Genomic DNA, 56,595 nt, shown 5'->3' on the forward strand with positions numbered 1-56,595 from the left:
GTTCGCGTTCCTCGGCGTCAACATGTTCCTGTCCGGGCTGCACAGCTACGGGCAACTCTGAGGCATGCGCGGCGTTGCCTACCGTGTTCTACCCATGCACTTCGGCGAGCATTACCCCTACCCGCCGCGGGCGTGCCGGACCAGAATGTCCGAACGAGCATCGCCGCATTCCGGATGCGACGCAGGAGGAGCTGCCATGAGACGCGTCTATTTTCTGTTGCCGACGGCGCAATGCGCGCGGTCGATCGTCGGCGAGCTGCTGTCGCTGCGAATCGAGTGGCGACATATCCATTGCCTCGCGAATCACGATGTCTGGCGCGACGACTTGCCGGAAGCCACGCTGGTGCAACGCAGCGACCTGCTGCCGTCGCTCGCGCGCGGCACCGCGGTCGGCTTCGCGACCGGCATGCTGATGGGGCTGATCCTGCTGGTGGTCCAGCCCGCGGGGTTGCCGATCGGCGGCGGGATCGTCGTGGCGATCACGCTGTTCGGCGCGGCCTTCGGCGCATGGGTGGCGACGATGATCGGCATCGACATGCCGAGCACGCGCCTGAAGCGTTTCGAGGAGGGTATCGAGCATGGCGAGCTGCTGATGATGATCGACGTGCCGACCGACCGCGTTCACGAGATCGAAGACGCGATCAGGCTTCACCATACGGATGCGCATCTGCAGGGAGAGGATCCGACCATCCCGGCATTTCCATGAGCGGCGGGGCCGGCCGAACGCCGGCCGCGACAGCGCTACACGTTGCCGGACGCCATCGCTTCATGGCGCCGGGCAACGCGCCGTGCGCGCGATGCCGGCAGCGTTGCCGCGCGCAGGCTGCCGCGGGTCGCGCGTGTTGCGCGTTTTTCAGCGTTTTTCAATTCGCGGCGAGCAGCCGCTTGTAGCGCGCGAGCACGCGCGGCACGTACTCGCGCGTCTGCGGCATCGCCGGGATACGATACCCGGCCCGAATCACGGCATTCTCTCCGGCGTTGTACGCAGCGAGCGTGAGTTCGACGTTTTCCTTGAACAGGTTGAGCAGGAAGCGCAGATACCGTGCGCCGGTCAGCACGTTGTTGCGCGGATCGAACATGTCGCCGCCCGAGAAGCGCCGGGCCGTTTCCGGCATCAGTTGCATGAGCCCGAGCGCGCCTTTGTCCGATACCGCCTTCGGGTTGTATCCCGATTCGACGTCGATCACGGCGCGAAGGAGTTCGGGCGGAACATTGAACGACCGGCTCGCTTCGGCGATCACGTCCTCGAACGACGACGCGACGACGTGTTTCGGCGCGACACGCTTCGTCGTGAATGCGGCCGGCCGGGCGGCCGGCCTCGCGGCCGCGACGATCACTTTCAGATTGACCGTGCTGGGCACGTTGGTCAGGACGATGACGCCATTCTTCGCCACCATGCCGAATATCTGCGCGTGAGCGGCGCACGACCATGCCGAGCCGATTCCCGCGCATGCGGCGACGATGATGGTCTTTCGTAATCCGGACGAAGGGTGGCAGCGCATCTTTCTGGCCTCCTGCATCTGCATTTTCGTGGCCGGGTGTTCGCATCGACAATGGGGCATCCTCCTACAATTCGAGGCCGGAAGAGACGCCGCCGCGGTGGCGCTGCAAAACTGTTACACAAGTAATCACCGGTAGGATTCGGTAATCCGATGAAGTTGACGATCCTTACGCGGGACAGTTGTTTTCTGCTCGATGCAACCGTGGTTGCAGAAGAAATCATTTCCCGCGCGGCGAAAGCGATCGGATAGTCCCGCCATCCGTAGTCTTACGGATGCGACGCACAACACCGAAACGATTCACGCCTGAAACATTCCCGTCATTGCGCGACGCTTCCGCAGCTGCATGCCTGGCGCGGGCGCTCGCGCGCGGCGCGGTGGCGCGATCCTTGCTCGAACGAGGAGCGTGGCCAATCGCTCGCGAGGCGGCCACCAGACCGGACCGAGAAAATCATCAGAAAGGGCGTCCGGCACCGTGCAACCGAGGCATCGATGTCCAACGGGGGTGCAAGCGCGGGAACACTTGGGGGAAGTCGTGAATACTAAATATCGATTGATAATTGCAGAAGATCACGATCTGCTGAGAAACGGGCTCCGGTCGATGCTTTGCGCACAAGGCGATTACGAAGTCGTCGGCGAAGCGCGGGACGGCAAGGAGGCATGCCACCAGGCAATGACGCTCGCGCCGGATCTGATTCTGATGGATCTATCGATGCGCGGGATGAACGGCATCGATGCGAGCGCGACGATCAAGCGTCGAACGCCGGCCGTCCGGATCGTCGCGCTCACGGTGCACCAGAGCGAAGAATACGTGCGCGAGGCGCTGCGCGCGGGTGTCGACGGCTACGTGCTCAAGGACGTTTCGTTTGACGAATTGCTGCTCGCGATGCGCATGGTCATGCAGGGGAAGAAGCACCTGAGTGCCGACGTGTACGGCTACATGGTCGACTCGTTCGTCAGCGGTCGCGAAATGCCTGCGCCGAAAAAGGCCTGGGACATCCTGACCGCACGCGAACGCAGCGTGCTGAAACTGATCGCGGAAGGACGCACCAACCGGCAGGTCGGTCAGTACCTGAACCTGAGCCCGAAGACGATCGAGAAGTATCGGGCGAGCATGATGCACAAGCTCCATCTCGCGAATCTGACGGAGCTGGTGCTCGTCGCGATGAACATGGGTCTGTTGACGACACTCGCGGCGAAATGCGCGGAGCCGAACGTGGACGAGGTGTCGACGCACGCAGTCGCCGACGGCGTGCAGGCGGCAGGCGCTGTCGCGCGGCTGGACGACTATCCGGCGGGCGGCGCGAAGCACTGAGCGCGGCTGCGCATCAGAGCGGCCAGGTTGCCGAGACGCGCGTACCCGTCGTGGCGGACGACTGGATCGCAAACGTGCCGCCGTGCGCCTCGATGCGGTGCTGCATGCCGATCAGGCCGAGTCCCGCCGCGCGCGCGTCGTCCGTCGAAAGCGGGCGACGCTCGTAGCCGACGCCGTTGTCGTCGATCGTCAGCAGCAGGCCGCCCGCATCGCGTTGCAGGCTGAGCACGATCTCGGTGGCCTGTGCATGCTTGACGATGTTGTGGAGTGCTTCCTGCGCGACTCTGAACATGTCGGCCTTCAGATGATCCGGTATGTCGTCGTCGTCGACGTCGCAATTGAACTCCACTGCCAGCGGGTCCGCGTCGCGCTCGATGCGCCGGCACAGCGAAACGAGCGCGGCCGGCAGTCCGAGCTTGTCGAGTATCGGCGGCCTCAGTTCGCCGCAGATCTGGCGGACTTCGCCGATCGTCTCGCGGATGCGCAACACGGCGTCGTCGAGCAGCGTCGTCGCGTCGGCGATCTCGCCGCGGCGAATGCGCATGAGCGCGTCCTCGTTCATCAGCTTGATGAGCGTCAGCGCCTGGCCGAGCCCGTCGTGCAATTCCGCGGCAAGCCGATGCCGTTCCTTCTGCTGGCCCATCAGGAGATAGGTGTTGCAGGCATGCACGCCCGCATCGTTCGCCGCGGCGCCACGCCGTTCGGGCTCGGGCGTCGACGGTTCCTCGAACAGCGTCAGCGACAGGTGTGTGTCGGGAAGTGCCTGCTGATGTACGACGAATCGCGCGGGATGGCCGCTTCGCCCGCTGAGCATCGCAGTGAACGCATGATGCTGAAGGGCGGCGCTCGTGGACAGCTCGCTCGCCAGCTCGGCGTGGGCGTCGTCGGGCGCCAGGTCGGACAGATGCCGGCTGACGAGTTCGGCGGCCGTATAGCCGAACAGCGCCGCGGCACTGCGATTGACCGATACGAAGGTGCCGTCGTCGGCGAGAATGGCGAGCGCCGCTCCACGCGCATCGGTGACGACAGCGCTGCGGCGATCATCGGTACGCAGCGCACTGCGCAGCTTGCGCATCGCATCGATCAGATCGAGCAGCCTGATCCGTGGCCCTTCGGGCTGGCGTTCAGTCATGGTAGCTCCCGAAGCGCAGTTTTCAGGAAACCGTAAGGTTTCGATCATTCTAGGACGTGACCGACTCGGCCCGCAACATGGGGATTTCGCGCGTACGTCATAGGGAAATACCTTCCGTATGCAACGGGAAATCCCGCCAAGCGGGCATGTCCTACCGGCCTTTGGGGGGCGTCATCCCATGACGCTCGCGACCAGATTCATGACACTTCAGTGGCGGGGCACGGAATTGTCCGCTGCCTGGGCGCGTCTCAGGGAGGCTGGTATGAACAGGATCGGAAGATCGACGATGGGCGCACTCGTGGTCGCGGGCGTTGCGCTTGCCGCGACGCCCGCGTGGTGTGCGCCCGATGGCAGCGCGATCGAGAACGCCGGCGGCGCGGCCGCGGAAAACGCCGCCGCGAACACGAGCGTCACGCAGAATGCCGCGCCGGATGCCGTCGAGAGTATGACGGGAATGACCATGCAGAACGGTGGCGAAGATTCCGTCGGAAACGCCGCCGACAGCGCGGCGACGCACGCCGCGGAGCACGCGATGGAACCCGCCACCGAGCCCGCGATGCAGCCCGCCGCGGAGCAGGCGATGGAGCCCGCTACCGAACCCGCGATGCAGCCCGCCGCGGAGCAGGCGATGGAGCCGGCCACCGAGCCCGCGATGCAGCCTGCCGCGGAGCAGGCGACGGAGCCCGCTACCGAGCCCATGACGCAGCCCGCCGCGGAGCCCGCCAACGGTAGCCCCGCCGCGCCCGCGCCGGCCGCACCCGCCGCAAAACCGGCGGACAAGGCCGCCTCGAAGATGACCGACGGCGCGACCGAAGCCGCCGGCATGCACATGCATCATCACGCCGTGATGCCGGGCACCGTGCACACGATGGTCCAGTATGCCGAGCCGTCGGTCCAGCTCGTGCGCGACGACGGCCGGACCGTCTCGCTGGTCAAGGAACTGGACGACGGCCGGCCGGTGATCCTGACATTCATCTACACCAGTTGCACGACCATCTGCCCGATGATCAGCCAGACGCTCGAGCAGCTGCAGGGCGAACTTGGCGCCGACCGCGACAAGGTGCACATCATGTCGATCTCGATCGATCCGGAGGCGGACACGCCCGAGCGGCTCAGGACCTACGCGGCACGCTTCGAAGCCGGCCCTGAATGGCAGCACTACACCGGTACCGTCGATGCGAGCGTCGCCGCGCAACGCGCGTTCAACGTGTATCGCGGCGACAAGATGAACCACACGCCGGTGACGTTCGTGCGGGCCGCGCCGGGCCAGCCGTGGCTGCGTATCGACGGCTTCGCGACGCCGACCGAGCTGCTCGCGGCCTATCGCGACGTCGTCGCGTCCAACTAGGCGTCTCTGAGAGGAGCGTCGAAATTGGACAACAAGCACCGTGTGCTGATCGTCGAGGATCAGCATCTGTTGCGAGTCGGCCTGAGTCACCTGGTTTCCGAGCTGGCCGACTACTGCATCGTCGGCGCGGCGAGCGACGGGGTCGAGGCCTGCCGTCTCGCCGAGAAGACGCGGCCCGACCTGATCCTGATGGATCTGTCCATGCCGGGCGGCAGCGGATTCGAAGCGATCGCGACGATCAAGCGCGACGTGCCGCATGCGCGGATCATCGTCCTCACGGTCCATCGCAGCGAAGACAACGTCAGGGAAGCGTTTGCCGCCGGCGCGGACGGCTACGTGGTCAAGGATTCGCCGTTCGCCGACCTGGTGCGCGAGATGCGCTTCGTGATGCAGGGCAAGTGCGTGGTCAGCCTCGACGCCTATCGCGCCCGCGCCGGCCTGCACGGGCTGCACGACGCGAACGCGCACAGGGCGCGCTTGTGGAATGCGCTGACGAATCGCGAGCGCACGGTGTTGCGCCTCGTCGTCGAGGGGCACACGAGCCGGCAGGTCGGCGAGTGCCTGAAGGTCAGTCCGAAAACGGTGGACAAGCACCGCGCCAATCTCATGCGCAAGCTCGGCGTCGTGAACCTGACCGGCCTCGTTCACTTCGCGATCGACGTCGGTGTGCTCGCGCTGAACGACGACGACCGTGTGTAAACCCCCTCCATTGGGGCAGGGCCCAACAGGGGGGGATTTACCCATGGGGATGGACGGCACTCCCTACTTCTGACCCGTACCGGCGTGAACAAGAATGCAATCAACGGCATCGGCGGCGCCGGTGCCGCGGGTCGATACAGGGAGGCAGCCGTGAGCCACGAATCGTTCTCGATCCCGGCCGGCGCGCCGGGCCGGCGGCAGCGTGACGAACGACGCGTGTGCCGCGCGTGTGCGAGTCGCGGCTTCACGCTGCTCGAGCTGCTGGTCGTGATGGTCATCATCGGGTTGCTGGCAGGGCTCGTGGCGCCACGGTATTTCGAACAGGTCGGCAAGTCCAACGTCAAGATCGCGCGTGCGCAGATCGTGTCGCTCGGCCAGGCGCTGGACCAATACCGGCTCGACGTCGGTACCTATCCGACGACCGAGGAAGGGCTGGATGCGCTCGTGAACAAGCCGCAAAGCGCGTCGCGGTGGAGCGGTCCCTATCTGCAGAAGGCCGTCCCGGCGGATCCGTGGGACCGGCCCTATCAGTATCGCTCACCGGGCGAGCACGGCGACTACGACCTGTTCTCGCTCGGCAAGGACGGACACGGCGGCGGTACCGGCGAGAACGTGACGATCTCGTCGTGGTAGGGGCGCGTGGCTACGGCCGCGGCGCGCGTCGTGGGCAGTTCGCAAGGAGATTCGACGTGAAATTCGTGCTGCATGTATTCGATACGAGCGGCTCGGTGCAGACGCTTCGCATCGACAGCGATTCGCCGGCGGGCGCGGCCTCGCTCGCGCGTGCGCGGGGCCTTCGCGTCGTATCGGTCAGCACGGACGCCGGGCGGCAGCGGCGCGGCGCGAACCGGCTCGGCATGCCGCGTGCGCGGTTCGACGTCGACATGTTCGCTCGCGAGCTGGCGGCGCTGCTCGATGCGGGTGTCGGCCTCGTCGACGCGCTGCGCACGCTCGGCGGCAACGCGCGGCGCGAGGCGTCCGCACAGGTGTGCCGCGATCTGCTGCGGCAGCTCGAGGAAGGGCAGTCGCTGTCGGCGGCGCTCGAGCACGCGAGCCCGATCTTTCCGCCGGTGCTGGTGGCGTGCGTGAAGGCGAGCGAGCAGACCGGCGGCCTGGCCGACAGCCTGACGCGCTATTCGCTCAACAGCGCGACGCTGCGCGAGTTGCGCGCGCGGGTCGTGTCGGCGGCGATCTACCCGACGGTGCTGCTGTTCGTCGGTGCGGCCGTCGTGCTGTTCCTGCTCGGCTTCGTGGTGCCGCGCTTCGCGACGCTGCTCGAACACAGCGGGCGCGAGCTGCCGCTGATGTCGCGGCTGCTGATGGCGTGGGGCGGCATGGTGCACGCGCACGGCACCGAGCTGGCCGGCGGCCTCACGGTGCTGGCGGTGGCCGCCAGTGTCGCGCTGCGGCGGCCGGCACTGCGCATCTGGCTCGCGGATCGGCTGCTGGCGCTGCCCGGCATCGGGCAACACTTCCGCGTGTTTCGCCAGTCGCAGTTCTATCGCACGACGGCGATGCTGGTCGACGGCGGCATTCCCGCCATTCGCGCGTTCGATCTCGCCCGCGGCCTGGTCGGCCGCGCGGACCAGGCTGCGCTTGCGCGCGCGCTGCAGCAGGTCCGCAACGGCGCGAAGATGTCCGAGGCGTTCCAGCAGGCCGGTCTCGCCAATGCGATCGGCTACCGCCTGCTGACGGTGGCCGAGAAGACCGGCGGGCTCGGGCCCGTCCTCGACCGGATCGCCGCGTTTCAGGAAGCGCAGGTGTCGCGCACGATCGACCTGATTTCACGCCTGATCGAACCCGCGATGATGATCGTGATCGGCGTGGTGATCGGCGGCATCGTCGTGTTGATGTACATGCCGATCTTCGAGATCGCGTCGAGCATTCAGTAGGCAGTCCTGGAGACGCGCGTGGACACCCTCACATCCTCCCCCGACAACCCGCCCGACGCGGACGCCGATCTGCGCGACCTGCTGCGCACGCTCGGCGAACGGCACGGTTCGGGCCTGCGCGCGCTCGAGGCATTGACGGCGCAGACGGCGCTGGGCGCGGACGCGATGCGCGAGCGGCTCGCGTCGCAATTCCGGATGAAGCCGATCGGCATGCGCGAACTGAACCGCCTGACGCCGGATTTCGAGCTGGTGCCGTTCGTCGAGGCAACGGCGCGCCTTTGCGTGTGCCTGCGCGATCCCGATTGCGGCGCGCTGCTGTTCGCGATCGCCGATCCGCTCGATGCCCGCACGCGCGGCTGGATCGAGCACCGGATGCGTGCGCACCCGGCGCTGGCATACGGATGGGCGCTCGCGAGCGCGGGCGACCTGGGCGCCTATCTCGCCGTGCGCGAGAAGGACATCCGCGCGATGGATTCGCTCGCGTTCGACGATCCGATCCAGAGTGCGCCCGATCCGGCGTCGCTCGCCTTGACGCTGCAGGGCATCAGCAGCGACGACAGCCCGGTGGTGCGTCTGCTCAATTCGACGATCTACGACGCGCTCAAGATGCTGGCGAGCGACATCCACCTCGAATGCCGGGCGAACGGCTTGATGATCAAGTGCCGGGTCGATGGCGTGCTGACGGTGGTGGGGCGCGTCGAGGGCCGCGACGTCGCGGACCAGGTGCTGTCGCGCGTGAAGGTGATCTCCGAGCTCGATATCGCGGAGCGCCGCATTCCGCAGGACGGGCGCTTCAAGGCGATGTACGCCGGACGCGAGATCGATTTTCGCGTATCGATCATGCCGAACCAGTTCGGCGAGGACGCGGTGTTGCGGATTCTCGACCGCTACCAGCTGTCCCAGGCGTCGGGCGGCCTGACGCTCGAGGCGCTGGGGTTCCAGCCCGCCGACACGCGCTTCATGCGGTCGGTCGCGTCGATGCCGTACGGCATGCTGCTCGTCACGGGCCCCACCGGCAGCGGCAAGACCACGACGCTTTACGCAATCCTCACCGAAATCAACAACGGGCTCGAGAAGATCGTGACGATCGAGGATCCGGTCGAATACCAGCTGGGCGAGATCCTGCAGATTCCGGTCAACGAGGCGAAGGGCCTGACGTTCGCGCGCGGCTTGCGGTCGATCCTGCGGCACGATCCGGACAAGATCATGGTCGGCGAAATCCGCGATCCCGAAACCGCGCAGATCGCCGTGCAGGCCGCGCTGACCGGCCACCAGGTGTTCACCACCGTGCATGCGAACAACGTGTTCGACGTGATCGGCCGGTTCACGAACATGGAGGTCGATCCGTACAGCTTCGTATCGGCGCTGAACGGCGTGATCGCGCAGCGGCTGCTGCGCCAGTGCTGTCCGGACTGCCTGGACGAGGACACGGTCGACGCGGATGCGCTCGCCCGCTCGGGCATCGACCCGGACACGGCCGGCAGCTACCTGTTTCGCCGCGGTACCGGGTGCGCGATGTGCCGCGGCAGCGGCTATCGCGGCCGGCGCGCGATCGCGGAGGCGCTGCGCATGAACGACGAACTGCGGCAACTGCTGTCGGAGCGCGCGCCGCTCGGGCACATCAAGGCGGCGGCGCTGCGCTACGGCATGACGACGTTGCGCGCATCGGCCATCGACCTGGTGAGGCGCGGCGAAACGACGCTCGAGGAGATCAATCGTGTCACCATGGTCGAATGATCGGCTTGCGGTCGGCGTCGGCACGCGCGAGATCGTCGTCGGCATCCGCCCGCGCGCACTGTGGCGGCCGGGCCGGCGCGGGTTCGCCGCCGATCCGCTCAGCGTCGTCATCCCCGACGAACAGTTCGGAAGCGAGACGGGGGTGCTCGACGCGCTGGGTGCCGCGCTGGCCGCGACGGCCGGCAGCGACGGCAACGCGAAGCGGCCGCCCGCGCGCGGCGCGCACATCGTGCTCGACGATTTCTGGTGTTGCCATGCGATCCTGCGCGGCGACTTCCGCGCGCTGCACGCGCGCGCGCTCGAGGACATCGCGCTCGCGCATTTCTCCGACACCTACGGGGTCGCCGCCGAGTCGCTGGTCACGCGCTTCGACGTGCGGCGTGGCGGCCGTGTGCTCTTTGCCAGCGCGCTGCCGCGCACGCTGTACGACGGCATTCTCGGGACGGGCGCAGCCGGCGACGTCCGCATTCGCTGCCTTCGCGCGGGGCTTCCGGAGACGCTCGATCGGGTCGCGGTGAAGCCGGACGGCGACGCGATGCTGCTCGTCGTCGGCGAGGCGTTGCTGCAGGCGGTCATGATCGAGCGCGGCGAGTGGACCGCGTACGACGCGCAGCGCCTCTTTCCGGGCGAGTCCGGCGATGCGTCGAGGCTTGCCGAACTCGCCGAGCAGCTGTTCGAGCGCTCGGCGACGCGCACGGGCCTGACGCGCGACGACTGCAAGGTCTATCTGTCCGGCGTCGACACGGATGCCGCGCCGTTCGAGGCGCGTTTTGCCGCGGCCGTGCTGCCGAGCCGCGCGGCGCTCGACGGTTCGCCTGCGCGCCGGTTGCTGGAGTACGCATCATGAGCCGCACGCTCGACATCGATTTTTGCCGGCGCCGCGCCCGCATCGGCGTGAGTGGCGCGATCCTGCTCGGCGTCGCCGCGCTGCTGTGGGGCGCGTGCGCCGTCCGGCTCTGGCACGCGTATGCGGAGAACGATCGCATCCGGGACGCGCTGGCGCTCGTCCAGCATCGCACGTTCGCGCAGCAACACGTCGTGAAGCCGCCGCCGACCGCGGCCGCGCGGCTCGCGGAAAAGCAGAGCCAGGCCGTGCTGCGCGAACTGACCGTGCCATGGCAGACGCTCTTCTCGATCGTCGAAGACTATCCGGGCCATGACGTCGCACTGATCGGCATCGACCAGAACCCGGCACAGGGCCAGATTCGCATCACGGCCGAAGCGAAGGACCCGGACGCGATGATCGCGTACCTGAAGTACTTGCAGACGAGCGACGTGCTGCGCGAGGCGACGCTCAACGGCCACCTCGTCGAGGAGAACGTGGCGGGAAAGCCGGTGCGTTTCCAGATCACGGCCGTCTGGAGGAAATCATGAAAGCCGATCGTTTCGCGGACCGCCTGCTCACGCTTCGGTTCGCGTGGCGGCGTGCATTCGGTCTGCCGGGGCTCGCCGGGATCCTGATGCTCGGTGCCGCGGGCATCACGTATGCGGCGATCGCCGGCGTGGAGGCCGACACGCGCGCGATGCAGGCGCCGGCCGGCGTGGTGCGCGCCGCACGCGGCCAGCGTCCGGCCGACGTGCGCGGCACGGCGGCGGACGCGACGACGCTCGACACGTTGCCGGCGCTCTTTCCGCGCTTTTCGCAAAGCGCGGACGACATCGCGTCGATCTTCGAGCAGGCGCGCGACAGCCATCTGGCGCTCGGGTCCGCCGAGTACCAGATGACGACCGAGTCGGGGGCGCGCTTCACGCGCTACCAGGTGCTGCTGCCCGTGAAGGATCAGTACGGCGCGATCCGGCATTTTCTCGCATCGGTGCTGAACCACGTGCCGAACGCGGCGCTGCAGGAAATCCACGTCGAGCGTCCGGCGGTGGGCAGCAGCATTCTCGACGCGCGGGTTCGTTTCGAACTCGTCTATCGGAGCGCCCAGCCATGATCTCCGCCGTCATGAAACCCGCTTCGCGCAATCGACTCGTGCTCGTGCTGGGCTGCCTCGTCGTCGCCGGTACCGGATATCGCGTGCTGGTGGCGGCGATGCAGCAGCCGGCACCGGCTGCTGCAAGCGGCATCGTCCATCGCGACGGTGCGCGCGCGGCGCCCGCGCCGGCACGCGCACGCGCAGGCCTTGCGGCGGCCTCGCATGCCGCGGCGCCTGCGCCCGCGTCGTTGCCCGCGTCGCATGACGTACCCGCGCCGCATGACGCGGCGGCGACCGCGCGGGAACAGCTCGCCGCATTGCGTGCGCCCGTGTCCGTCGAAGCTGCACACGATCCCTTCACGGCGTCGTCATGGCTGCCGCCGCCGCCCGTCGAGCCGCCGCCGCCCGAAGCGCGTCCGGCGCCGCCGACCGCGCCGCCGGTGCCGTTCGTTTATCTCGGCCAGCAGGATGCCAAGTCGGCGAAGCCGCAAGTGTTTCTCGGCAACGGAGACCAGTTGCTGATCGTTTCGCCGGGCGATGTGATCGACAGCCAGTATCGCGTCGAGTCGGTGTCCGAGGCGAACGTGGTGCTCACCTATCTGCCGCTGAACCAGATCCAGATGGTGCCCATTTCAGTGGAAGGAAAGTAAATGGAAACCGTACTGACACGGGATGCGCGCCGCAACGGGGACGGCGGCCCGTCGACACGCCTTTGCTCCGTCACCCCGGCCGATGCGCGACCCGCACCGGCGGCCCGCTGCGCGACGAAACGCGCGCTGGCGATCGCCGTGGCGCTGCTCGCGTGCGGCGGCTGCGCGCATGTGCCGAACCTTCAGGACGATCCGACCAACGCGCAGGTGAAGATCGACGCCGTGCACGAGCGCAACGACGCGGTCGACCAGCTGCTCGACAACGCGGACACGTTTCGCCAGCAGAACGAATTCGACGACGCGGCGCGCTCCGTCAACATGGCGAAGCAGCTCGATCCGACCAGCGAGCGCGCGCGCCGGATCGGCACGATGATCGACCAGGACCGCAAGCATCTCGCGATCCTGCAGGAAGCGGACCGCATGATGAAGCGCGGTTCGTACGCGCAGGCCGCCGAACGCGTGCATCGCGTGCTGGTCGAGGATCCGGCCAATGCGATGGCGATGCGGATGCAGGCGGAACTCGATGAAAAGCGCCGCCAGCAACACGCGGAGCGCGACGACAAGCTCGCGGCGTCGTCGATCATGCGCACGCCGGTGTCGCTGCAGTTCCGCGACGCGAACGTGCGGATGGTGTTCGAGGCCTTGTCGAGGACGTCCGGGCTGAACGTCATTTTCGATCGCGACGTGCGCGCCGACCTGAAGACGACGATCTTCGTGCAGAACGCGTCGCTGCAGGACACGGTCGACATGATCCTGTTGCAGAACCAGCTCGACAAGAAGCAGATGAATGCGAACACGCTGTTCATCTACCCGGCGACGCCGGCCAAGGAGCTCGAATACCAGGAGCTCAAGGTGCGCACGTTCCAGCTGTCGAACGTCGATGCGAAGCAGATCCAGTCGCTGCTGAAGAGCCTGCTGAAGGTGAAGGAGGCCGTGATCGACGAGCGCGCGAACACGGTGACGATCCGCGGCACGCCAGACACGATCAAGGTCGCCGAGGAAATGATCACCGCCCAGGACTTGCCGGAGCCGGAGGTGATGCTCGAGGTCGAGGTGCTGGAGGTATCGCACGACCGGATGTCGCAACTGGGCATCAACTGGCCCAACTCGTTTACGGTGTCGACGCCGAGCTCGGCCAATACCTGGGGGGTGCTGCACCATCTGCCGGCCAATGCGCTGACCGTCAGCGGCCTGTCGGCCACCGCGGACTTCAAGCTGACCGATACCGACGCGAACCTGCTCGCGAGCCCGCGCATCCGCGCGCGCAACAAGGAGAAGGCGCGCATCATGATCGGCGACAAGGTGCCGGTGATTTCGAGCTCGAGCACGCCGAGCACCAGCGGCCCGTCATTTACGCAGATGATCCAGTACCTCGACGTGGGCATCAAGCTCGAGGTCGAGCCGCAGGTTTATCGCGACGGCGACGTCGGCATCAAGCTGAATCTCGAAGTCAGCAACATCACCAACACGATCTCGAGCGGCAACTCGCAGGGGCTGAGTTCGCTCGCGTATCAGATCGGCACGCGCAGTGCGTCGACCAGCCTGCGGCTTCGGGACGGCGAAACGCAGATCATGGGCGGCCTGATTTCGGACGAGGACCGCCGCAACGCGAACAAGGTGCCGGGTCTTGGCCAGTTGCCGGTGCTCGGCCGCCTGTTCTCGGATCACGGCGGCGATCACAAGAAGACCGAGATCGTGCTGCAGATCACGCCGCATATCGTCCGGCCGCAGGTTGCGGCGGATGCGGACACGCAGGAAGTGTGGTCGGGCACCGACGTCAACGTGCACGCCGACCAGCTGCGACTCGACCCGGTGGCGCTGAACGCGGAGGCGCCCGCGGCGCCGGAAGCGAAGGCACTCGCGGCGCCGGAGGCGAAGGCCCCCGCGGCGCCGGAGGCGAAGGTCGTTCCGGGCAGCGTGGGCGGCGGGACGTCGGGCGGCGCGGCGCCGTCACCGCTGGAGGCCGCGGCGAACCGTGAGCAGCCGTCGCCGGCGAGCGGCGCGTTCGGACGGATGCCGGCCGCACCGCGCACGACGCCGCCGCCCGACCCGTACGGCGGGCGGTTCTCGAGGTCCCAGCCGGGATTGCCCGCGCCGGCCCCCGGGGCCGCCGCGGCGGAGCAGCCGGCTGGCGGCGCGGCGCAGGCGGCCGCGCCGGCGGGCAATGAAGTGGCGCCCGCGCCGGGCACCACCGTGACGCCGGTTGCGTCGCCGGCACCGGCCGAGCAGGCGGCCGCGGCGGCCAATGCGCCGGCCGCCGCGCCGGCGGCGCCCGCTCCGACGCTGCAGATGCCGGCGGGCGATATCCCGAACGAAAACCCGCTTCGCCCGATCGGGAAGTGAGCCGTGACCGCCCGCCACGCAGCGCCTCGCATTGGCCGAGTCGGCCGCGTCGGTCGCATCGGCCGGCGCGGCTTCACGTTGATCGAGATGGTCATCACGCTCGCGCTCGTGTCGATCCTCGCGCTCGCGATCATGCCGTTCTCCGAACTGATCGTGCAGCGTCAGAAGGAGCAGGAGCTGAGTGCCGCGTTGCGCGAGATTCGCACGGCGCTCGATGCGTTCAAGGATGCGAGCGATGCGGGGCAGATCGAAAAGGAGGCGGAAGCGTCCGGCTATCCGCCGTCGCTGGCCGTGCTCGTGACGGGCGTGAAGAACGTCCGCGACCCGAAGGGCGGCATGATGATGTTCCTGCGCCGGGTGCCGCGCGATCCGTTCTTCGCCGGCGATCCCGATACGCCGGCCGAGGACACCTGGGATGTGCGCGCGTACGGCACGCCGCCGGACCCGGCGGCCGACGCGGCCCCTGCCGGCATGGAGCCCGGCAAGGACGTGTTCGACGTGACCTCGAAATCCGCTCGTGTCGGCATCAACGGCATTCCGTACAAACAATGGTGACGGTTCATCATGAAACCCGCTCGCATGCGCAGGATCCGCGGCTTTACGCTGATCGAAATCGTGGTCGTGATGGCCATCATCGGGCTGCTTCTGACCTTGGCCGTGCCGCGCTACATGCACAGCATCGAGCGCGGGAAGGAACAGGTGCGGCGGCAGAACCTCGCGGTGATGCGCAATGCGATCGACCAGTATTACGGTGACAACGGGCAATACCCCGACACGCTCGACGAACTGGTCGCGAAGCACTATTTGCGTGCGGTTCCGGTCGATCCGGTGAATGGCGACGACAAATGGGCGACGATCGCATCGCCGGACGAGACCAGGCCGGGCGTCTACGATGTGGGGCCCGCGAGCAGTGTGCAAGGCGTGCCGCCGGGCGTGGCGGGAACGGTGGGAGCGGCGGGAACGGCGGGAACGGCGGGAACGGCGGGAACGGCGGGAACGGCGGGAACGGCGGGCGTGGCCGGAGCGGTGAAATGAGCCGGTCCGGGCGGGCCGCGCGCGCGCGTGCGATGCATGCCCGCCTGCGCGGCGGGCGGCAGCGCGGGCTCGTGCTGCTCGCGCTGCTGATCGCGCTGATGCTGATGTCGATCGCGCTGGCCGGCGCGCTGGATGTCTGGTCGCTGCAGCGGCGCCGCGAACAGGAGCGGCAACTGCTGTTCGTCGGCGATCAGTACCGCAGGGCCATCGTCGCGTACTACCGTGTCGGGCGCGTATATCCGCAAACGGTCGACGACCTGCTGGACGATACGCGCTTTGCCACGCCCATGCATCATCTGCGCCGCGCGTATCCGGATCCGGTCAGCGGCAAGAACGACTGGTCGTTCCTGTGGCGGGCCGACCGATTCTACGGCGTATCCAGCAGCTCGGATGGCGCGCCGATCAAGCGCGCGGGATTTCCGGATCGATACAGGGAGTTCGAGGGCGTCGAAACCTATCGGCAATGGAAGTTTCTTTACCTCGCACCGGGTATGGCCGCATCGGCTGACGAAGCGTCGCCGGCGGCGCCGGCGCGGCCGGCCAGTGTGCCGAGCCTGTCCGGTTTTCCGGGCGGCTCGCTGCCCGGAAAGATGCCGGCCGGCCTGCGTTGACGCGGGTTCGGCGCCACGCGATACAGGCCGCACGCAAAAAAGCGCGATGCCCGCAACGGGCATCGCGCGTAAAACGGCGTGGAGCGCCGACGAATGAAACGTGATGAAGAAAGGGACGCCCGGCCAGGGACGCCCGGTTAGGGGCGCCCGGTTAGGGGCGCCCGGCCAAGGACGCCCGGCCGGAGGCTCAGGCCTTCGCGAGCTTGATGCTGGTCGGCTCGGCCGTCAGGTAGCCGACGCTCGCGCCGAAGCGGTCCTTGTAGTTCGCGCGCACCAGCGGGTCGAGCGTCGCCTTGACCTTGTCGTGCAGCGGCGTCTCCCAGTCGCCCACGTGCTGGAAGTTGCTCATCACGTAGGTCCAGCCGTTGATCTCGTCGACCGCGTGCAGGCCGGTCGATTCGGCGCCGGCCGGGCACGACAGCACGCGCGCGAGCGATTTCGTGTCGACGTTGTACGCCCACAGGAAGTTGTTCACGTGCATGCCCGAGTCTTCGCCGATGAAGAGCGTGCGCAGCTTCTCGGAGAACTTCAGGTTGTCGGGGTTCGCGATCTTGTCCGGGTTCGCGAGGTTGCCGAGCGCATCGGCCGCGGCGAGGTCCTCGCCGACGAGCGCGGCCGGCGCGCCCATGTCGACCGGCACCCACTCGCTGTCGATCGCGCTGCCCGACTTGTCGCGCTGGCCGGCCTTCAGGTTCAGCGCGTAGACGGCGCCCGCGGAGATCTTCTTGTCCACCGCGACGTCGCGCGACACCGCATTGCCGTTGACCATCGACGTCTCGATCCGCGACATCGCCGTGTAGACGATCTTGTCCTTCGCGTTGACCGTCGTGCCTTCGAGCTTCGTGAACGCCATGCTGCCGCCGATCAGCGCCGCGTAGCGGTGCGTCTCGAGGAACGCGGCCGCTTTTTCCATCCCGGGTTTCACGCGCATCCAGTTGAACTTGCCGCCGAAGTGGATCTTCGTGTAGCTCGCGTCGTTCGGGTCGGTCGTCGTCAGGTCCATGATGTCCGACGCCTTCAGCGTGTTCGCGAGCGTCTCGATCTCGCTGCTCGTCGCGTGGCCGATCCTGATCCACGTGAGCGTCGCGCTGCCCGCGCCGGCGGACGACGTCTGCGTCCACTTCGCGACGTACAGCGTGCCGGCCGACAGGTCGGCCGCCTTGTCGGCGACGAACATGAACAGGCCGCCGTTGGTGGCGTCGTCACCCATCATCACGGTGCGCTGGTCCGGCATCACCTGGATCAGCTCGTGCGAGATGCGGCCGAGGCAGTAGTGCTTCTTCACCGTGCCGGTGCCGTCCGGGTTCACCGTGATCTCGGGCAGGTGGCCGTAGTGGTAGGGGTTCGCCTTCGTTTCGTCGCCGAACGTGTTCCGGCTGAATGCCTTGAACTGCGCGTCGGTCGCGGCCTTCGTCGCGTCCGGCTCGTATTCCTCGCTCGACAGGTGCGTGCCCCACGGCGACAGGCTCGCGCCGCACGTGATCCACAGGCCGTGCGCCTTCGACGTGTCGACGTTGTGATACTTGACGACCTTCAGCGCGCCGTTGGACGGATCCTGGTCGAGCGTGATCACCGCGATCGGCGACGGCAGCTGGCCGTACTGCGACGCGCTTGCCTGGTCGCGCGTCGTGTATTCGAACTGCACGACCGCGAAGACCGTGTTGCCCTTCACGCCGGCGACGCTGGCGTTCTTCAGCGTCAGCAGCGAGCTGCCGTCCGGGCAGTCCGAGTAGAACTGGCGCTCCTTGCCCGCCACCGAGCGGTCGATGATCGGCTGGTTGTTGATGTCGTAATAGCCGCCCGCGAGCGTCGTGCCACCCTTGCCGTCCGGCACCATGTCGCCCGTCACGAAGAACGGCCGGTACGCGAGCTTGAAGTTGCGCGACGAGCCGTCCGAGAACGACACCGACAGCGTCGAGCCGACCGTCGTCGTGGCCATCGCGGCCGCGTTGTCGAGCGTGGGCGCGGCCATCGCCGAGAATGCCGCCGACGTGTACGCGGCGGCCGGCGTCGCCGCCACCGGATTGTCGTCGCCGCCGCAGCCGGTCAGCAGGGCCGGCAGCGCGAGGCCGGAGAGGGGCAGCATGGGCGCGCCGGCGAGGATCTTCAGGGCCTGACGACGGGAAGCATTGGGCAACGCGGGCATGTGGAGTCCAGTTTCAGATATTGGAAGAATGGCCTTCGCGCAGCAGGCGATCAGCAAGCAAGGCGAAGGCAAGTTGAAAACTGGACCGAAGTGTAGGGACGCTAGATGAAAGTTTTTTGAATCGAAAACGTAATGATGTGTCGGGCGTCCGTCAGGCGGGCTGCCGGACGCCGGTCGCAAGCGTTTGCGCTCAGTCGCGCTCGGGCGTCGCCGAGATGCGGTGGATCGACAGGTCGGCACCGTCGAATTCGGCTTCGCGATCGAGGCGCAGCCCGACGGTCGCCTTCAGCGCGCCGTACACGAGCGTGCCGCCCGCGGTGGCGATCGCGATGCCGCCGAGCGTGCCGATCAGCTGCGACACGAACGACACGCCGCCGAGGCCGCCGAACGCGGGTTGCCCGAACACGCCGGCCGCGAGGCCGCCGAGCGCGCCGCACATCCCGTGCAGCGGCCACACGCCGAGCACGTCGTCGATGCGCCACTTGTTCTGCACGCAGGTGAACATCGCGACGAACAGTGCGCCGGCCGCGGCACCCGTGACGAGCGCGCCGATCGGGTGCATCACGTCGGAGCCCGCGCAGACGGCGACGAGGCCCGCGAGCGGGCCGTTGTACGTGAAGCCCGGATCGTTGCGGCCGGCCATCCACGCGGCGAGCGTGCCGCCGACCATCGCCATCAGCGAGTTCACGGCGACGAGGCCGCTGATCTTGTCGAGCGTCTGCGCGCTCATCACGTTGAAGCCGAACCAGCCGACCGCGAGCACCCACGCGCCGAGCGCGAGGAACGGGATGTTCGACGGCGGATGCGCGGCGATCCGGCCGTCCTTCGCATAGCGGCCGTGGCGGGCGCCGAGCAGCAGCACGGCCGGCAGCGCGACCCAGCCGCCGAATGCGTGCACGACGACCGAGCCCGCGAAATCGTGGAACGGCGCGCCGAATGCATGCGTGAGCCAGGCTTGCACGCCGAAGCGCTCGTTCCATGCGATCCCTTCGAAGAACGGATAGATGAAGCCGACGATGATCAGCGTCGCGACGAGCTGCGGATTGAATTTCGCGCGCTCCGCGATGCCGCCGGACACGATCGCGGGGATGGCCGCCGCGAACGTCAGCAGGAAGAAGAAGCGCACGAGCGCGTAGCCGTTGTGCTGCGACAGCGTGCCGATGTCGTCGAAGAACTCGACGCCATACGCGATCGTATAGCCGATGAGGAAGTACGCGAGCGTCGACACCGAGAAGTCGACCAGGATCTTCACGAGCGCGTTGACCTGGTTCTTCTTGCGGACCGTGCCGAGCTCGAGAAATGCGAAGCCCGCGTGCATCGCGAGCACCATGACGGCGCCGATCAACAGGAACAGTGTATCGACGCCGGATTTCAGACCATCCATGCCGTGGCTTCCTTGCGCAAAAAACGGGCGAGGAACGCAAGTATCGAGCCAACTTGGTGAACGGCTGCGTGCAATTGGTGCGAAGCGCCGTTTGGTGCGGCATTCCGGTGATGCCTGCACGATGACGGGGCAGGCCGCGTGTGGCGCGGATGTCATGACGGATGCACGCACGTGGTGCGATGCGTGCGCAACTGGTGCGTGCGATGCGCGCCGCGGTGCGGCGTGGTGCGCCGCGATGCACCGGTCTGGCGCGTCAGCGGCGCGCGAACAGCGCGCGCGGGCGCCGCAGCCGCCACGCGCTGGCGGACCAGTAGGCGGCGACGGTCGAGAGCCCGAGCGCCGCGAACGACAGCGCGGCGAGGCCCGCGCGCGACGGGTCGTCGCCGTCGGGGCCGAGGATGCCTTGCTGGACGATCAGCGCGGCCGTCCAGAAGCCGATCACCGCCTGCGCGAGCAGCCGGGCGCACGCGACGCGGCGCGGGCGCCCGGCGTCACGCAGGCGTGTCGCGGAGGGGGCGCGAAGACACAGGAACAGGGTGGCGGCAAGCACGGCAGCCAGCGTGATGAACCAGTCGATGAGGAAAGCCATGAAGGAAGCGGAACGCGGGTGGAGCGGATTGGAGTCTGCCCAATTTAGTGTCGGCGCGCGTGCGATTGAATCAGACAAGTCCGAAATTGAAAGGCATTTTTAATCGGGAGTCGGCATTGGCCCTGTTGCGGAGGCGGTATCATCGACACCGGTCCAACCATGCAGGCCGTGCGGCGCACGGCCGGAGATTGCTGATGAAGATGAAGACTTCGCGGGCGCGTCGCATGCCCGGGTCCATGCTGGCGGCCGCGGCCGTCGGCGCGGCGTTGTTGCTCGCAGGCTGCGAGAAGTCCGGCACGCCGGCCACGCACCCCGATACGGCCGCGAGCGCGGCCGCCGATGCCGCGAACAACGCGGCCAAGGCGCTCGACCAGGTGGCGAGCACCGTCAACCAGCAGATCAATGCCGCGAAGGCCGGCATCGCGAGCGCGGCATCGGCCGTGCCGCCGCTGTCCGCGAGCGGCCTCGCGTCCGCCGCGCAGGCGCAGATCGATGCGGCCGCTTCCGCGGTCGTCGCGCACGCGGCATCGGAAGCCGGCGCGAAGATCGCGGAGGCCGGCAAGAAGCTCCAGCAGTGGAGTCAGCAGAACGCGTCGGGTGCGAAGCCGGCCAGCGGCGAGTAGCGGGCCTTGCGCAATCCGTGAAATGTAATTATAGTGGTTACACATTGTCGCCGGCTGCCGTTCGGGCCGGCGTCGCCGAGTGAGTGAGGAATGAATACCAGCAGCCGGTTCGCGTTTGCCGTTCACGTGCTCGCCTTGCTGTCGATGCAGGAAGGCGCGCCGCTGTCGTCCGACATCATCGCGGGCAGCGTGAACACGAATCCGGCGCTGATTCGGCGTCTGTTGTCGATGCTGGCGGCCGCGGGGCTGACCACGTCGCAGCTCGGCGCGGGCGGCGGGGCGCTGCTGGCGCGCGAGCCGGGCGAGATCACGCTGCTCGACGTGTATCGCGCGGTCGACGATGCGCAGCTGTTCGCGCTGCACCGCGAGGCGCCGAATCCTGCGTGTCTCGTCGGGCGGCACATCCAGGGCGTGCTGATCGACTATATCGGCGACGCGCAGCGCGCGATGGAAGCATCGCTTGCCACGCGCACGCTCGCGGACGTCACGGCCGACGTGCTCGAATCGGAGCAGCGCGGCCGGCCGGCGGGGAGCGCGAGCGGCTGAGCGCAGGCAACGGATGAGGCAGGGCAGGAGGCCGGGTGGCGCATATGCGCGGCGCCCGGCGCGACGGAGTGCGGCTCCGTTTTTTTTCGGTCTTATATGTAATTGCTGTAGTTACTTATTTATTTCTGGAGAATCGACATGACGCAACGTTCCTTGAACATCGCACTGTTTGGCGCCACCGGGATGATCGGCTCGCGCATTGCCGCGGAAGCCGCGCGCCGCGGCCATCGCGTGACCGCGCTGTCGCGCCATGCGGGGGCGGCCGGCGACGGCATCACCGCGAAGGCGGTCGACCTGTTCGATGCGGCCAGCATCGCGGCCGCGCTGCCGGGCCACGACGTCGTCGCCAGCGCGTACAGCCCGAAACAGGACGATCCCGCCAAGGTCGTCGCCGCAGCGAAGGCGCTGGTGGAAAGCACGCGCCAGGCGGGCCTGAAGCGGCTCGTGGTGGTGGGTGGCGCCGGGTCGCTCGAGGTCGCGCCGGGCAAGCAACTGGTCGACACCGAAGGTTTCCCGGACGCGTACAAGGCGGTCGCGCTCGCGCACCGCGATGCGCTCGACTATCTGAAGACGGTCGGCGATCTCGACTGGACGTTCTTCGCGCCGGCCGCCCTGATCGCGCCGGGCGAGCGCACGGGCACGTTCCGCACGGGCGTCGGCAAGCTGATCGTGGACGCACAGGGCAATAGCAAGATCTCGGCGGAAGACTACGCGGTCGCGTTCGTCGATGCGCTCGAGCAAGACAGCTTCGTGCGCGAGATCGCGACCGTCGCGTATTGAGCGGCATCGTGGCGAGGCGGCGCGTAAGTGCCGCATTCGCCGTGAGCGGCGCGCGGCACGCAGCGCAGCCGCAGTGACTACGGGCGATTCCATCCCGACGGGTGGAATCGCCCGTTTCGTCCGGGTGCCGATGATTCATGGACCGATGCGTACGCGATCGTGCGCGACGCGGATCCTTCCCTGCCTGATTGGTATTTATCCCGGTCGACGCCGCGCAGCGGTTTCCATATTGTTCCCCGTCATGCAGGATGCATAGAAAAAATTTCTATCTACGAGGGACTGGGTAAATGGATGCCATCGATCGCAAGCTGCTGGAGCTGTTGCAGGCAGATGCCACATTGCCGATCGCGGAACTCGCACAGCGCGTGAACCTGTCGCAGACGCCCTGCTGGAAGCGCGTGCAGCGGCTCAAGGAAACCGGCGCGATCCGCGCGCAGGTCGCGCTGTGCGATCCGCGCAAGCTCGGGGTCGGCACGACCGTGTTTGTCGCGATCCGCACGAATCAGCACACCGAGGAGTGGGCGCAGCGTTTCACGCAGGCCGTGCGCGACATGCCGGAAGTTGTCGAGGTCTACCGGATGAGCGGCGAGACCGACTATCTGCTGCGGGTCGTGGTGGCCGGCATCGACGATTACGATCGCGTGTACAAGCAACTGATCCGCGCGGTGCCGCTGTTCGACGTGAGTTCGTCGTTCGCGATGGAGCAGATCAAGTATTCGACCGCGCTGCCGGTGCGCGATCTGGCCGAGCCGGCGTAGCGCGCGGGACGGCGTCGAGTCGCGTCGCGTCTCGTCTCGTCTCGTCGGTGCGTGTGGGTGGGTGGGTTGCGTGCCCCCGCCGCCGAGGCCCGCCGTCGTCGTGATGGCCCGCTCAGCGGCCGCGCGCCATCGCGCGTGCGCGTTCGTCCGCCAGCGCGTCGCGGCGCACGAACTCCGCGACGAACGGGCTGGCCGGCTGGTGATGGAGGGCGTAGGGCGTGTCCCATTGCGCGAGCCGGCCGTCCTTCATCACGCCGATCCGGTCGGCGATCGCGAACGCTTCAGCCTGGTTGTGCGTGACGAGGATCGCGGTGTGACCCGTGCGCTTGAGGATGTCGCGCAGCTCGAACGCGAGCCGCTCGCGCGTATCGACGTCGAGATTCGAGAACGGCTCGTCGAGCAGCAGCAGCTCCGGCGACGGCGCGAGCGCGCGGGCGAGGGCGACGCGCTGCTGCTGGCCGCCCGACAGTTCGTGCGGATACGCGCTGCCTGACGCGGCGAGGCCGACGAGTTCGAGCATGTCCGCGACGCGGGCGCGCCGCTCGGCCTTCGGCATGCGCCGCAGGCCGAACGCGACGTTGTCGGCCGCGCTCAGGTGCGGGAACAGCGCATAGTCCTGGAACATCATGCCGATGCGCCGCCGCTCGGGCGGCACGTCGAGCGATGGTGCCGAGACGGGCGTGCCGTCCAGCACGATGCGCCCCATGCGCACGGGCTCGAAGCCCGCGATCGCGCGCAGCACGGTGGTCTTGCCGCAGCCCGATGCGCCGAGCAGGCAGCCGATGTCGCCGCGCGGCAGCGCGAGGCTCAGCCCTTCGACCACCGTGCGGCGGCCGTGCGGCGTATCGTAGGCGACGCAGAGGTCGTCGAGTTCGAGCAGGTTCACGGTGTCAGGCTCCGAGCTTGTGACGGGTGCGTGCGAGCAGGATCACGGGCACGAGCCCGGCCAGCACGATCGCGAGCGCGGCGACCGCGCCTTCCTCGTAGGTGCCGCGCGCGGCTTCCGCATACAGCCAGGTCGCGAGCGTGTCGAAATTCAGCGGACGCAGCAGCAGCGTCGCCGGCAGCTCCTTCATCGCATCGACGAAGACGAGCAGCGCGCTCGTCGTGAGCGCGGGCCGCAGCAGCGGCAGGTGCACGCGGCGCAGCGTGCCGCCGGCCGTCTCGCCGAGCGAGCGCGCGGCCTGTTCGAGCGACGGCGGAATGCGCGCGAGGCCGGCTTCGATGCTGCCGGCCGAGATCGCGAGAAAGCGCACGGTGTACGCGATCACGAGCGCGGCCGCCGACCCCATCAGCAGCAGCCCGTCGCGGCCGAGCGCGGCACCCAGCAGCCGGTCGGCTGCCGCGAACGGGATCAGCAGGCCGATCGCGAGCACGGTGCCCGGCACCGCGTAGCCGAGGCTCGCGATTCGCGCACACACGCGGGCCGGGCCCGCACGCGCGCTGTCGCGCTGCGCGCGCGCCGCCCATGCGACGACCAGCCCGCACGCGAGCGTCGCGACCGTTGCGGCGGCGGCGATCGTCAGCGTATTCGCAAGCCCGGTCAGCAACTGCGCGGATACGCCGCCGACGAGATGCAGCCGCTTGCCGGTCTCGACCGCGAGGTACGCGGCCGGCGCGCCGAAGCCGAGCAGCACCGGCAGCCAGCCGAGCGCGGCGGCGCTCCATGCGGCCGTGCCCGTCAGCTTGCGCGGTGCGAGCGGACGCATGCGCCGGCCGTGCGCGTAGCGCTGGCGGCGGCGCCCGTGGCGTTCGAGCACGATCATGCCGACCACGATCGCGAGCATCGCGAGCGCGATCTGCGCGGCGCCCGCGAGATCGGAGCGCGTGATCCACGTGGTGTAGACCGATACGGTCAGCGTCTGCACGCCGAGGAATTCCGACGCGCCGATGTCGTTCAGCGTTTCGAGCAGCGCGAGGCTCACGCCGACCGCGATCGCGGGCCGCGCGAGCGGGACGACGACGCGCCAGAACGTCGCGATGCGTCCGGCGCCGAGCGTGCGCGCGGCTTCGAGCAGGCTCGCGGACTGCGTGACGAACATCGCGCGCGTGCTCAGGTACACATACGGATACAGCACGAAGCCGAGCACGAAGATCGCGCCGGGCAGCGAGCGCAGGTCGGGCAGGCGGAACTGGCGCGGGTTGTCGAAGCCGAGCAGCCAGCGGATCGCGCCCTGCACGGGGCCGATCGGGTGGAGCAGGTCGAGATACGCGAACGCGACGATGTAGGTGGGCACCGCGAGCGGCAGCAGCAGCGCCCAGGTCAGCATCCGGCGGCCCGGAAAATCGTATGCGGTGACGAGCCATGCGCAGCCGGTACCGACTACCGTGACGATCGCGCCAACGCCCGCGAGCAGCAGCAGCGTATTGGCGAGCGCCTGCGGCAGCACGAATTCGGCGAGGTGCTTCCAGTGCGCGAGATCGGCGCCGAGCGCGGCGGCGACCAGCACCGCGAGCGGCGCGGCGACCGCCGCGGCGATCGCGACGGCCGCGCCCAGCCAGAGGCTGCCCGCGCGCGACCGCAGCGGCCGGCGGCGCGCGCGGACGAACGCTGCATCAGTTGTCAAAGCCGACCTTGTCGACGAGCTGGCTGGCCGCCTTGCGGTGCTTCGCGATGTCGGCCAGCGGCAGCGGGTCGACCTTCAGCGTGCCGAAGCTCGCGATCACCGGATCGAGCTTCACGTTCGCGCGCACCGGGTATTCGTAGTTCGCCTGCGCATACAGCGCCTGCGCTTCCGGCGATACGAGGTACTCGAGCAGCTTCACCGCGTTGGCCTTGTGCGGCGCGTGCTTCGCGACCGTCGCGCCGCTGATGTTGACGTGCGTGCCGCCGCTCTTCGCGTTCGCGAACGTCGGCCGCACGACCTTGATCGCGTCGCCCCACTTGCGCGCGTCGCTGCCGGCTTCCGCGTTCTTCATGTGACCGACGTAGTACGCGTTCGCGAGGCCGACGTCGCAGATGCCGCCGAGAATGTCGCGCGCGACGTCGCGGTCGCCGCCCGTCGCCTTGCGCGCGAGGTTCGCCTTCACGCCGCGCAGCCACTTTTCGGTCGCGGCTTCGCCGTCGTGCGCGATCATCGCCGCGACGAGTGCCGTGTTGTACGGATGCTGCCCCGAGCGGATGCAGACCTTGCCCTTCCATTTCGGATCGGCGAGATCCTCGTAGCGGAACGCGTCGACCTTCAGGTCCTTCTCCACGTACAGCACGCGATCGCGCAGCGACAGCGCGTACCAGTCGCCCTGCGCGCCGCGCAGGTTCGCGGGGATCGCGTCGTCGAGCACCTTCGAGCGCACCGGTTGCGCGAGCCCGCCGTCGACGAGATCGAGCAGATTGCCGATGTCGACCGTCATCAGCACGTCCGCCGGCGACTGCGCGCCTTCCGCCTTCACGCGCTCGAGCAGGCCGTCCTTCACGAACACCGTGTTGACCTTGACGCCGCTCTGTTTCGTGAACGCGTCGATCAGCGGCTGGATCAGCTTCGGTTCGCGGGTGGTGTACAGGCTCACTTCCTCGGCCGCGTGGGCTAGCGGCGCGAACGCGGCGGCAAGGGCGAGGGCGCCGGCGAGCGGCAGCAGGCGGGTGCGCGGATTCGACATGGAGACTCCGATGAGGCAGGCGGACGAGGAAGCGTTCCGGGGCGTGCCTGCCGCCCGAGCGACCCGAAACATTACAAAGCGAAAGATTTTGGATTCTAGATCGGAATGGGAATGGTTATCAAATGAAAGGTGGTGGAAAGTGATGCGGAAGGAACGGGGAGGGGCACGGCGACGGGGCGTCGCAGCGGGTGCGCAAGCGCGTAGAATGCCGGCTTCAACGAATTCGACGGAGCCGCACCGACCATGAACGATCAGCGCAAGAAGAACCCTGTCCGCAACGTGAGCATCCTGATCGTCGTGGCCGTGCTGTTCGTCATCGGGACGATCGCGTACAACGCGATCTCGCAGAAGCACGCGTACGACGAGGCCCATCCGGCCGAGGCCGCGAGCGCTGCGTCGCATTGACGCTGACGCTGACGCTGACGCGGATGCGGATGCGCATGATCGCTGCGTGGCCCGGTCGGGCAGCCGGCGATGCGCGGAAACGGCGGGAAGGGTAGAAGCAGCGGCGGGCGATGCGCGAGGCGTCGCGCCGTGCCGGGAGAGACGCGGGCGCCGAAGCCGGCGCGCCGCATGCAAGGATCAGGCGTGCGTCATCGTGACGCAGGCGCAAACTTCGGGCGGATCCGGGCGTAGAACACGGCCGCGAGCAGCGCGAGCCACGCCGCGCCGACGTAGAGCGCGACACGCGTATCTTCGAACCAGCCGAGCATCACGATCACGAAGCCCATGAACGCGATCGTCAGCGCGGGCGCGACGGGCCACAGCGGCACCTTGAACTTCAGCGCCGCGACTTCCGCGCTCGACAGGCGACGGCGCATCGCGACCTGCGACAGCAGGATCATCAGCCACACCCACACGGTCGCGAACGTCGCGATCGCCGCGACCACCAGGAACACGTCCTTCGGCATCAGGTAGTTGAGCAGCACGCCGATGAGCAGCGCGCCGGCCATCACGAGCACCGTGACCCACGGCACGCCGTGCCGCGACGTCGTCATCAGCACGCGCGGCGCCTGGCCCTGCCGCGCCATCCCGAACATCATCCGGCCCGCGCCGAAGATGTCGCTGTTGATCGCCGAGATCGCCGCGCTGATCACCACGAGGTTGAGGATCGTCGCGGCCGACTTCACGCCGAGCGCCGAGAAGATCTGCACGAACGGGCTGCCGTCGCCGCCGACGCCGGTCCACGGGCTGATCGACATCAGCACGACCATCGTCAGCACGTAGAACAGCAGGATGCGCGCGGGCACCGCGTTGATCGCGCGCGGAATCACGCGCTCCGGGTCCTTCGCCTCGCCGGCGCTCATCCCGATCACCTCGATGCCGCCGTACGCGAAGATCACGACCGACAGCGACGCGATCAACCCGCCGATCCCGTTCGGGAAGAAGCCGCCATGGTTCCACAGGTTCGCGAAGGTCGGCACGTCGGCCGAATGGCCGAAATGCATGCCGGTCAGCAGGATCGCGACGCCGCCGCCGATCATCGCGACGATCGCGCCGACCTTGATGATCGACAGCCAGAATTCGAGCTCGCCGAACACCTTCACGTGGCACAGGTTCAGCCCGCAGATGATCGCGACGACGCCGAGCACCCAGATCCATTGCGGGACATCCGGAAACCAGAAGCCCATGTAGATGCCGAACGCGGTGATGTCGGCGATCGCGACGATCACCATTTCGAGTGTGTAGGTCCAGCCGGTGACGAAGCCCGCGAACGGGCCGAGGTTTTCGGTCGCGTAGTGGCCGAACGAGCCGGCGACGGGCTCGCGCACGGCCATCTCGCCGAGCGCGCGCATCACCATGTAGACGGCCGCGCCGCCCAGGATATAGGCCAGGATCACCGCCGGGCCCGCGAGCTGGATCGCGGACGCCGAGCCGTAGAACAGGCCGGTGCCGATCGCCGAGCCCAGCGCGAGAAAGCGGATGTGCCGCGCGCTCAGATGGCGCTGCAAGTTTTTCATCGAGTCTCCGATATCGTTTTATGCGACGGACCGGGCGAGCGGGGCCGGTCGCGATGGCTCAAGTTGTCTATACAACTTAAATGTGAACGAATGATAACAAGCCGGGCCGTGTGACCGGAATCGGGTATTCCCTGACTGGCGCAACCGGCGGAATCGGGCATGGGGCCATCGCGCGGCGGGCGCGCGGGCTGTATGGGGCGGGCGGGGCATGCGTCGGAAGGGTATTGCGGGAGCGGGGCGCGCCGCCTGCCGGCCCGCTTGCATGCGCGGGCGGCCGGCGGCGGGACAACTTCATGCCGTCATGCCGTCATGCGGGCAGGCGAATGACGCTTGCGTCCTTGCGGATCAGCAGCGACGACGCGAGCATCTGCTTGCACTGGTGCGCGAGCACCTTCAGGTCGTGCGTGAGCTCGGCGCCCACCGCGTCGGATTTTTCCGCGGACACGACCATCGCGTCGAGGTCGCGCGTGATCTGCTTCGTCGCGTCGAGCTGGTCGGCCGGCGGCGGCTCGCCGGCTTCCGCCTTCTCGAGATTCTCGAGCACGGCGGACAGGCCGCGGCGCAGCGCATCGTCGTGGACGAGGTGCGCGTCGGCCGCGCATGCGCTGCGGATCAGCGGTGCGGCGGCGGTGATCTGCGCGCCGAGCACGTGCGTCTGCACGAGCAGGTCGTTCAGTTCGGGCACGAAGCGCTGGTGCGCCTTCGGCTCGATCATCATCCGCTGGAACGCCTGGCCGAGGTTCGCGAACGCGATGTGCACGTCCTTGCGCGCGAGGCGGTAGCGGTAGTCGTCGTCGAGGGTGGCGGCCGGTGTCTCGATCGCCGCGGCGACGACCGGCACGACCGCCGCGCCGTCGGCGGCCGGCACCGGCGGCGGCGATGCGCTGCGCCCGGCGCGCCAGACGGCCTCGAAATACTTGCGGGTCGACGTCAGCATGTCGGTGACGAGCTTGCCCATCAGCCGGTATTCCCAGTACGGGAACAGGCGGCTCGCGGCGATCGCGATCATGCAGCCGACCACCGTGTCGATCGCGCGCTCGCCGATGATCCGCATGCTGCCCGGCGCGAGCAGATGGAACATCAGCAGTACATAAGACGACGTGAATACGACGCTCGCCGCGTAGTTGAACAGCAGCAGGCTGTAGCTCATCACCATCGACCCGAACATGATCGCGATCAGCAGGTGCGGCTCCTTGACCGTGTAGATCAGCGCGATGCTCGCCGCGCAGCCGATCAGCGTGCCGACGATACGCTGCGCGTTGCGCTGCTTGGTGAGCGAGTAGCCGGGCTTCAGGATGATGATGGTCGTCATCACGATCCAGTATGCGTTCGTGAGCGGCAGCAGCCGGCCGAGCCAGAAGCCGACCGCGACCGCGATCGTCACGCGCAGCGCGTGGCGGAAGCTTGGCGAGCGCATGTTCAGGTTCGAGAAGATCAGGAGCGGCGACATCCGGCGCCGCTGCAGGAAGCGCGTGAGCGCCTTGTCGATCTTCAGTTCGGTCTGCTGCGGGTCGGCATGGCCCGACAGGTTGCGGCGCATCCGGTCGATCAGGCGCGTCGCGCTCCAGATGCGCCGGAACGTCGCGAGCACGGCCGCGTAGGCTTCCGCGTTGGTGGCCGGGAAGCTCTTCTTGCGCATCAGCTCGATCTCGTACTCGATCGCGCGCAGTTCGGCCTTCACGCTGATGCGCGAATGCGGTGCGCGGTTCTCGAGCACCGCGAGGCCGATCTCCTCGAGATCGGCGGCCGCCTTGCAGATCAGGTCGCGATAGAAAATGATCAGGTCGGAGCCGCCGAACGTGTTGCGTATGAGCGGGTAGTCGGTATGTGCGCCAACGAACAGTTCGTGCAGGTCGACACTGTTGATGAACAGGTTGTACATCGTCGCGCGGCCGGGATCGAGCTTGCCGCGGCGCAGCTTCGGCAGGTTGCGCAACACGATGTCGCGCGCGGTTTCCTGCGTTTCGACCGCGGTGATCTGCTTCGCGACGAGATTGCGGTAGCACTCGTCGAGATCGGCGTCGAGATCGTAGAACCGCGCGCGCGCGAGCAGGTAGTCGGCGCACGCGAACAGGCTTTCGGCGAGCGCCTGCTGCTCGATCCGGCGCGCCTGCCATTGCGACACGAGCGTCGCCCAGTACGTGTACCAGAGGCCGCCCGCGAGAATCCAGCCGGCATTGACGAACGCCTGCAGCGGCGTGAACTTCTCCTCGAGCGTCATCACCATCATGAACAGCGTCGCGAAGCTGATCTGCGGCCAGCGGTTGCCGTAGACGACGATCAGCGACAGCACGAACGTGAGCGGCACGATCGTCAGCCACAGCGCGAAGATGTTCGGCGTGGCGAGGCCGGTCGCGAGCGCGGCCAGGAAGCCGATCACGCTGCACGCGAGCATTTCGTTGTGCTTGTACTTCAGCGGGCCCGGCATGTCGACGACGCACGCGCCGAGCGCGCCGGTCGAGATCGTGAAGCCGAGCTCCCGGTTGTGAAACACGATCAGGCACAGCACGGCCGGCAGCGATACGCCGACCGCGATCCGCAAGCCGCCGAAAAAGTACTGGCTGTAGAAAAATTTTCTGATTTCGACCGAATAGCGCATCGATGGGCTGAATGACAGACGAAGACGCCCGGGGCGGCGTATTGACTGGCGACGAGTCTATCGTATTTCGCGGTCCGCAAAACCTGGCCGTTCGGACGAGGTTCATCGCGACGGCCCTTTTGCTATCCTTGGTGCTCCCGTTCGCCCGGCCCGTCCGGCGCGAGGCTCCGACACCCGCTTCATGCTCCATCTCTTCTATTCGAACCGTCACGAAACGCTGGCCGACGCGCTGCTCGACGACCTGGCCGCATTCCCGGCCCGCAACGGCCCGTGGGCGCCGCAACAGGTCATCGTGCCGAGCGCGGCGCTGCGCCGCCGTCTGGAACTCGACATCGCCGCGCGCCACGGCGTGTGCGCGAACGTCGAGTTCACGTATCTCGCGCAATGGCTGTGGGCGCAGATCGGCCGCGTGCTGACGGTGCCGGCACGCTCGCCGTTCGCACCCGATCGCCTCGTGTGGCGCTGTTACCGGCTGTTCGCGCAGGGCGCGGGCGGCGCGCCGTGGCTCGCGTCGCCGCGGCTGGCCGCGTATCTGTCCGCGTCCGACGATGCAATGCGCTACGAGCTCGCGCAGCGCGTCGCGGCCGTGCTCGATCATTACCTGACTTACCGACCGGAATGGCTGGCCGCGTGGCAGGCCGGCGAATCGGTGCTCGCGGGCGACGCCGCGCCGCGCGGGATCAGCGACGCCGCACGCGACGACGAGCGCTGGCAGGCCGCATTGTGGCGCGCGCTGCTCGCGGAGCTGAGCGACAGCGGCACGCCGCCCGCGCATCGCTTCCTCGTGGAGGCGCGCAACCTCGATCCCGAAACCGTCCCGCGTGCCGACTGGCCTGAATCGGTCAGCGTGTTCGCGCTGCCGACGATGCCGCCGCTGCACGTCGCGCTGCTGCGCGAGCTGTCGCGCTGGATCGACGTGCGCGTCTATGCGCTCAATCCGTGCCGCGAATTCTGGTTCGACATCGTCACCGCCGCGCATGCCGAGGCGCTCGACGCGGCCGGCCGGCTCGACTACCAGGAAGTCGGCCATCCGCTGCTCGCCGAGTGGGGCCGGCAGACACAGGCGCAGCTGCACATGTTGCACGAACTGACTGAAAGCGCCGCGTCAGGCGATGCGTCGCGTTTCGTCGGGAATCCCGCGCCGACCTGGCTTGCGCGCGTGCAGAACGCGATCCTCGACCTGCAGCCGGAGGCCGCGCTCGGCGAAGCGCCGGTCGAGCGCGGGATCGAGGTGCACGTGTGCCACAGCCTCGCGCGCCAGCTCGAGGTGCTGCATGACCGCCTGCTCGCGTGGTTCGATGCGGACGCGACGCTGCAGCCGTCCGATGTGCTGGTGGCGGTCGCCGATCTCGCGGCGGCCGGGCCGCTGATCGATGCCGTGTTCGGCACGGCGGGCGCTGGCGGCGCGCGCGTGCCTTACCGGATCACCGGCCTGCCGCCGTCGCAGGCGAACCCGGTCGCGCGCGTGCTGCTCGAATGGCTCGCGTTGCCGGAACGGCAGGTCGGCGCGCCGGAGCTGGTCGAATGGCTGCGCGTCGACGCGGTGGCGGCCCGTTACGGCATCGACGCGGCCGCGCTCGAGACGGTGCAGACCTGGCTCGCGGCCGCCGGCGCGCGGCGCGGGCTGTCGCCGACGGCGAGCGACGATGCGGCGGTGCCTGCGCCGCGCCATACGTTTTCCGATGCGCTCGCGCGGCTGTTCCTCGGCTATGCGATGCCCGAAGGCGCGGCACCGGTCGGCGCGTGGCTGCCGATCGAGGCGGCCACCGGCAGCGAGGCCGAACTGCTCGGCCGGCTCGCGCGCTTCACGGACGATCTCGACGGCTTCTCGCGACGGCTCGCCGACGCACACCCGCCGCGCGCATGGAGCGAACTGTTCGCCGACACGCTCGCACGGTTCTTCGACTCCGGCGCCGCGTATGCCGATGCGCTCTCGGGCGTGCGCGACGCGCTCGACGCGATGCTCGCCGCGATGACGGAAGGCGCGCCCGACGAGGCCTTGCCCGCGGCCGTCGTGCGCGCGGGGCTGGCCGCCGCGCTCGACGATCCGGCGCGCGGCGGGGTGCCGTGGGGCGGCGTCACGTTCTCGTCGCTGACGAGCTTGCGCGGGCTGCCGTACCGCGTCGTGTGCCTGCTCGGGATGGACGACGGCGTGCTGCCGAGCCTCGCCCGCGCGGACGAGTTCGACCTGATGGCCGTGTTGCCGAAGCTCGGCGACCGGCAGCGCCGCGACGACGAGCGCAACCTGTTGCTCGACCTGCTGCTCGCCGCGCGCGACCGGCTGCTGATTGCCTATACGGGGCGCAGCATTCGCGACAACGCGCCGTTGCCGCCCGCGGCGCTCGTCGACGAACTGCTCGACCATCTCGCGCTCGTCACGGCCGGCGCGGACGCCGCGCCGGACGCGGTCGATGCCGCGCGGCGCGCGTTCATCGTCGAACATCCGCTGCAACCGTTCGCGGCCGAGTATTTCCGGCCCGGCAGCGAACTGGCTTCGTACGACGCCGAGCGCGCGACACTCGCGTCGCTGCTGGCAGCCGAAGCCGCGCGCGACGCGACGCGCGAGCCGCCGTTCTTCGCGCAGCCGCTGCCGGCCGAGCCGGTCGAGCCTGTCGCGTTCAGCGAATTCGAACGCTTCTGGCGGCATCCGGCCCGCGCGCTGCTGCGCGCGCGGCTCGGCATCGTGCTGTCCGACGCGCAGGCCGAACTGCTCGACACGGAGCCGTTCGCACTCGACTTCGCGGGCAGCGACGCGCTCGCCGAGCGCGTGCTGCCGCTCCTGATCGAATCGGACGAAGGGGGCGTGCACGATCATGCGCTGCGCATCGCGGACGCCAGCCCGGAATTGCCGGGCGGCGCGACGGGCGCCGTCTGGCGCGACCAGGCGCTCGGCTCGATGACGCAGCTTGCGTCGAACGTGCGGCGTGCGCTGGCCGACGGCATGGAACGGCGGCCGTTCACGCTCGCGATCGCGCCCGCATGGCCCGACACCGACCAGGCGCTGTTCGGCGCCGATGACGCGATGCTGTCAGTCGATGCGGTGAGTGCGCCACTCGAGCTGCACGGTACGCTGAACCGGCTGACGCCGGCCGGCCAGATCATCTATCGCTACGCACGGCCGAGCGCGCGTGACTACCTGTCCGCGTGGCTCGCGCACCTCGTCTACTGCGCGGTGGAGCCCGACGGTCCGCGCCGCACGCTGTGGTTCGGCAGCGGCGGTGCCTTCGAGCTCACGCCGGTCGCGGCGCCGCTCGAGCGCCTCGCGCCGCTCGTCGCGCTGTTTCGCGCGGGGCGGCGCATGCCGCTGCGGTTCTTCCCGCGCAGCGCATGGGCGTGCGTGTCCGACGGCGAGGCGAAGGCCGCGAGCGTGTGGATCAACGAGCGCGTGGTGAGCGAAGCCGACGATCCGGCCATCGCGATCGCATGGCGCGGCGCGCATCCGTCGCTCGACGAGCCGTTCGGCACGCTCGCGCGGCTCGTGTTCGAGCCGATGCTGGAACACCTGAAGGAGGTCGCATGAGCGCCGCATCCCAGCCGCAGGCGGCGCTCGAACTCGACGTGTTCGCGTGCCCGCTCGACGGCGTCAACCAGATCGAGGCGTCGGCCGGCACCGGCAAGACCTGGAACATTTGCGCGCTTTACGTGCGCCTGTTGCTGGAGAAAGACCTCGGCGCGGACGAAATCCTCGTCGTGACCTTCACGAAGGCGGCGACGGCCGAATTGCACGAGCGGATCCGCGGGCGGCTGGCGCAGCTTGCGCACGCGCTCGATACCGGTGACGATGGCGGCGATCCGTTCGTCGCGCGCCTGCTCGAGACGACGCTCGGCGAAGCCGGCGCGCTCGACCCCGAGACTGCCGCCAAGCGGATCCGGCGTGCGTTGCGCGCATTCGACCAGGCGGCGATCCACACGATCCACGCGTTCTGCCAGCGTGCGCTGCAGGAAGCGCCGTTCGCGGCCGCGATGCCGTTCGCGTTCGACATGCAGGCCGACGATGCGGCGCTGCGCTTCGAGCTTGCGGCGGACTTCTGGCGCACGCGCGTCGAACCGATGGCCGCGCGCTGGCCCGGCTTCGCGACGTGGCTCGTCGATTCGGGCGCGGGCCCGGCCGCGCTCGACGCGCAGCTCGCGCGGCGGCTGAAGAAGCCGCTCGCCGCGCTGCGCTGGGACGGCGTCGTCGAACCGGACGAATCGGCGGAGGCCGCTGCCGCCGAATGCTTTGCGGAAGCCGCGCGGATGTGGGCCGGCGAGCGCGATTCGATCGACGCGTTGCTGCGCACCGCCCAGCCCGCGCTGAACCAGCGTTCGCACAAGCCCGACGCGCTCGCCGATGCGCTCGCAGCGTGGTCTGCGCATTTCGCGCAGGGCAATGCTGCGGCCGCTCTGCCGAAGGCGGCGCTCAAGCTCACGCGCACCGCGCTCGCAAAGGCGACGAAAAAGGGCGGCGCGACCCCCGAGCACCCGTTCTTCGACGTGGCCGACGCGCTCGAAGCGGCCGTGGCTGCGGCCGAGGCCGCGCAGCGCGCACGCTGGCTCGCGCTGATCGCCGACTGGCTCGACACCGCGCCGGGCGCGCTGGCCGAACGCAAGCGCACTCGCCGCGTCGTGTCGTTCGACGACCTGCTCGCGCACCTGTATCACGCGCTGCATGCGCATCCGTGGCTCGCCGAGACGCTGCGCGCGCGCTATCCGGCCGCGCTGATCGACGAATTCCAGGATACCGACCCGCTGCAGTTCGCGATCTTCGACCGGATCTTCGCGCCGGGCGGCCCGCTCTTTCTCGTCGGCGATCCGAAGCAGGCCATCTACAGCTTCCGTGCGGCGGATCTGCATACGTATCTCGCCGCGCGAGCAAGCGCGAGCGCGTGCTACACGCTCGCGGTCAACCAGCGCTCGACGCCGGCGATCGTCGCTGCGTGCAACCGCTTCTTCATGTCGAACCCGCGCGCGTTCGTGCTCGACGGGCTCGACTATTACGCGGTGCGGGCCGGCACGCGCGTGCGTGCACCGTTCGTCGACGGCACCGATCCGGGCCCGGCCGGCGATTTCCGGATCTGGGCGCTGCCGGGCGGCGACGGGACGCTGCTCAAGCGCGACGCACAGGCACAGGCCGCCCAGGCGTGCGCGGCCGAGATTGCCCGGCTGATGCGCGGCGCGCGCGAAGGGCACGTGCGGCTCGGGCGTACGCCGCTGTCGCCGGGCGACATCGCGGTGCTGGTGCAGACGCACCGGCAGGGCAGCCTCGTGAAGCGCGTGCTCGCCACGTGGGGCATCGGCAGCGTCGAGCTTGCGCAGGCGTCGGTGTTTTCGACCGGCGACGCGGAGCAGCTCGAGCGCGTGCTGGCGGCGATCGATGCGCCGGGCGACCTGCGGCGCCTGCGCGCGGCGCTGGCGGCCGACTGGTTCGGCCTCGATGCGGGTGCGCTGTGGCGAATGGAGCAGGGCGACGGCGACGCGTCGCGCGAAGCTGACGACAGTGCGGACGCGATGAGCTGGGTCGAGCGCTTCTCGCGCTATCGGCTGCTGTGGCGCGAACGCGGCTTCGCGGTGATGTGGCGCACGTTCACGCGCGAACTGCGGATCGCCGAGCGGCTGATGGCCGGCGCGGACGGCGAACGCCGCGTGACCGACATCAACCATCTGGCCGAGCTGACGCAGGCGCGCGCGTCCGCGCAGCCGGGCATCGCGCCGACGCTGCGCTGGCTCGCCGCGCAACGGCTCGACGGCGGCGGCGAGGAGGCCCAGTTGCGTCTCGAATCCGATCGCAACCTCGTGCAGATCGTGACCGTGCACAAGTCGAAGGGCCTCGAATACGCGGTCGTGTTCTGTCCGTTCCTGAACGACGGCGGGCTGCGCGAGCCGCCCGCGTCGGCGCTGCCCGACGCCCGCGAGTATCACGACGACGCGGGCGACGCCGTGCTGCATTACGGGTGCGACGACGAAGCCGCCGAGCATGCCGCGCGCCAGGCGCTGCGCGAACAGGCGGCAGAACGCGCGCGGCTCGTCTACGTGGCGCTCACGCGCGCGGTCTACCGGTGCTATCTCGTCGCCGGGCCTTATCTGTCGTCGCGCTCGACCCGCGAGGCGCGGCGCAGCGTGCTGAACTGGCTCGTGGCCGGCGCCGGCCAGTCGTTCGACGCGTGGCTCGACGAGCCGCCCGACGAAGCGGCGCTCGACGCGGCGTGGCACGCACTCGCGAGCGGGCCCGTGAGCGTTGCACCGTTGCCGGTGCCGGCGCGCCGTGAGCGGCTCGCGGCCGGGCACGATGCATCGCAGACGCTCGCGGCACGTCATGCGACGCGCGTATTGCGCGACGCGTGGCGGATGGCGAGCTTCAGTTCGCTGACCGCGTCGATGGCACGCGAGGAAGCAGGCGTCGCGGTCGTGCCGGACGAGGAGCTGCGGCCCGATCACGATGCGCTTGCCGCCGTGGCGCCGGACGGCGCGTTCGCCGTGGCCGACACGGCTGCGCTCGAGCCGCCGGACGACGACATCCTCGTGTTTCCGCGCGGTGCGGCAGCCGGAGAATGCCTGCACCGCCTGTTCGAACTCAGCCGGTTCACCGAGCCCGATTCGTGGCACCGGGCGGCGCTCGGCGCGCTGCATGACCGGCCGGTCGAGGCCGAGCCCGAACTCGCGACGCGCCTGCCGGCGATGATGGCGCGGCTCGTCGGCGATGTCGTGCGCACGGAGCTCGTGCCGGGCATGCGGCTTGCGGATCTCGATCCCGCCAGGCGGCTCGACGAAATGGGTTTCCTGTTCCCGGCGCCGTCGCTCGAGCTGGGCGCGCTGCGCAGGTTGCTGGTCGCGCACGGCTATCCGGACGTTGCGCTGGACGCGGGCATGCTCGCCGGTTTCATCAAGGGTTTCATCGACATGATCGTCGAACACGACGGCCGCTTCTGGATCGTCGACTGGAAGTCGAACCACCTCGGCAATACGCCGGATGCCTATGGCCCGCGCGCGCTCGACGTCGCGATGGCCGATCACGCGTATCACCTGCAGGCACTGCTCTATACGGTCGCGCTGCATCGCTATCTGCGCGGGCGGCTGCCCGACTACGACTACGACACGCACATGGCGGGCTACCTGTACCTGTTCGTGCGCGGCGTGCGGCCCGGCTGGCGCAGCGGCGGCGAACCGGCCGGCGTGCATGCGCGGCGGCCCGCGCGCGAACTCGTCGACGCGCTCGACCGGATGATGGAAGGGGGCCGCGCATGAACGTCACCGACGATACGCTCGAATTCACCGGTGGCCTCGTCGCGCGCCTGCCCGAGCCCGCGGATTTCGGCATCGCGCTCGCGGAAGGGTTCGCGCGGCGCATCGGCGACCTGTCGCGCCGCGCGGATGCGCCGGCCGCGGCCGCGCGCTGGGCGGCGCGCGCCGCGTTCGCGACGAGCCGGGCGACCGCGGGCGGTCACGTGTGCGTGTCGCTCGGCGCGCTCGCGCAGCGCTACGAGGAACCGGTCGACGACGTGCGCGCGGCGCTTGCCGCGAGCGGCGTGGTGGCGTTCGGCACGCTCGCGCGCGGCGACGAGCGGCCGCTGATCGTCGACCGGCACGACCATCTGTATCTGGCGCGCTATTTCGACTACGAACGTCGGCTCGCCGATGCGCTCGTCGCGCAGGCCGGCGTCGCCGCGCCGGGCGACGCGCTGTCGCCGGACCGGTTGCGCGACAGTCTCGCGCGTTACTTCGGGCCCGCGACGGGCGAGGTGGACTGGCAGCGCGTCGCGGCGATCGTTGCGCTGACGGGACGCGTGACGATCGTCAGCGGCGGCCCCGGCACCGGCAAGACGACGACCGTCGTCGGCGTGCTGGCTTGTCTGCTCGACGCGCATCCGGGGTTGCGCATCGCGCTGGCGGCACCGACCGGCAAGGCTGCGCAGCGGATGCAGGAAGCGCTGCACGCGCGGGCGGGCGACCTGCCGCCGGAACTTGCCGCGCGCCTGCCGGACACGTCGTACACGTTGCACCGCCTGCTGGGCGGCGGCGGAGCGGCGGGCTTCCGCCATCATCGCGACAATCCGTTGCCGTACGACCTGATCGTGGTCGACGAGGCGTCGATGATCGACGTCGCGCTCGCCGCGCATCTGCTCGATGCGCTCGCGCCCGGCGCACGACTCGTGTTGCTCGGCGACAAGGATCAGCTTGCCGCGGTCGAAGCCGGCGCCGTGTTCGCCGAACTCAGCGCACGGCCGACGTTTACCGCCACGGCGCGCACGCGCATCGCGGACGCGCTCGGGATCGACGAAGCGGCGTTCGTCGCGGCGTTGCCGGTGCCGGACGGCGAGGCGGCGGGGGCGGTTGCCGCGCCAATTCCAGCGCCGGCATCCGTTCCGTCATCGGCTGCTGCTGCGCGCAAGGCGTCGGCGCGGCGGAACGTGGATACGCGCCAGGCGTCGCTGTTCGACGACGAGCCGCAGGCTGAAGCGGTTTCGCCGGCTGATGCCGCGCCACCCGCGGCTTCGTTGCCGCCTGCGGCGCTTGCATCGACCGACACCGATCGCACCTCGGCGGCCACCGATCCTGCATGGATCGAGGCCGACGAACTCGCGTGGCTCGACGCGGTCGAGCTCACGCCGTTCGATCCGGCCGCTGCGGGCGATCCGGCATGGGCGTCGACCGTTGCAACGCGCGCCGACGACGGCGTTGCCGCCGCTTCCCCCGCACCCGCACCGCTCGCAGACTGCGTCGTGTGGCTCGAACGCAATTACCGCTTCGGTCTCGATTCGGCGATCGGCCGCCTGTCGCTCGCGATCCGCCGCGGCGACGTGCAGGGCACGCTCGACGCGTTGCCGACGGACGATGCCGCGGCCGCGTCGTTTCATGACGACGCGGGCGACACGCTTGCGGCGTCGACGGTCGAGCGGCTCGCGCGCCGGTTTGGCGCCTACCTCGATGCGTTGCGCGCCGCGTTGTCCGAGCCGGTGCCCGACCCGTTGCCGTTGTTCGATGCGCTCAACCGCTTCCGGATCCTGTGCGCGACGCGCACGGGCTCGCGCGGCGCCGAGCACGTCAATGCGCTGGTGGCCACGCATGTGCGACATGCCGCGCGCGTGCCGCTCGCGGTCGGCGCACACTGGTTCACCGGGCGGCCGATCATGGTGACGCGCAACGACTATGCGCTCGGGCTGTTCAACGGTGACATCGGCATCGCGCTGCCGGACGCGCACGGCGTGCTGCGCGTGTGGTTCCGCCGCGCGGACGGCACCGCGCGCGCCGTGTCGCCAGCAGCGCTGCCGCCGCACGAAACGGCGTTCGCGCTGACCGTCCACAAATCGCAAGGCTCCGAATTCGACGAGGCCGCGCTCGTGCTGCCGGCGTCGTTCAGCCGCGTGCTCACGCGCGAACTCGTCTATACGGCCGTCACGCGCGCGCGTACGCGCGTGCAGGTGATCGGCCCGCGGCGTGTGCTGGCGCAGGCGGTCGCGACGCGCACGCAACGCGATTCGGGCCTGGCGACCCGCGTCGACGAGGCGCTCGCGCGGCGCCGCAAGGAGACGTCGCAATGATGATCCGCTACACGCTCGATCCGGCCGAAGTCGAATGGACCGCCGTGCGCGCGCAGGGCGCGGGCGGCCAGAACGTCAACAAAGTATCGAGCGCGATTCACCTGCGCTTCGACATCCGCGCGTCGTCGCTGCCGCCCGTCATCAAGGAGCGGCTGCTCGCGCTGTCCGACCAGCGCATCACGCGCGACGGCATCGTCGTGATCAAGTCGCAGGAATACCGCACCCAAGAGAAAAACCGCGACGCAGCGCTCGCGCGGCTCGATGCGTTGATCGGCAGCGTCGCGTTCACGCCGCGCGCGCGCGTGGCGACACGGCCGACGCGCGCATCGAAGGAGCGGCGGCTCGAACACAAGTCGCGCCGCAGCGTGGTGAAATCCGGAAGAGGGAAGGTGATCGACTGACGGAAGGCTGACCCGGCCGACCCGGCCGGCATGGCGGGCACCGCCGCGCCCGTTAGCGCATCACGGTGCCCGCGCTGTCGAGCACGAAGTCGACGCAGAACACGACGAGGCGGCTTTGCGCGCGAATCGCGACGGCCGCCGTGTAGCAGTCGCGGCCTTCGGTCAGCGAGAAGTGCGGGCCCATCAGCGCGACGCGCCCCGGCGCCGCGATCGCGCGCTGGAAGTACGGGCGCCGCGACCAGTTGCTGTGCGTCTCCGGGAACAACGGTGCGAGCCGCGTGCCGCTCGCCTGGCCATCCTCGGGGCGCGCGCCGATCGACGGCAGGAACTGTTCGCCGATCTCGTCCGTGACGAACACGCGGCGCGCGGCCGGCACCGCGAATACGCGTTGCGCGGCGTCCTGCAGGTTGCCGCTCGCGGAGAAGGCAGCCGCGCCGGCGAGCACGAGCCGCTCGATCGCATCGAAGCCCGGTTGCTCGGCGATCGCCGGTGTATGCCGGCGCGCGATGAAGCGTTGCCACGCGGCGTCGAGCATCGCGGGCGCCGCGGCGCTCGCGTGCGCGATCGACGCATCGGGCTGGCCGAACTGGAAGCCCTGGACGAAATCGATATCGGCTTCCATCAGCGTCTGCAGCGCGTCGTCGCTTTCGACACCCTCCGCGAGCACCATCGCGCCGGCCTGGTGAAGCATCGATACCAGGTGATGCATGATGCGGCGATCGTCGGCCGACGCGTTCGCGCGCTCGACGAGCGAGCGATCGAGCTTGACGATATCGGGTCGCGCGCGCCACACGCGATCGAAATTCGAGAATCCGGTGCCGAAATCGTCGATCGCGATCAGGAAGTCGCGATGCTGGATCATGTCGATCGTGCGGGCGAGTGCGGCTTCGTCGCGCGACGGCTGCTCGACGACTTCCAGCACGATGCGGTTCGGCGGCAGCGCGAAATGACGGCACAGCGCCTCGACGAATTCGCGCTGCACGAGGCCCGAATCGAGCACGCGTGGCGTCACGTTGAGGAACAGCCAGCCGTCGCCGATGCCCTGCGCGACGAAGTTGGCCGTATGCAGGCAGCGGGCGAGCCGGTCGAGCAGCAGCGCGTCGGCAGCGGCGCGCGTCTTGTCCAACAGCGCGACCGGCGAAGCCAGCGTGCCGTTCTCGTCCACGACGCGCAGCAGCGCTTCATAGCCGACCACGCGCTTGTGCGTGATCGACAGCACGGGTTGAAACACGCTGCGTAGCGTCGTGTCGCGATACGTGGCGATCCAGCCGCTGGGCGTCGGTGTCAGGCGTTCGAGCAGGGAATCGAGCGAGAGGTCGCGGGCGGGCTTCATGTCGACGATGCCCTGGGGCGATCGGGGGGGCGATATCGTGCGCGCCACGCAGAAGCCGTCGCACGCGCAGGTGGACGCGAAAGAACGTGGTGCATCGTGACCGCCTTCTGCGGATGAGTGCTACGAGTGTAACGGGAATGGCCCGGCGCGCGTATCAGGGTAACTCCAGACGCAAACGCTACACCGTCGCCTGGACCGGGCTGTCCGCCCGCAAGCGCGACACGCAAGGGCCGCCGGTCGTGCACGCGGCGACAGCGCCGCGTGTGCCGCGTGCATTGCGCGCGAACAATGCGGGGGATCAGGAAAACGGAAAAACGGGCAAGCCATGCGGCTGCTTCGGCATCAGGTGAAAACGACCTGCGCCGTCGCGCACCGGTCCATGCGCGGCGCTCGACGAACGGTGGCCGGCGCGTCGCGGGAAACCGGCAACCGGCAGGGTGCGGGCCCTGCGCGTCGCTCAGGCCGCTTCGCCGCCGCGCGGGCCCAACCCGGGAATCCGCTTGATCACGCCGGTCGCAAGCGCGGTGCCGACGAGCACGATCGCGCAGCCTTCGATCATCACGACCGATACGCGTTCGCCGAGGAACAGCGCGCCCCACAGCAGGCCGAACACCGGGATCACGAACGTCACCGTAATCGCGCGGGCCGGGCCGACATGCGCGATCAGGTAGAAGAAGATGAAATACGCGATGCCCGTGCACGCGATGCCGAGCGCGAGCACGGCGCCCCACGCATGCGCGCTGACGGCAGCCGCGGGCCAGGTCGCGATCGCGAACGGCAACAGCAGGACGGTCGAGCCGATCATGCTGCCGGTCGCATTGACGAGCGGGTCGACGCCGCTGAGCGTGCGCTTCGTGTAGTTGGCCGCGATGCCGTACAGCAGCGTCGCGCCGAGCGCGGCGGCGGCGGCCAGCGCGGTCGCGCTGGCGCTGCCGTGTGCGTTGGCGACCTGGTCCCACACGAGCGTGAGCACGCCGGCAAAGCCGATCACGAGGCCGAGTGCGCGCGGCAGCGACAGCTTGTCCTTCAGCCAGAGGTAGGCGACGAGCGCGCCCCACAGCGGCGTCGTCGCGTTGATCACCGACGTCACGCCGGCCGACAGCGTCAGCTCGGCGAACGCGAACAGGCAGAACGGGATGCCCGAGTTCAGCGCGCCGACGACGAACAACGGCCATGCGCGACGGCGCAGCTGCGCGCCGAGCTCGGCGGGCTTGAAGCGCGTCAGCGCGAAGCCGGTGAGAAACAGCGCGCCGATACCCACGCGCAGCGCCATCAGCGGCGCGACACCGAAGTCGGCGACACCGACCCGGATGAACAGGAACGACGCGCCCCACAGGGCGGCGAGGACGGTCAGCAGAAAGGCGTTCTTGGGCGACATCGAGCGTGGCGGGCGAGGGGACGGGATGCAAAGGATCTTACACCGCGTTACCGCGCCGTCGTTTCACGATCGGATGAAACGGCAAGAAACGGGAATGTCGCCGGTCGCCGGCTCGGGGCGACCGGCTGCGGGCGACCGGCTGCGGATGGGCCGGCTGCGGATGAGGCGGCGCGGTCAGTGATGGTGGTGCCAGCCGCCGCGTCCGCCGAAGCCGAAATTGAGCGACAGCGCGGGTCCCCAATAACCGCCCCATGCCGGCGCATACGCAGGCGCCGGGTAGTAGTAGGCGGGGCCCGGATCGACGTACACGGGCGCCGGCTGTACCGGTGCGGCCGCGTAATAGCCGCCGGGATAATAGCCGTACGGGTAGTAGCAGCCGGCGAGCGTCGTGCACGCGAGCGCCGCGGCGGCGAGTGCGACGAGGGTCCTGTTCATGATGTCTCTCCGGCGGAGCCGGCAATCGGCAGATGCTTAAGCTTAGGCCGCGCGGCGGTGACAAGATGCGCAAAACGGTAACGGATCATTTCCGGGCCGCTGTGTCGTGTTGCGGCGCCGCATACGAAAAACGGCGCTTCCGCCGCGCGGAAACGCCGTCAGGCCGGAGCTTGCCGCGCGTCGCGCGGCAGCCGGGTAAGCCGGTCGGCTTATTTGCCGACCTGGTTGCCGATGATGCCGCCGGCGGCCGCGCCGCCCAGCGTCGACAATGCGTTGCCGCCGATCGCCGCGCCCGCGACGCCGCCGACACCCGCACCGATTGCCGTATCGCGCTGGCGCCGTGTCATCGAATCGCAAGCCGACAGGCTGGCCACCGTCGTGACGAGCAGCGCGCATACCCCAAAACGCCGAATCGAAGCATTCATGATCGTTGTCCTTGTGGTCGTGAATGGAAGGTCGCATGGCCGCATGGCGGCCGCGCATGAAACCAATCTACCTGCCGTCCCACTGCGCTGTTGTAAGGACTTGTTAAGGCTCGGACGGTTTCGTAATCAATTGTTTCCCTTGCGCCGGCAGGCACAACGCATGCGCGGGCACGCAAAAAAGCCCGCTCGAAAGCGGGCTTGGTGCAGTGCGCCACGATGCGGTCCGTGCGGACCGCATCGTTCGCTGGCCGACTTACTGACGGTGATAGATCTCGGCGCCGGTCTTCACGAACTCGACCGCCTTGACTTCCATCCCCTTCTTCAGCGCTTCGCTTTCGGACACGCCCTGTTGCGCCGCGAACTCGCGCACGTCCTGCGTGATCTTCATCGAGCAGAAGTGCGGGCCGCACATCGAGCAGAAGTGCGCGACCTTCGCGGAATCCTTCGGCAGCGTCTCGTCGTGGAATTCGCGCGCCTTGTCCGGGTCGAGGCCGATGTTGAACTGGTCTTCCCAGCGGAACTCGAAGCGCGCCTTCGACAGCGCGTTGTCGCGGACCTGCGCGCCGGGGTGGCCCTTGGCGAGGTCGGCCGCGTGCGCGGCGAGCTTGTACGTGATGATCCCTTCCTTCACGTCGTCCTTGTTCGGCAGCCCGAGGTGTTCCTTCGGCGTCACGTAGCAGAGCATCGCGGTGCCGAACCAGCCGATCATCGCGGCGCCGATGCCCGACGTGATGTGGTCGTAGCCCGGTGCGATATCGGTCGTCAGCGGCCCGAGCGTGTAGAACGGCGCTTCCTTGCACCAGTCGAGCTGGAGATCCATGTTCTCCTTGATCAGTTGCATCGGCACGTGGCCGGGGCCTTCGATCATCACCTGCACGTCGTGCTTCCACGCGATCTGCGTGAGTTCGCCGAGCGTCTTCAGCTCGCCGAGCTGCGCTTCGTCGTTCGCGTCGTAGATCGAGCCGGGACGCAGGCCGTCGCCGAGCGAGAAGCTCACGTCGTACGCCTTCATGATCTCGCAGATCTCTTCGAAGTGTTCGTACAGGAAGCTTTCCTTGTGATGCGCGAGGCACCACTTCGCCATGATCGAGCCGCCGCGCGACACGATGCCCGTCATCCGGTTCGCGGTGAGCGGCACGTATTGCAGGCGCACGCCCGCGTGGATCGTGAAGTAGTCGACGCCTTGCTCGGCCTGCTCGATCAGCGTGTCGCGGAAGATTTCCCAGGTCAGGTCTTCGGCCTTGCCGTTGACCTTTTCGAGCGCCTGGTAGATCGGCACCGTGCCGATCGGCACCGGGCTGTTGCGGATGATCCACTCGCGCGTTTCATGGATGTGCTTGCCGGTCGACAGGTCCATCACCGTGTCGCCGCCCCAGCGGATCGCCCACGTCATCTTGTCGACTTCCTCGCCGATCGACGACGTGACGGCCGAGTTGCCGATGTTCGCGTTGATCTTCACGAGGAAGTTGCGGCCGATGATCATCGGCTCGGATTCCGGGTGGTTGATGTTCGCGGGGATGATGGCGCGGCCGCGCGCGATTTCTTCGCGCACGAACTCGGGGGTGATCTCGGCAAGCGCGTTCGCGCCGAAGGCCGCGGCGCCGAACGCCTGGCCCGGGTGCTGGCGGCCCATCATCGCGGCGAGCTTCGCGCCGTTCGGGCCGCTCGACTTCAGGCTCTCGATGTACTCGGCGCGGCGCTGGTTCTCGCGAATCGCGATGTATTCCATCTCCGGCGTGATGATGCCCTGCCGCGCGTAGTGCATCTGCGTGACGTTCTTGCCGGCCTGCGCGCGGCGCGGGTTGCGGTGCAGGCCCGGGAAACGCAGGTCGGCGGTAGCCGGGTCGGCCGCGCGCTCGAGGCCGTACTGGCTCGACAGGCCGTCGAGCACTTCGGTGTCGCCGCGTGCTTCGATCCAGCGCTGGCGCAGCGCGGGCAGGCCCGCGCGGATGTCGATCTTCGCGTCCGGATCGGTGTAAGGGCCCGACGTGTCGTACACGTAGATCGGCGGATTCTTTTCGCCGCCGAAGCCGGTCGGCGTGTCGGCCTGCGTGATTTCACGCATCGGCACGCGGATGTCGGGCTGCGAGCCGGTTACATACACCTTTCGCGAATTGGGCAGCGGCGCGACGGCAGCAGCGTCGACGTGGGCGTCGGCAGACAGAAACTTCGGATTGGCGTTCATGCAATCTCCTGTGTGAGCGCCGGGCAGGCGCTTCGGCGCTTGCCCGGAGCCCTTGACGAATGTGGGGCTCGAGCTAAGCAGGAGACGAGGCTTGGTGAGGCGGCGGATTTCGTCAGAAGGATGGCGGTGAAATCCGTACGCTTCCCTGCGCTGGCATTATCCAGATCAGGTTCAAAGGGTATTTCTCACCCGCAATGCCGGTTGTTTGACCGAACGCATTGCAGGACCCCCGCGTTAGCAGCGCACACGATACACTGGCTTGGCGGCGGTTTCAACCGGGACGGGATCGGCCGTCCCGGTGCGGCCGCAGCATGGCGGGCGGTGTGATGGCCCGTCGAAATGACAGCGCGCGTCGCCGCCGCGCGGCCCCACGGCTCGGCCGGCAGCGGCGAAGCGGTGCAACATGGCGCGCCTTCGCGCGACCTCAAAAAAAATTTCGCAGCGGCTGTCATTTCCCGCGACGTCGTCCGTCTATTCGGCTCCTTAAACCCATGTTTTGGAGAGATGTCATGAAAAACGTACTGATCGCCACCTGTGTCGCTGCTTTCGCCACGCTTGCAACGGGCGCGTATGCGCAGAACGACGCGATGTCGCAAAACGGCTCGTCGATGTCGAAGGACGCGATGGGGCACGACGCGATGGCGAAGGATGCGATGGGGCACGACGCAATGGCGAAGGATGGCGCGATGAAGAAAGGCGCCATGAAGAAACATGCGATGAAGAAGGACGCGATGAAGAAGGACGAGATGTCGCACGACGAGATGGGCAAGTCGTCGGGCGACAAGATGGCGCCGTCGAACTGACGGAGCCGGGCAGGGTGTGCGGCCGGCGCGTGTGCTCGACGACGGCCGCCCGCGTCTCGTTTTGTCTCGACTCGACTCGTCTCGTCGACGCGTTCCGGGAGTCTTCATCATGCAAACCGTTCCCGCCACCGGGCGCGCGGCCGTCACGCCGCCCGCCCGCAAGATTCATCCACTGTGGGTGCGCGTGAGCCACTGGCTCAACGCGCTCGCGGCGATCCTGATGGCGCTGTCCGGCTGGCGCATCTACGATGCGTCGCCGATCTATCCGCCGTTCGTGTTTCCGCACGGCATCACGCTCGGCGGCTGGCTCGGCGGCGCGCTGCAATGGCATTTCGCGGCGATGTGGCTGCTGGTCGGCAACGGGCTGTTCTACCTGACGATGTCGATCGCGACCGGACGCCTCGCGCGCAAGATGCTGCCGGTCACGCCGGCGTCCGTGTGGCGCGACGTGCGCGCCGCGCTGCACGGCCGGCTCGCGCACGACGATCTGAGCGTCTACAACGCGGTGCAGCGTGCCGCATACCTGGTCGCGATCGTCGATCTGATCGTGCTGGTGCTGTCCGGGCTGACGATCTGGAAGTCGGTGCAGTTTCCGCTGCTGCGCGAACTGTTCGGCGGTTACGACAACGCGCGCGTCGTGCATTTCTGGGCGATGTCGCTGCTCGTCGCGTTCTTCTTCGTGCACGTCGCGATGGCGCTGCTGGTGCCGCGCTCGCTGCTCGCGATGCTGCGCGGGCGCTGACCCGTCAACTCCGGGTGAAGGAAATCATCATGTCGGATTCCGAATACAAGCGCGCTGATCCGCGCTGGACGCTCGACCGCAAGTCGCTCGAACTCGACGTGCGCCGCGAGCTGGAGATGCCGTCGCGGCGGCTGTTCAACCGCCGCATCCTGACGCTCGGCGGCCTGACGATGCTGACCGGCTGCACGCTGCAGGACGACGCGTCGGTCAACACGTTCCTCGAGAAGGTGTCGCGCATGAACGACCGCGTGCAGGCGTGGCTCTTCAGCGGCGAGCGGCTCGCGCCGACCTACACCGAGGCCGACATCACGCGGCCGTTCCCGTTCAACGCGTATTACGGCATCGACGACGTGCCGCACGTCGACGCATCGACGTACCGGCTCGTGCTGTCGGGCCGCGTGACGGGCAAGCGTGTGTGGACGCTCGACGAGCTGTATGCGCTGCCGCACGCGGAGCAGATCACGCGGCACATCTGCGTGGAAGGGTGGAGCGCGATCGGCCGCTGGGGCGGCACGCCGTTCGGCGCGTTTCTGGCGCGTGCCGGCGCCGATACGCACGCGAAATACGTCGGCTTCAAATGCGCGGACGATTACTACGAAAGCATCGACATGCCGACCGCGCTGCATCCGCAGACGCTGCTCGCATTCGACTACGACGGCCATCGCCTGCCGCCGGAATTCGGTTTCCCGATGAAGCTGCGGATGCCGACCAAGCTCGGCTACAAGAATCCGAAGCACATCATGGAAATCTTCGTGACCGATACCTTCCCGGGCGGCTACTGGGTCGATCAAGGGTACAACTGGTTCGGCGGATCGTGAAGAAGCGGCGGCGCGCGAACGCGTGCTGCCGTGCCGCGCGGCGTGTCACACGGATTCGCGCACCTGCAGGTCGACCCGCAGGCCGACCGCCGCCGCCATGTTCACGAGCGCGTCGAGCCCGAACAGGTTGATCTTGCCGCGCAGCAGATCGGACACGCGCGGCTGCGTGACGCCCAGCCGTTGCGCGGCCTGCGCCTGGCTGAGCTCGAGCTGCGCGATGCGCTGCTTGAGCGCGATCATCAGCTCGGAGCGCAGCTTCATGTTCTTGGCTTCGGCCGGCTGGCCTTCGATTGCGTCCCAGACGCTCGCATGGCGTTCGTTGCTCATCGTTTCCTCTCCATCATCAGCGCCCGGTAGCGCCGGGCCGCCAGGTCGATATCGGTCTTGCAGGTGCGTGCCGACTGCTTGCGGAAGCAATGCAGCACGTAGATCGCGTCGGCGAAGGTCGCGACGTAGACGATCCGGAACGCACCGCTCGCATCGCGCAGGCGAATTTCCCGCACGCCCGGGCCGACGGTGCGCATCGGCTTCCAGCCGTCGGGCGCGAGGCCGCGCTGCACCTGGTCGATCTGGTGGCCGGCTTCGCGGCGCGCGAGAAGCGGAAAGCCGCGCAGGTCGTCGAGTGCGGTGCCGACGAACACGACCGGCTTCGGCGGAAGAATGGTGGAATTATACAAAATTTTGTATGGGTGGTGGCGGGTCGAAAGGGCGAATGTCGGCGGCCGGACGCGCCTGCCGACCGTCACCGACCGTCACCATAAGCGCGAAGCGACCGCTGAAGCGCATGACTGGCCATCAGGCCGATGAAGCGATCGCAACGGGCGGGACCGGATGCCGGGCCGCCCGCGCGACGCCCGCGCCGCGCGTATCCGGCCCCCGATCCGGTTGGTCCGGATGCCGAAAAATGTCGCGCCGAAACGTCACTGGATAACCTTTCAGACTGGTCTGATGATGCTTTCGAATCCTTGATGCCATAATGCCGAGCGTGCGCAGCCGAAGCGGCTCGCGCCCGCTTTTCGACCCTCTGCCGCCGCTTGCCGGTTCTTATTCGTCGCCGTTCGCACTGCCATGTCGTTCCGCACGTCCGTCTCCGCCTTCCCGGTCCAGTCAGGGCCGTTTGCCGGTCTCTCCGGCGTCTTTCAGCGGAGCACGCGACACGTCGTGCGGGTGGGCTGAACGATGACCCCGCTCGACCGCCTCCTCGATTTCCTCGCCCGCCTGCCGATCCGGATCCGCCTGCCGCAAAGCCGCGGCGGCCGCGTCGCACTGGCGCTCGTCTTCATCTATTTCGTCTGGGGTTCGACCTACAGCGGCCTGCATTTCGCGCTGCAGTCGTTCCCGCCGCTGCTGCTGTCGGGGCTGCGCAACCTGCTCGGCGGGATCGGCCTGTTCATCTTCGCGCTGAGGCGCAAGCCCGAATGGCCGACACTGCTCGAAATCCGCAACTCGGCGATCGTCGGCACGATGCTGGTCGCGCTGTCGTCGGGCACGATCGCGCTCGGGATGCGCACGGTCAGCAGCGGCTCGGCCGCGGTGATGGTCGCGACGGTGCCGCTGTTCGCGACCGTGATCGCGGCGGTCGCCGGGCGCGCGGTGACGAAGGGCGAGTGGGCGGCCGTCGCGCTCGGGATGGTCGGCATCGTCGTGCTGAATTCGGGCGGCGCGGCCGCCGCGAACTCGGCGCTCGGCACGATCTGCGTGCTGGCCGGCGCGCTGTTCTGGGCGGGCGGCGCGCATCTCGCGACGCGGCTCAAGCTGCCGTCCGACCTGTTCCTGTCGACGTCGCTGCAGATCGGCCTGGGCGGGTTGATGTCCACGATCGGTGCGTGGCTGATGGGCGAGCGCATCGAACAGGTCGCGGTCGCGCCGGTGTTCGCGTTCGTGTACCTGATGGTGTTCTGCACGATGGCCGCGTACGTCGCGTACGGCTACCTGATTCGCCACACGAGCCCGATCATCGCGAGCAGCTGCATGTACGTGAACCCGATCGTCGCGGTCGCGCTCGGCGCGCTGATGCTCGGCGAGCCCGTGACGATGGCAACCGTGGTCGCGACGGTCGCGATCCTCGGCAGCGTCGGGCTGTCGTTCCTGTTCGATCCCGCGCGCCGGCCCGCGGCGCGCGCGGCGGCCGACGCTTCGCCGGCCGCGGCGACCGTGGCAACCGTTGCCGCCGAATCGGCAGCGGATGCGGCGTCAGCGCCGGCGCAGGCGGCGATGCCGGAACCTGCACCGATCCTCGCGCCTTCCGCGGTACCGCTTGCGGTGCCCGCACCGGCCGCCGTCGTGGACCCGGCCGCGGTCATGAATCCCGCGCAGGCATTCACGCCGCCGCCCGCCGTCGAACCGGCCGCGTCGCGGGCCGACGCATGACGCCGGCGCGCGACGCGGCGTTCAGCCGCGCCGTGCGCCGCGATGGTGGGACCAGCCGGCGAGTGCGGTAAACAGCAGGCCGGCCGCGCACATGCCGGTCCAGCCGAAGGCGCGCCACGCGGCGACGCCGGCCGACGAGCCGAGCGCGCCGCCGATGAAGTAGCACACCATGTACACGGTGTTCACGCGGCTGCGCGCCTCGGGTTTCAGCGCATAGATGCGCGACTGGTTCGAGATCTGCGCGGCCTGCACGCCGACATCCAGCACGATCACGCCGATCACGAGCCCGACGAGGCTCGTCCCCGACAGCGCAAAAATCACGAACGACGCCGCGAGCAGTGCGATCGCGAGCGAGATGATCGCGCGCGGGCCGCGCGTGTCCGCGAAACGGCCCGCGTACGGCGCGGCCAGCGCACCGGCCGCGCCGACGATGCCGAACAGCCCTGCGGCCTGCGGGCCGAGGTGGAACGGTGCACCGGCGAGCAGCAGCGTGAGCACCGGCCAGAACGCGCTGAACGCGGCGAACAGCGCGGCGCCCGTCAGCGACGCCTCGCGCAGCCCGCGCAGTTCGACCGCCAGGTGCCACATCGAGCCGAGCAGCTTGCCGTACGGCAGCGTCGACGTCGGCGAGCTGCGCGGCAGCCGCAGCACGATCACCGCGGCCAGCGCGACGAGCGCCGCGACCGACGCGCCGAACACCGCCCGCCAGCCGAAATATTCGGCGACGAAGCCGGCCGCCGTGCGCGCCAGCAGGATGCCGAGCAGCAGGCCGCTCATCACGGTGCCGACCGCATGCCCGCGCTCGGCCGGCGGCGCGATCTCGGCCGCGAACGGCACGGCCTGCTGCGCGATCGTCGCGAGCACGCCGATCACGAGGCTCGCCACGGCCAGCACCGCCAGCGACGGCGCGGCCGCGGCCACGATCAGCGCGATTGACAGGCCAGCGATCTGCATCAGGATCAGCCCGCGGCGATCGAAGCGGTCGCCGAGCGGTGCGAGCAGGAACATCCCGGCCGCATAGCCGAGCTGCGTCGCGGTCGGCACCGCGCCGATCCACGACGCGCCGTCCGGGAAGGCCGAGCGGAAGCTCTCGAGCAGCGGCTGGTTGTAGTAGATGTTCGCGACCGACACGCCCGCGATCGTCGCGAGCAGCAACAGCAGGCTGCGCGAGTAGTGGGGCGAGGCGGCGTCGGTCGGACGGTCGGTGGAGGCGGCGGACATGGCGGCAACGGAACGGAGTTGGGCGGCGTGACGCGCGGCGCAGCGTCGGTGGCGCAGGCGGCCGGGCGCCGATCGAGCGTGCCGATCATACCGGAGCACCGGGAATCCTGCCGGCGGCGCTGCGGCGCTGCGGCCCAGCGGCCCAGCGGCCCAGAAGCCCAGCGGCCCAGCGGCCCAGCGGCCCAGAAGCCCAGAAGCCCAGAAGCCCAGAAGCCCAGAAGCCCAGAAGCCCAGAAGCCCAGAAGCCCAGCGGCCCAGAAGCCCAGAAGCCCAGAAGCCCAGAAGCCCAGAAGCCCAGAAGCCCAGAAGCCCAGCGGCGCGGTCGGCTGCGCGGCTGGCGCGATCGCAGCATGGCGGGCCGCGCTCAGCCGCAATCAACCGCAATCATTCGACGCGGCCACGACCGGCCGGAGCCGCTCGTCATGCATCCGCGATTGCGTACCGTTCAGTCGACCAGTTCCCCGCTCGGCTCATAGAACGGATACGGCCCGTCGCCTTCGTCCACGTACACGTGGTGGGACGTCATTCCCGCGTCCGGCGTATGGACGTGCACCGCGAACGCGGGCGGCTCGAGCCGGAACGCGGACGGCGCGTCCGCTCGCAAATCGAACGCGACCTGGTGCGCGGGCGCCGGCACGGCCGACGCGAGCGTGCCGCCGAAGCGCGTGAACATCGTCCGGTGCACGTGGCCGCACAGCACGCGCTCGACGTTCGGATAGCGGCGCAGCAGCGCGTCGAGTTTCGCGGCGGCGGCGGGCGCGAGGCGCAGCGCGTCCATATGTCCGATCCCGGACACGAACGGCGGGTGATGCAGCGCGACGATCACCGGCCGGTCGCGCGCAGCGTCGAGTTGCGCGGTGAGCCACGCGAGCCGCGCATCGCACAGGTCGCCGTGGCTCGTGCCGGGCACCTGCGAATCGAGTGCGAGCACGCGCACGGCGCCGACGTCGAGCGCGTACTGCACGAACTCGCCGTCCTGCAATTCGGGGCGATCGGCGAACGCGCGGCGCAACCCCGCACGATCGTCGTGATTGCCGACCATCAGGTAATACGGAATCTCGAGCGGCGCGAGCAGGTCGCGCAGGTGGCGGTATTCGTCGTCGTGGCCGAAGTCGGTCAGGTCGCCGGTGACGAGCACCGCGTCGGGGCGCGGCACCAGCGCGTTCAGCTTCGCGATGCAGCGCGCGAGCGCGGCGGCCGTGTCGACGCGCCGGTACGCGAGCTGGCCCGGGCGCTTGATGTGGAGATCGCTGATTTGAGCAAGCAGCATCGTCGTTCCTCGGAATGTGTGGTTATCGTGGGGCGGTGTTACGCGGCGAGTGCGATCAGGCCTTCCGGCGCAATCGTGAGGCCGACCGCCGTGCCGCGCGCGAGCTCGATGCGGCCCGGCACGTCGATCACGAGCGCGTCGGGTGCCGCATGCTCGATCGTGAGCCGCGTGCGTTCGCCGAGGAATGCGCACGCGCCGATCGCGCCGCGCAGCGGCGCATGCGCGGGATCGGCGAGCTGCGCATCCTCCGGACGGAAGAACCACTCGTCGGCGGCGTGCGGCGTGACGATCGAGCCCCCCGTCGTCACGAGCGCGCCGTCCTGCCATTGTCCTGCAAGCCGGTTCAGCGTGCCGATGAACTGCGCGACCGTGCGGTTCGCCGGCCGGTAGTAGATGTCGCGCGGCGTGCCGATCTGCTCGATGCGGCCCGCGCCCATCACGACGATCCGGTCGCCGAGCTCCATCGCCTCGGCCTGGTCGTGCGTGACGTAGACGGTCGTCACGCCGAGCTCGCGCAACAGCGCATTCATCTCGCGGCGCAGCACGTCGCGCAGCTTCGCGTCGAGCGCGGTCAGCGGCTCGTCGAGCAGCAGCACGCGCGGGCGCACCGCGAGCGCACGCGCCAGCGCGACCCGCTGGCGCTGGCCGCCGGACAGCTGATCGACCGGTTTGTCCGCATGCGCGTCGAGCCGCATCATCGCGAGCAGCTCGTCGACGCGTTCGCGCAGCGCGCGCGGCTCGGTCTTGCGGATCTTCAGTCCGTAGCCGACGTTGCCGCGCACCGTGAGGTTCGGGAACAGCGCGTAGTTCTGGAACACCATGCCGACCTGGCGGCGCTCGATCGGCAGCGCGGTCACGTCGTCGCCGCCGAACCGGATCGTGCCGCCGGCATCCGGCGTGTCGAGGCCCGCGATCAGGCGCAGCGTCGTGGTCTTGCCGCAGCCCGACGGGCCGAGCAGCACGAGCGTCTCGCCCGCGCCGATCGACAGGTCGAGCGGTTCGAGCACGCGCGTGCCGCGGAACGTCTTCGCGCAGCGGGTCAGGGTGATGGGGGTGGAATCGAGTTTCATGGGAAGGGTAAGGTCAGCGCAGGGTCAGCGCGGGCGACGCTTCAGCGCGCGCGTGCCGGACGGATCGACGCCGAGCCACTGCATCGCGACGAGGAGCGGCAGCGTCATCAGCAGGAACACGATCGTGTACGCGCTGCCGACTTCGAGGCGCAGCGACGCGTAGGTATCGGCGAGCCCGACGGGCAGCGTCTTCGTGTCGGGCGTATGCAGCATCCAGGTCAGGTTGAATTCGCCGATCGACAGCGTGAGCACCGCGAGCGCGCCCGCGACGATGCCGGGGCGCAGGTTCGGCAGCACGATCGTGACGAAGCGCGTGACGAACGACGCGCCGAGGCTCGCCGCGCCTTCCTCGAGCGTGCGCAGGTCGGCGCCGGCGGCGACCGCCGCGACCGCGCGCACCATGAACGGCAGTGTGAACACGACGTGGCCGACGACGATGAACCACAGGCTCATCCGGAACGCGGTGAAGCCGCCGTACACGACCAGCAGCGCGAGCGCCGACGCGAGGCCCGGCAGCGCGACCGGCAGCACGAGCGCTTCCTCGATCACGCGGGCGACGCGACGCTTGCTGCGCGCGAGTGCATAGCCGGCCGGCACGCCGACGGCGAGCACGATCGCGAGCGTCGCGAACGCGATGCCGAGTGACAGCGCGACCGAGCCTTGGTACTGCTGCCACACCTGTTCGAGCCAGCGCAGCGTGAGGCCGCTCGACAGCCCGCGGAAATAGTTGACGGTGAGGCCCGCGAGCACCGACATCACGACGGGCACGATCAGGAACGCGCACAGCAGCAGCGTGACGCCCCATTGCAGCGCGGCGATCGCGCGCGCGCCCGACACGCGCGGCGCGCGTCGGGCGGCGCCGTTCGCATGCGACGGAGCGGGCGCCGGCGACGGCGCGGACGAACCGGAAAGCGATTGCATGAAGGAATCCTCAGGCCGCGGCGGCGGCGGTGTGGCCGGTGAACCGGCGCGCGAGCGCGAGCACAGCCCACGTGACGATGCCGAGCACGATCGACAGGCCGGCGGCCGTCGTGATGTTCGCGTTCAGCGTGAACTCGGTGTAGATCGTCATCGGCAGCACGTTCAGGTCGGTGGCGAGTGTGAAGGCGGTGCCGAACGCGCCCATCGCGGTCGCGAAGCAGATCGCGCCGGCCGCGACCAGGCCCGGCGCGAGCGCCGGCAGCACGATGTCGATGAAGATGCGCCACGGCGACGCGCCGAGCGAGCGCGCGGCTTCCTCGAGCGACGCGTCGAGCTTCGACGCGGCCGCGATCACGGTGACGATCACGCGCGGGATCGAGAAGTACAGGTAGCCGACGAACAGCCCGGCAACCGAATACGCGAACACCCACTTGTCGCCGGTCAGCTTCGCGGACAGCATGCCGATCAGCCCTTGCCGGCCGGCGAGCATGATCACCATGAAGCCGACCACGACGCCCGGGAACGCGAGCGGAAAGGTGAGCAGC

At 68.8% G+C, this 56,595-nt stretch carries 51 protein-coding genes and 1 riboswitch (1 of these 52 only partly in view); of the genes, 29 read left to right on the top strand and 22 right to left on the bottom strand.

All coding sequences use genetic code 11. From position 1 onward, the window contains the following. Positions 1–196: 196 nt before the first annotated feature. Positions 197–706, top strand: coding sequence for a DUF1269 domain-containing protein (locus U4Y91_RS09100; protein WP_321804792.1), 510 nt, complete (start codon positions 197–199; stop codon positions 704–706). A 157-nt stretch (positions 707–863) separates the two neighbouring features. On the opposite strand, the gene U4Y91_RS09105 is transcribed toward U4Y91_RS09100, so the two are convergent. Beyond that, positions 864–1,502, bottom strand: coding sequence for a lytic transglycosylase domain-containing protein (locus U4Y91_RS09105; RefSeq protein ID WP_321805073.1), 639 nt, complete (start codon positions 1,500–1,502; stop codon positions 864–866). A 532-nt stretch (positions 1,503–2,034) separates the two neighbouring features. On the opposite strand from U4Y91_RS09105, the gene U4Y91_RS09110 reads away from it, so the two are divergent. Beyond that, positions 2,035–2,814, top strand: a complete 780-nt coding sequence (locus U4Y91_RS09110) for a response regulator transcription factor (protein WP_321805074.1) — start codon at positions 2,035–2,037, stop codon at positions 2,812–2,814. A gap of 13 nt (positions 2,815–2,827) precedes the next feature. Here the strand turns inward: U4Y91_RS09110 and U4Y91_RS09115 are convergent, their stop codons facing one another. Continuing rightward, positions 2,828–3,946 (bottom strand): ATP-binding protein, encoded by a 1,119-nt coding sequence (locus tag U4Y91_RS09115; RefSeq protein WP_321804793.1) that lies wholly within the window; start codon positions 3,944–3,946, stop codon positions 2,828–2,830. 697 nt (positions 3,947–4,643) lie between these two features. Here U4Y91_RS09115 and U4Y91_RS09120 point away from each other — a divergent pair. The 13 genes from U4Y91_RS09120 to U4Y91_RS09180 all read left to right on the top strand — a co-directional run bounded on the left by U4Y91_RS09120 (position 4,644) and on the right by U4Y91_RS09180 (position 16,180). Continuing rightward, entirely contained in the window at positions 4,644–5,294 is a 651-nt protein-coding gene (locus U4Y91_RS09120; RefSeq protein WP_321805075.1) for an SCO family protein, read from the top strand. A 24-nt stretch (positions 5,295–5,318) separates the two neighbouring features. Continuing rightward, the gene (locus tag U4Y91_RS09125) at positions 5,319–5,993 is read left to right on the top strand and encodes a response regulator transcription factor (RefSeq protein ID WP_321804794.1); all 675 of its coding nucleotides are present in this window, start codon (positions 5,319–5,321) and stop codon (positions 5,991–5,993) included. Positions 5,994–6,209: 216 nt separating this feature from the next. Then, the gene (gene gspG / locus U4Y91_RS09130) at positions 6,210–6,626 is read left to right on the top strand and encodes a type II secretion system major pseudopilin GspG (RefSeq protein WP_321805076.1); all 417 of its coding nucleotides are present in this window, start codon (positions 6,210–6,212) and stop codon (positions 6,624–6,626) included. Positions 6,627–6,682: 56 nt separating this feature from the next. Next, the gene (locus U4Y91_RS09135; protein WP_321804795.1) at positions 6,683–7,885 is read left to right on the top strand and encodes a type II secretion system F family protein; all 1,203 of its coding nucleotides are present in this window, start codon (positions 6,683–6,685) and stop codon (positions 7,883–7,885) included. Between the two features lie 18 nt (positions 7,886–7,903). Further along, positions 7,904–9,622: a GspE/PulE family protein gene (locus U4Y91_RS09140; RefSeq protein WP_321804796.1), complete on the top strand. Its 1,719-nt coding sequence runs from the start codon at positions 7,904–7,906 to the stop codon at positions 9,620–9,622. After that, complete coding sequence (locus U4Y91_RS09145) at positions 9,603–10,469, top strand: hypothetical protein (RefSeq protein WP_321804797.1); 867 nt, start codon at positions 9,603–9,605, stop codon at positions 10,467–10,469. Before U4Y91_RS09140 ends, U4Y91_RS09145 begins: the two co-directional genes overlap by 20 nt. Beyond that, positions 10,466–10,996 carry a membrane protein gene (locus U4Y91_RS09150; RefSeq protein WP_044849141.1) on the top strand — a complete coding sequence of 177 codons (531 nt, stop codon included), beginning with the start codon at positions 10,466–10,468 and terminating at the stop codon, positions 10,994–10,996. Before U4Y91_RS09145 ends, U4Y91_RS09150 begins: the two co-directional genes overlap by 4 nt. Beyond that, positions 10,993–11,559, top strand: coding sequence for a hypothetical protein (locus U4Y91_RS09155; protein WP_321804798.1), 567 nt, complete (start codon positions 10,993–10,995; stop codon positions 11,557–11,559). The genes U4Y91_RS09150 and U4Y91_RS09155 overlap by 4 nt, the downstream gene beginning before the upstream one ends. A gap of 11 nt (positions 11,560–11,570) precedes the next feature. Then, positions 11,571–12,191, top strand: coding sequence for a hypothetical protein (locus U4Y91_RS09160; protein ID WP_321804799.1), 621 nt, complete (start codon positions 11,571–11,573; stop codon positions 12,189–12,191). Further along, on the top strand, positions 12,192–14,534 hold the full coding sequence (locus tag U4Y91_RS09165; RefSeq protein ID WP_321804800.1) for a type IV pilus secretin PilQ: 2,343 nt from the start codon (positions 12,192–12,194) through the stop codon (positions 14,532–14,534). It abuts the gene before it with no gap. A 30-nt stretch (positions 14,535–14,564) separates the two neighbouring features. Continuing rightward, entirely contained in the window at positions 14,565–15,089 is a 525-nt protein-coding gene (locus U4Y91_RS09170; protein WP_321805077.1) for a type II secretion system protein, read from the top strand. 9 nt (positions 15,090–15,098) lie between these two features. Next, the gene (locus U4Y91_RS09175; RefSeq protein WP_321804801.1) at positions 15,099–15,569 is read left to right on the top strand and encodes a type II secretion system protein; all 471 of its coding nucleotides are present in this window, start codon (positions 15,099–15,101) and stop codon (positions 15,567–15,569) included. Beyond that, complete coding sequence (locus U4Y91_RS09180) at positions 15,566–16,180, top strand: type II secretion system protein (RefSeq protein ID WP_321804802.1); 615 nt, start codon at positions 15,566–15,568, stop codon at positions 16,178–16,180. Before U4Y91_RS09175 ends, U4Y91_RS09180 begins: the two co-directional genes overlap by 4 nt. A 187-nt stretch (positions 16,181–16,367) precedes the next feature. On the opposite strand, the gene U4Y91_RS09185 is transcribed toward U4Y91_RS09180, so the two are convergent. The 3 genes from U4Y91_RS09185 to U4Y91_RS09195 form a co-directional block, all read right to left on the bottom strand. After that, positions 16,368–18,326, bottom strand: a complete 1,959-nt coding sequence (locus U4Y91_RS09185; RefSeq protein ID WP_321804803.1) for a PhoX family protein — start codon at positions 18,324–18,326, stop codon at positions 16,368–16,370. A 190-nt stretch (positions 18,327–18,516) separates the two neighbouring features. Next, positions 18,517–19,710: an ammonium transporter gene (locus tag U4Y91_RS09190; RefSeq protein WP_321804804.1), complete on the bottom strand. Its 1,194-nt coding sequence runs from the start codon at positions 19,708–19,710 to the stop codon at positions 18,517–18,519. Positions 19,711–19,963: 253 nt separating this feature from the next. Next, positions 19,964–20,299 (bottom strand): hypothetical protein, encoded by a 336-nt coding sequence (locus U4Y91_RS09195; RefSeq protein ID WP_321804805.1) that lies wholly within the window; start codon positions 20,297–20,299, stop codon positions 19,964–19,966. A 194-nt stretch (positions 20,300–20,493) separates the two neighbouring features. Here U4Y91_RS09195 and U4Y91_RS09200 point away from each other — a divergent pair, with 194 nt between their 5' ends. The 4 genes from U4Y91_RS09200 to U4Y91_RS09215 all read left to right on the top strand — a co-directional run bounded on the left by U4Y91_RS09200 (position 20,494) and on the right by U4Y91_RS09215 (position 23,006). Next, the gene (locus U4Y91_RS09200) at positions 20,494–20,922 is read left to right on the top strand and encodes a hypothetical protein (protein ID WP_321804806.1); all 429 of its coding nucleotides are present in this window, start codon (positions 20,494–20,496) and stop codon (positions 20,920–20,922) included. A 90-nt stretch (positions 20,923–21,012) separates the two neighbouring features. After that, complete coding sequence (locus U4Y91_RS09205; RefSeq protein ID WP_321804807.1) at positions 21,013–21,468, top strand: Rrf2 family transcriptional regulator; 456 nt, start codon at positions 21,013–21,015, stop codon at positions 21,466–21,468. Between the two features lie 138 nt (positions 21,469–21,606). Then, positions 21,607–22,248 carry an NAD(P)-dependent oxidoreductase gene (locus U4Y91_RS09210; RefSeq protein WP_321804808.1) on the top strand — a complete coding sequence of 214 codons (642 nt, stop codon included), beginning with the start codon at positions 21,607–21,609 and terminating at the stop codon, positions 22,246–22,248. A gap of 287 nt (positions 22,249–22,535) precedes the next feature. Beyond that, on the top strand, positions 22,536–23,006 hold the full coding sequence (locus tag U4Y91_RS09215; RefSeq protein ID WP_011351482.1) for an Lrp/AsnC family transcriptional regulator: 471 nt from the start codon (positions 22,536–22,538) through the stop codon (positions 23,004–23,006). Positions 23,007–23,118: 112 nt separating this feature from the next. Here the strand turns inward: U4Y91_RS09215 and U4Y91_RS09220 are convergent, their stop codons facing one another. Genes U4Y91_RS09220 through U4Y91_RS09230 form a run of 3 tightly spaced genes read right to left on the bottom strand, consistent with a single transcriptional unit; the run spans position 23,119 to position 26,603 of the window. After that, positions 23,119–23,892 carry an ABC transporter ATP-binding protein gene (locus U4Y91_RS09220; protein WP_321804809.1) on the bottom strand — a complete coding sequence of 258 codons (774 nt, stop codon included), beginning with the start codon at positions 23,890–23,892 and terminating at the stop codon, positions 23,119–23,121. 4 nt (positions 23,893–23,896) lie between these two features. After that, positions 23,897–25,573, bottom strand: a complete 1,677-nt coding sequence (locus tag U4Y91_RS09225; protein WP_321804810.1) for an iron ABC transporter permease — start codon at positions 25,571–25,573, stop codon at positions 23,897–23,899. After that, entirely contained in the window at positions 25,563–26,603 is a 1,041-nt protein-coding gene (locus U4Y91_RS09230; protein WP_321801323.1) for a Fe(3+) ABC transporter substrate-binding protein, read from the bottom strand. The genes U4Y91_RS09225 and U4Y91_RS09230 overlap by 11 nt, the downstream gene beginning before the upstream one ends. A gap of 243 nt (positions 26,604–26,846) precedes the next feature. Here U4Y91_RS09230 and U4Y91_RS09235 point away from each other — a divergent pair, with 243 nt between their 5' ends. Continuing rightward, positions 26,847–27,008, top strand: a complete 162-nt coding sequence (locus tag U4Y91_RS09235) for a hypothetical protein (RefSeq protein WP_321804811.1) — start codon at positions 26,847–26,849, stop codon at positions 27,006–27,008. A gap of 188 nt (positions 27,009–27,196) precedes the next feature. On the opposite strand, the gene U4Y91_RS09240 is transcribed toward U4Y91_RS09235, so the two are convergent. Together U4Y91_RS09240 and U4Y91_RS09245 are read right to left on the bottom strand one after the other, a co-directional pair. Further along, positions 27,197–28,564: an amino acid permease gene (locus tag U4Y91_RS09240; protein ID WP_321804812.1), complete on the bottom strand. Its 1,368-nt coding sequence runs from the start codon at positions 28,562–28,564 to the stop codon at positions 27,197–27,199. A gap of 307 nt (positions 28,565–28,871) precedes the next feature. After that, positions 28,872–31,163 (bottom strand): FUSC family protein, encoded by a 2,292-nt coding sequence (locus U4Y91_RS09245; RefSeq protein ID WP_321804813.1) that lies wholly within the window; start codon positions 31,161–31,163, stop codon positions 28,872–28,874. Positions 31,164–31,344: 181 nt separating this feature from the next. On the opposite strand from U4Y91_RS09245, the gene recC reads away from it, so the two are divergent. Genes recC through arfB form a run of 4 tightly spaced genes read left to right on the top strand, consistent with a single transcriptional unit; the run spans position 31,345 to position 41,079 of the window. Then, positions 31,345–34,683, top strand: coding sequence for an exodeoxyribonuclease V subunit gamma (gene recC / locus U4Y91_RS09250; RefSeq protein ID WP_321804814.1), 3,339 nt, complete (start codon positions 31,345–31,347; stop codon positions 34,681–34,683). Next, positions 34,680–38,384 (top strand): exodeoxyribonuclease V subunit beta, encoded by a 3,705-nt coding sequence (gene recB, locus U4Y91_RS09255; RefSeq protein ID WP_321804815.1) that lies wholly within the window; start codon positions 34,680–34,682, stop codon positions 38,382–38,384. Before recC ends, recB begins: the two co-directional genes overlap by 4 nt. After that, positions 38,381–40,678, top strand: a complete 2,298-nt coding sequence (locus tag U4Y91_RS09260; RefSeq protein WP_321804816.1) for an AAA family ATPase — start codon at positions 38,381–38,383, stop codon at positions 40,676–40,678. The genes recB and U4Y91_RS09260 overlap by 4 nt, the downstream gene beginning before the upstream one ends. Further along, the gene (gene arfB, locus U4Y91_RS09265) at positions 40,675–41,079 is read left to right on the top strand and encodes an alternative ribosome rescue aminoacyl-tRNA hydrolase ArfB (protein ID WP_063548829.1); all 405 of its coding nucleotides are present in this window, start codon (positions 40,675–40,677) and stop codon (positions 41,077–41,079) included. The genes U4Y91_RS09260 and arfB overlap by 4 nt, the downstream gene beginning before the upstream one ends. A gap of 52 nt (positions 41,080–41,131) precedes the next feature. On the opposite strand, the gene U4Y91_RS09270 is transcribed toward arfB, so the two are convergent. Beyond that, a complete protein-coding gene (locus tag U4Y91_RS09270; RefSeq protein ID WP_321804817.1) occupies positions 41,132–42,412 on the bottom strand; it encodes an EAL domain-containing protein in 1,281 nt (426 codons plus the stop codon). Positions 42,413–42,549: 137 nt separating this feature from the next. Between U4Y91_RS09270 and U4Y91_RS09275 the strand changes: the two genes are divergently transcribed. Next, positions 42,550–42,762 carry a hypothetical protein gene (locus tag U4Y91_RS09275; RefSeq protein WP_321804818.1) on the top strand — a complete coding sequence of 71 codons (213 nt, stop codon included), beginning with the start codon at positions 42,550–42,552 and terminating at the stop codon, positions 42,760–42,762. Between the two features lie 107 nt (positions 42,763–42,869). Here U4Y91_RS09275 and U4Y91_RS09280 read toward each other — a convergent pair whose 3' ends face one another. The 4 genes from U4Y91_RS09280 to thiC form a co-directional block, all read right to left on the bottom strand. After that, the gene (locus U4Y91_RS09280; RefSeq protein WP_321804819.1) at positions 42,870–43,790 is read right to left on the bottom strand and encodes a DMT family transporter; all 921 of its coding nucleotides are present in this window, start codon (positions 43,788–43,790) and stop codon (positions 42,870–42,872) included. A gap of 174 nt (positions 43,791–43,964) precedes the next feature. Further along, positions 43,965–44,225 carry a hypothetical protein gene (locus tag U4Y91_RS09285; protein ID WP_044848012.1) on the bottom strand — a complete coding sequence of 87 codons (261 nt, stop codon included), beginning with the start codon at positions 44,223–44,225 and terminating at the stop codon, positions 43,965–43,967. Between the two features lie 209 nt (positions 44,226–44,434). Then, positions 44,435–44,650: a glycine zipper 2TM domain-containing protein gene (locus U4Y91_RS09290; protein WP_044848011.1), complete on the bottom strand. Its 216-nt coding sequence runs from the start codon at positions 44,648–44,650 to the stop codon at positions 44,435–44,437. A gap of 253 nt (positions 44,651–44,903) precedes the next feature. Further along, on the bottom strand, positions 44,904–46,835 hold the full coding sequence (gene thiC, locus U4Y91_RS09295) for a phosphomethylpyrimidine synthase ThiC (RefSeq protein WP_321804820.1): 1,932 nt from the start codon (positions 46,833–46,835) through the stop codon (positions 44,904–44,906). Between the two features lie 124 nt (positions 46,836–46,959). Then, positions 46,960–47,076, bottom strand: a riboswitch (TPP riboswitch). A 268-nt stretch (positions 47,077–47,344) separates the two neighbouring features. Between thiC and U4Y91_RS09300 the strand changes: the two genes are divergently transcribed. The 3 genes from U4Y91_RS09300 to U4Y91_RS09310 all read left to right on the top strand — a co-directional run bounded on the left by U4Y91_RS09300 (position 47,345) and on the right by U4Y91_RS09310 (position 49,198). Next, the gene (locus tag U4Y91_RS09300; RefSeq protein WP_321804821.1) at positions 47,345–47,638 is read left to right on the top strand and encodes a pentapeptide MXKDX repeat protein; all 294 of its coding nucleotides are present in this window, start codon (positions 47,345–47,347) and stop codon (positions 47,636–47,638) included. A gap of 109 nt (positions 47,639–47,747) precedes the next feature. Beyond that, positions 47,748–48,380 carry a cytochrome b/b6 domain-containing protein gene (locus tag U4Y91_RS09305; RefSeq protein WP_321804822.1) on the top strand — a complete coding sequence of 211 codons (633 nt, stop codon included), beginning with the start codon at positions 47,748–47,750 and terminating at the stop codon, positions 48,378–48,380. Between the two features lie 29 nt (positions 48,381–48,409). Continuing rightward, a complete protein-coding gene (locus U4Y91_RS09310; protein WP_321804823.1) occupies positions 48,410–49,198 on the top strand; it encodes a molybdopterin-dependent oxidoreductase in 789 nt (262 codons plus the stop codon). A 45-nt stretch (positions 49,199–49,243) separates the two neighbouring features. On the opposite strand, the gene U4Y91_RS09315 is transcribed toward U4Y91_RS09310, so the two are convergent. Both U4Y91_RS09315 and U4Y91_RS09320 read right to left on the bottom strand, forming a co-directional pair. Continuing rightward, entirely contained in the window at positions 49,244–49,525 is a 282-nt protein-coding gene (locus U4Y91_RS09315; protein ID WP_321804824.1) for a helix-turn-helix domain-containing protein, read from the bottom strand. Further along, positions 49,522–49,875 carry a type II toxin-antitoxin system RelE/ParE family toxin gene (locus U4Y91_RS09320; RefSeq protein WP_321804825.1) on the bottom strand — a complete coding sequence of 118 codons (354 nt, stop codon included), beginning with the start codon at positions 49,873–49,875 and terminating at the stop codon, positions 49,522–49,524. The genes U4Y91_RS09315 and U4Y91_RS09320 overlap by 4 nt, the downstream gene beginning before the upstream one ends. Positions 49,876–50,377: 502 nt before the next feature. Here U4Y91_RS09320 and U4Y91_RS09325 point away from each other — a divergent pair. Then, entirely contained in the window at positions 50,378–51,568 is a 1,191-nt protein-coding gene (locus U4Y91_RS09325) for an EamA family transporter (RefSeq protein ID WP_321804826.1), read from the top strand. A gap of 21 nt (positions 51,569–51,589) precedes the next feature. Here U4Y91_RS09325 and U4Y91_RS09330 read toward each other — a convergent pair whose 3' ends face one another. The 5 genes from U4Y91_RS09330 to U4Y91_RS09350 form a co-directional block, all read right to left on the bottom strand. Then, on the bottom strand, positions 51,590–52,789 hold the full coding sequence (locus tag U4Y91_RS09330; RefSeq protein ID WP_321804827.1) for an MFS transporter: 1,200 nt from the start codon (positions 52,787–52,789) through the stop codon (positions 51,590–51,592). Between the two features lie 445 nt (positions 52,790–53,234). Continuing rightward, entirely contained in the window at positions 53,235–54,059 is an 825-nt protein-coding gene (locus tag U4Y91_RS09335; RefSeq protein WP_321804828.1) for a phosphodiesterase, read from the bottom strand. Between the two features lie 38 nt (positions 54,060–54,097). Further along, positions 54,098–55,129, bottom strand: a complete 1,032-nt coding sequence (locus U4Y91_RS09340; protein ID WP_044844949.1) for an ABC transporter ATP-binding protein — start codon at positions 55,127–55,129, stop codon at positions 54,098–54,100. 24 nt (positions 55,130–55,153) lie between these two features. Next, positions 55,154–56,050, bottom strand: a complete 897-nt coding sequence (locus tag U4Y91_RS09345; RefSeq protein ID WP_321804829.1) for an ABC transporter permease — start codon at positions 56,048–56,050, stop codon at positions 55,154–55,156. Positions 56,051–56,060: 10 nt separating this feature from the next. Further along, a protein-coding gene (locus U4Y91_RS09350; protein WP_321804830.1) for an ABC transporter permease crosses the window boundary here: on the bottom strand, positions 56,061–56,595 show its 3' portion. Its footprint extends 290 nt past the window's final position; only the last 535 of its 825 coding nucleotides appear in the window; its start codon lies beyond the right edge, outside the window; its stop codon occupies positions 56,061–56,063.

Origin of the sequence: Burkholderia sp. BCC1993, assembly GCF_905339865.1 — a bacterium.
GTDB lineage: Bacteria > Pseudomonadota > Gammaproteobacteria > Burkholderiales > Burkholderiaceae > Burkholderia.

Excerpts from the sequence above, each read along its gene's own strand:
- U4Y91_RS09155 (WP_321804798.1), top strand. The coding sequence starts at position 10,993 with ATGAAAGCCGATCGTTTCGCGGACCGCCTGCTCACGCTTCGGTTCGCG.
- U4Y91_RS09330 (WP_321804827.1), bottom strand. The coding sequence starts at position 52,789 with ATGTCCGCCGCCTCCACCGACCGTCCGACCGACGCCGCCTCGCCCCAC.
- U4Y91_RS09290 (WP_044848011.1), bottom strand. The coding sequence starts at position 44,650 with ATGAATGCTTCGATTCGGCGTTTTGGGGTATGCGCGCTGCTCGTCACG.
- U4Y91_RS09215 (WP_011351482.1), top strand. The coding sequence starts at position 22,536 with ATGGATGCCATCGATCGCAAGCTGCTGGAGCTGTTGCAGGCAGATGCC.
- U4Y91_RS09260 (WP_321804816.1), top strand. The coding sequence starts at position 38,381 with ATGAACGTCACCGACGATACGCTCGAATTCACCGGTGGCCTCGTCGCG.
- U4Y91_RS09325 (WP_321804826.1), top strand. The coding sequence starts at position 50,378 with ATGACCCCGCTCGACCGCCTCCTCGATTTCCTCGCCCGCCTGCCGATC.
- U4Y91_RS09245 (WP_321804813.1), bottom strand. The coding sequence starts at position 31,163 with ATGCGCTATTCGGTCGAAATCAGAAAATTTTTCTACAGCCAGTACTTT.
- U4Y91_RS09305 (WP_321804822.1), top strand. The coding sequence starts at position 47,748 with ATGCAAACCGTTCCCGCCACCGGGCGCGCGGCCGTCACGCCGCCCGCC.
- U4Y91_RS09165 (WP_321804800.1), top strand. The coding sequence starts at position 12,192 with ATGGAAACCGTACTGACACGGGATGCGCGCCGCAACGGGGACGGCGGC.
- U4Y91_RS09230 (WP_321801323.1), bottom strand. The coding sequence starts at position 26,603 with ATGTCGAATCCGCGCACCCGCCTGCTGCCGCTCGCCGGCGCCCTCGCC.
- U4Y91_RS09105 (WP_321805073.1), bottom strand. The coding sequence starts at position 1,502 with ATGCGCTGCCACCCTTCGTCCGGATTACGAAAGACCATCATCGTCGCC.
- U4Y91_RS09315 (WP_321804824.1), bottom strand. The coding sequence starts at position 49,525 with ATGAGCAACGAACGCCATGCGAGCGTCTGGGACGCAATCGAAGGCCAG.
- U4Y91_RS09180 (WP_321804802.1), top strand. The coding sequence starts at position 15,566 with ATGAGCCGGTCCGGGCGGGCCGCGCGCGCGCGTGCGATGCATGCCCGC.
- U4Y91_RS09285 (WP_044848012.1), bottom strand. The coding sequence starts at position 44,225 with ATGAACAGGACCCTCGTCGCACTCGCCGCCGCGGCGCTCGCGTGCACG.
- U4Y91_RS09300 (WP_321804821.1), top strand. The coding sequence starts at position 47,345 with ATGAAAAACGTACTGATCGCCACCTGTGTCGCTGCTTTCGCCACGCTT.
- thiC (WP_321804820.1), bottom strand. The coding sequence starts at position 46,835 with ATGAACGCCAATCCGAAGTTTCTGTCTGCCGACGCCCACGTCGACGCT.
- U4Y91_RS09115 (WP_321804793.1), bottom strand. The coding sequence starts at position 3,946 with ATGACTGAACGCCAGCCCGAAGGGCCACGGATCAGGCTGCTCGATCTG.
- U4Y91_RS09280 (WP_321804819.1), bottom strand. The coding sequence starts at position 43,790 with ATGTCGCCCAAGAACGCCTTTCTGCTGACCGTCCTCGCCGCCCTGTGG.
- U4Y91_RS09340 (WP_044844949.1), bottom strand. The coding sequence starts at position 55,129 with ATGAAACTCGATTCCACCCCCATCACCCTGACCCGCTGCGCGAAGACG.
- U4Y91_RS09150 (WP_044849141.1), top strand. The coding sequence starts at position 10,466 with ATGAGCCGCACGCTCGACATCGATTTTTGCCGGCGCCGCGCCCGCATC.
- arfB (WP_063548829.1), top strand. The coding sequence starts at position 40,675 with ATGATGATCCGCTACACGCTCGATCCGGCCGAAGTCGAATGGACCGCC.
- U4Y91_RS09275 (WP_321804818.1), top strand. The coding sequence starts at position 42,550 with ATGGCCCGGCGCGCGTATCAGGGTAACTCCAGACGCAAACGCTACACC.
- recC (WP_321804814.1), top strand. The coding sequence starts at position 31,345 with ATGCTCCATCTCTTCTATTCGAACCGTCACGAAACGCTGGCCGACGCG.
- U4Y91_RS09195 (WP_321804805.1), bottom strand. The coding sequence starts at position 20,299 with ATGGCTTTCCTCATCGACTGGTTCATCACGCTGGCTGCCGTGCTTGCC.
- U4Y91_RS09310 (WP_321804823.1), top strand. The coding sequence starts at position 48,410 with ATGTCGGATTCCGAATACAAGCGCGCTGATCCGCGCTGGACGCTCGAC.
- U4Y91_RS09345 (WP_321804829.1), bottom strand. The coding sequence starts at position 56,050 with ATGCAATCGCTTTCCGGTTCGTCCGCGCCGTCGCCGGCGCCCGCTCCG.
- U4Y91_RS09235 (WP_321804811.1), top strand. The coding sequence starts at position 26,847 with ATGAACGATCAGCGCAAGAAGAACCCTGTCCGCAACGTGAGCATCCTG.
- U4Y91_RS09160 (WP_321804799.1), top strand. The coding sequence starts at position 11,571 with ATGAAACCCGCTTCGCGCAATCGACTCGTGCTCGTGCTGGGCTGCCTC.
- U4Y91_RS09190 (WP_321804804.1), bottom strand. The coding sequence starts at position 19,710 with ATGGATGGTCTGAAATCCGGCGTCGATACACTGTTCCTGTTGATCGGC.
- U4Y91_RS09120 (WP_321805075.1), top strand. The coding sequence starts at position 4,644 with ATGACGCAGCCCGCCGCGGAGCCCGCCAACGGTAGCCCCGCCGCGCCC.
- U4Y91_RS09175 (WP_321804801.1), top strand. The coding sequence starts at position 15,099 with ATGAAACCCGCTCGCATGCGCAGGATCCGCGGCTTTACGCTGATCGAA.
- U4Y91_RS09205 (WP_321804807.1), top strand. The coding sequence starts at position 21,013 with ATGAATACCAGCAGCCGGTTCGCGTTTGCCGTTCACGTGCTCGCCTTG.
- U4Y91_RS09185 (WP_321804803.1), bottom strand. The coding sequence starts at position 18,326 with ATGCCCGCGTTGCCCAATGCTTCCCGTCGTCAGGCCCTGAAGATCCTC.
- recB (WP_321804815.1), top strand. The coding sequence starts at position 34,680 with ATGAGCGCCGCATCCCAGCCGCAGGCGGCGCTCGAACTCGACGTGTTC.
- U4Y91_RS09270 (WP_321804817.1), bottom strand. The coding sequence starts at position 42,412 with ATGAAGCCCGCCCGCGACCTCTCGCTCGATTCCCTGCTCGAACGCCTG.
- U4Y91_RS09200 (WP_321804806.1), top strand. The coding sequence starts at position 20,494 with ATGAAGATGAAGACTTCGCGGGCGCGTCGCATGCCCGGGTCCATGCTG.
- U4Y91_RS09335 (WP_321804828.1), bottom strand. The coding sequence starts at position 54,059 with ATGCTGCTTGCTCAAATCAGCGATCTCCACATCAAGCGCCCGGGCCAG.
- U4Y91_RS09240 (WP_321804812.1), bottom strand. The coding sequence starts at position 28,564 with ATGAAAAACTTGCAGCGCCATCTGAGCGCGCGGCACATCCGCTTTCTC.
- U4Y91_RS09100 (WP_321804792.1), top strand. The coding sequence starts at position 197 with ATGAGACGCGTCTATTTTCTGTTGCCGACGGCGCAATGCGCGCGGTCG.
- U4Y91_RS09210 (WP_321804808.1), top strand. The coding sequence starts at position 21,607 with ATGACGCAACGTTCCTTGAACATCGCACTGTTTGGCGCCACCGGGATG.